Origin of the sequence: Frankia sp. ACN1ag (assembly GCF_001414035.1) — a bacterium.
GTDB classification, from domain to species: Bacteria; Actinomycetota; Actinomycetes; order Frankiales; family Frankiaceae; genus Frankia; species Frankia torreyi.
Genome location: NZ_LJPA01000009.1, coordinates 1 through 40,940, shown reverse-complemented (window position 1 = coordinate 40,940; position 40,940 = coordinate 1). Strand labels below are relative to the sequence as shown.

At 72.1% G+C, this 40,940-nt stretch carries 28 protein-coding genes, 1 tRNA gene, 11 pseudogenes and 1 riboswitch; of the genes and pseudogenes, 15 read left to right on the top strand and 25 right to left on the bottom strand.

Annotated features, from left to right (window positions below; all coding sequences use genetic code 11):
• The 4 genes and pseudogenes from UK82_RS36890 to UK82_RS36885 all read right to left on the bottom strand — a co-directional run.
• Positions 1-434: pseudogene (locus UK82_RS36890) on the bottom strand (hypothetical protein); the annotation flags it as partial.
• 75 nt (positions 435-509) lie between these two features.
• The gene (locus tag UK82_RS09855; RefSeq protein ID WP_055406949.1) at positions 510-1,898 is read right to left on the bottom strand and encodes a VWA domain-containing protein; all 1,389 of its coding nucleotides are present in this window, start codon (positions 1,896-1,898) and stop codon (positions 510-512) included.
• On the bottom strand, positions 1,898-2,785 hold the full coding sequence (locus UK82_RS09850; protein ID WP_255354279.1) for a PP2C family serine/threonine-protein phosphatase: 888 nt from the start codon (positions 2,783-2,785) through the stop codon (positions 1,898-1,900). The genes UK82_RS09855 and UK82_RS09850 overlap by 1 nt, the downstream gene beginning before the upstream one ends.
• Positions 2,786-2,895: 110 nt before the next feature.
• A pseudogene (locus tag UK82_RS36885) lies at positions 2,896-3,148 on the bottom strand (serine/threonine protein phosphatase); the annotation flags it as partial.
• Between the two features lie 599 nt (positions 3,149-3,747).
• On the opposite strand from UK82_RS36885, the gene rlmB reads away from it, so the two are divergent.
• Positions 3,748-4,806, top strand: coding sequence for a 23S rRNA (guanosine(2251)-2'-O)-methyltransferase RlmB (gene rlmB / locus UK82_RS09845; RefSeq protein WP_044883877.1), 1,059 nt, complete (start codon positions 3,748-3,750; stop codon positions 4,804-4,806).
• A gap of 2,491 nt (positions 4,807-7,297) precedes the next feature.
• On the opposite strand, the gene UK82_RS09835 is transcribed toward rlmB, so the two are convergent.
• Together UK82_RS09835 and UK82_RS09830 are read right to left on the bottom strand one after the other, a co-directional pair.
• Positions 7,298-7,678, bottom strand: coding sequence for a transglycosylase family protein (locus UK82_RS09835; protein WP_044883875.1), 381 nt, complete (start codon positions 7,676-7,678; stop codon positions 7,298-7,300).
• Between the two features lie 2 nt (positions 7,679-7,680).
• Positions 7,681-7,856: riboswitch (cyclic di-AMP (ydaO/yuaA leader) on the bottom strand.
• Between the two features lie 467 nt (positions 7,857-8,323).
• Positions 8,324-9,973 carry a peptide deformylase gene (locus UK82_RS09830; RefSeq protein ID WP_055406946.1) on the bottom strand — a complete coding sequence of 550 codons (1,650 nt, stop codon included), beginning with the start codon at positions 9,971-9,973 and terminating at the stop codon, positions 8,324-8,326.
• Positions 9,974-10,630: 657 nt separating this feature from the next.
• On the opposite strand from UK82_RS09830, the gene UK82_RS09825 reads away from it, so the two are divergent.
• Positions 10,631-11,359, top strand: coding sequence for a hypothetical protein (locus tag UK82_RS09825; RefSeq protein WP_044883998.1), 729 nt, complete (start codon positions 10,631-10,633; stop codon positions 11,357-11,359).
• 50 nt (positions 11,360-11,409) lie between these two features.
• Here UK82_RS09825 and UK82_RS09820 read toward each other — a convergent pair whose 3' ends face one another.
• Positions 11,410-12,780 (bottom strand): lipase, encoded by a 1,371-nt coding sequence (locus UK82_RS09820; RefSeq protein ID WP_055406945.1) that lies wholly within the window; start codon positions 12,778-12,780, stop codon positions 11,410-11,412.
• A 548-nt stretch (positions 12,781-13,328) separates the two neighbouring features.
• Between UK82_RS09820 and UK82_RS09815 the strand changes: the two are divergent.
• From UK82_RS09815 to UK82_RS42520, 3 pseudogenes are all read left to right on the top strand, one after another.
• Positions 13,329-14,587: pseudogene (locus UK82_RS09815) on the top strand (ABC transporter transmembrane domain-containing protein); the annotation flags it as partial.
• A gap of 1 nt (position 14,588) precedes the next feature.
• Positions 14,589-14,931, top strand: a pseudogene (locus UK82_RS36880) (ATP-binding cassette domain-containing protein); the annotation flags it as partial.
• Between the two features lies 1 nt (position 14,932).
• Positions 14,933-15,227 (top strand): annotated as a pseudogene (locus tag UK82_RS42520) (ABC transporter ATP-binding protein); the annotation flags it as partial.
• Positions 15,228-15,237: 10 nt separating this feature from the next.
• Here the strand turns inward: UK82_RS42520 and UK82_RS09810 are convergent.
• From UK82_RS09810 to UK82_RS09790, 8 genes and pseudogenes are all read right to left on the bottom strand, one after another.
• The gene (locus UK82_RS09810) at positions 15,238-17,160 is read right to left on the bottom strand and encodes a serine/threonine-protein kinase (RefSeq protein ID WP_044888376.1); all 1,923 of its coding nucleotides are present in this window, start codon (positions 17,158-17,160) and stop codon (positions 15,238-15,240) included.
• Between the two features lie 318 nt (positions 17,161-17,478).
• A pseudogene (locus UK82_RS36875) lies at positions 17,479-18,944 on the bottom strand (germacradienol/geosmin synthase); the annotation flags it as partial.
• A 1-nt stretch (position 18,945) separates the two neighbouring features.
• Positions 18,946-19,544 (bottom strand): annotated as a pseudogene (locus UK82_RS36870) (germacradienol/geosmin synthase); the annotation flags it as partial.
• 1 nt (position 19,545) lies between these two features.
• Positions 19,546-19,737, bottom strand: a 192-nt coding sequence (locus UK82_RS36865; protein WP_396230508.1) for a hypothetical protein, incomplete at its 3' end; no start/stop codon positions are given.
• 121 nt (positions 19,738-19,858) lie between these two features.
• Positions 19,859-20,538: pseudogene (locus tag UK82_RS36860) on the bottom strand (family 2B encapsulin nanocompartment shell protein); the annotation flags it as partial.
• A 1-nt stretch (position 20,539) separates the two neighbouring features.
• A partial coding sequence (locus UK82_RS36855) for a cyclic nucleotide-binding domain-containing protein (RefSeq protein WP_236705735.1) occupies positions 20,540-21,274 on the bottom strand: 735 nt, incomplete at its 3' end.
• A 1,864-nt stretch (positions 21,275-23,138) separates the two neighbouring features.
• Positions 23,139-23,723, bottom strand: a complete 585-nt coding sequence (idi, locus tag UK82_RS09795) for an isopentenyl-diphosphate Delta-isomerase (RefSeq protein ID WP_044888379.1) — start codon at positions 23,721-23,723, stop codon at positions 23,139-23,141.
• 261 nt (positions 23,724-23,984) lie between these two features.
• Positions 23,985-24,449, bottom strand: a complete 465-nt coding sequence (locus UK82_RS09790; RefSeq protein WP_044888380.1) for a hemerythrin domain-containing protein — start codon at positions 24,447-24,449, stop codon at positions 23,985-23,987.
• 484 nt (positions 24,450-24,933) lie between these two features.
• Here UK82_RS09790 and UK82_RS09785 point away from each other — a divergent pair, with 484 nt between their 5' ends.
• A complete protein-coding gene (locus tag UK82_RS09785; protein WP_044888381.1) occupies positions 24,934-25,497 on the top strand; it encodes a DUF3291 domain-containing protein in 564 nt (187 codons plus the stop codon).
• 22 nt (positions 25,498-25,519) lie between these two features.
• On the opposite strand, the gene UK82_RS09780 is transcribed toward UK82_RS09785, so the two are convergent.
• A complete protein-coding gene (locus tag UK82_RS09780; protein ID WP_044888382.1) occupies positions 25,520-26,134 on the bottom strand; it encodes a superoxide dismutase family protein in 615 nt (204 codons plus the stop codon).
• Between the two features lie 402 nt (positions 26,135-26,536).
• Between UK82_RS09780 and UK82_RS09775 the strand changes: the two genes are divergently transcribed.
• From UK82_RS09775 to UK82_RS09760, 4 genes and pseudogenes are all read left to right on the top strand, one after another.
• Complete coding sequence (locus UK82_RS09775; protein WP_044888383.1) at positions 26,537-26,833, top strand: hypothetical protein; 297 nt, start codon at positions 26,537-26,539, stop codon at positions 26,831-26,833.
• Between the two features lie 124 nt (positions 26,834-26,957).
• Positions 26,958-28,532, top strand: a complete 1,575-nt coding sequence (locus UK82_RS09770; protein ID WP_083507127.1) for a serine hydrolase — start codon at positions 26,958-26,960, stop codon at positions 28,530-28,532.
• 645 nt (positions 28,533-29,177) lie between these two features.
• A pseudogene (locus UK82_RS36850) lies at positions 29,178-29,564 on the top strand (methyltransferase); the annotation flags it as partial.
• On the top strand, positions 29,561-30,769 hold the full coding sequence (locus UK82_RS09760; protein WP_083507120.1) for an iron-containing redox enzyme family protein: 1,209 nt from the start codon (positions 29,561-29,563) through the stop codon (positions 30,767-30,769). The pseudogene UK82_RS36850 and the gene UK82_RS09760, both read left to right, overlap by 4 nt.
• On the opposite strand, the gene UK82_RS09755 is transcribed toward UK82_RS09760, so the two are convergent.
• Complete coding sequence (locus tag UK82_RS09755) at positions 30,711-31,547, bottom strand: CYTH domain-containing protein (RefSeq protein WP_044888385.1); 837 nt, start codon at positions 31,545-31,547, stop codon at positions 30,711-30,713. The two genes, UK82_RS09760 and UK82_RS09755, sit on opposite strands and share 59 nt — an antisense overlap.
• Positions 31,548-32,094: 547 nt before the next feature.
• On the opposite strand from UK82_RS09755, the gene UK82_RS09750 reads away from it, so the two are divergent.
• Both UK82_RS09750 and UK82_RS09745 read left to right on the top strand, forming a co-directional pair.
• On the top strand, positions 32,095-32,670 hold the full coding sequence (locus UK82_RS09750) for an SsgA family sporulation/cell division regulator (protein ID WP_082122328.1): 576 nt from the start codon (positions 32,095-32,097) through the stop codon (positions 32,668-32,670).
• Positions 32,671-32,869: 199 nt separating this feature from the next.
• Positions 32,870-33,787 carry a PP2C family protein-serine/threonine phosphatase gene (locus UK82_RS09745; RefSeq protein WP_063870526.1) on the top strand — a complete coding sequence of 306 codons (918 nt, stop codon included), beginning with the start codon at positions 32,870-32,872 and terminating at the stop codon, positions 33,785-33,787.
• A 67-nt stretch (positions 33,788-33,854) separates the two neighbouring features.
• Here the strand turns inward: UK82_RS09745 and UK82_RS36845 are convergent.
• The 5 genes and pseudogenes from UK82_RS36845 to UK82_RS33610 all read right to left on the bottom strand — a co-directional run.
• A pseudogene (locus UK82_RS36845) lies at positions 33,855-33,946 on the bottom strand (TraR/DksA C4-type zinc finger protein); the annotation flags it as partial.
• 1 nt (position 33,947) lies between these two features.
• On the bottom strand, positions 33,948-34,217 hold a 270-nt coding region (locus tag UK82_RS09740; protein WP_236705734.1), incomplete at its 3' end, for a DnaK-like suppressor protein.
• Positions 34,218-34,422: 205 nt separating this feature from the next.
• Positions 34,423-34,788 carry a DUF6247 family protein gene (locus UK82_RS09735; protein ID WP_236705733.1) on the bottom strand — a complete coding sequence of 122 codons (366 nt, stop codon included), beginning with the start codon at positions 34,786-34,788 and terminating at the stop codon, positions 34,423-34,425.
• A gap of 201 nt (positions 34,789-34,989) precedes the next feature.
• On the bottom strand, positions 34,990-35,886 hold the full coding sequence (locus tag UK82_RS09730) for a hypothetical protein (protein WP_052681570.1): 897 nt from the start codon (positions 35,884-35,886) through the stop codon (positions 34,990-34,992).
• 30 nt (positions 35,887-35,916) lie between these two features.
• The gene (locus UK82_RS33610) at positions 35,917-36,054 is read right to left on the bottom strand and encodes a hypothetical protein (protein WP_157867011.1); all 138 of its coding nucleotides are present in this window, start codon (positions 36,052-36,054) and stop codon (positions 35,917-35,919) included.
• A 737-nt stretch (positions 36,055-36,791) separates the two neighbouring features.
• On the opposite strand from UK82_RS33610, the gene UK82_RS09725 reads away from it, so the two are divergent.
• A partial coding sequence (locus UK82_RS09725; protein ID WP_236705732.1) for a hypothetical protein occupies positions 36,792-37,105 on the top strand: 314 nt, incomplete at its 5' end.
• 91 nt (positions 37,106-37,196) lie between these two features.
• On the opposite strand, the gene UK82_RS09720 is transcribed toward UK82_RS09725, so the two are convergent.
• The 3 genes and pseudogenes from UK82_RS09720 to UK82_RS09710 all read right to left on the bottom strand — a co-directional run bounded on the left by UK82_RS09720 (position 37,197) and on the right by UK82_RS09710 (position 40,014).
• Entirely contained in the window at positions 37,197-37,397 is a 201-nt protein-coding gene (locus UK82_RS09720) for a hypothetical protein (protein ID WP_370657207.1), read from the bottom strand.
• 666 nt (positions 37,398-38,063) lie between these two features.
• Positions 38,064-38,567: pseudogene (locus UK82_RS36840) on the bottom strand (hypothetical protein); the annotation flags it as partial.
• Positions 38,568-39,255: 688 nt separating this feature from the next.
• Positions 39,256-40,014, bottom strand: a complete 759-nt coding sequence (locus UK82_RS09710; protein WP_236705730.1) for a hypothetical protein — start codon at positions 40,012-40,014, stop codon at positions 39,256-39,258.
• A gap of 192 nt (positions 40,015-40,206) precedes the next feature.
• Here UK82_RS09710 and UK82_RS09705 point away from each other — a divergent pair.
• Positions 40,207-40,282: transfer RNA gene (locus tag UK82_RS09705), tRNA-Thr, on the top strand.
• A gap of 446 nt (positions 40,283-40,728) precedes the next feature.
• Positions 40,729-40,940, top strand: a 212-nt coding sequence (locus tag UK82_RS09700; RefSeq protein ID WP_396230507.1) for a helix-turn-helix domain-containing protein, incomplete at its 3' end; no start/stop codon positions are given.

Genomic DNA, 40,940 nt, shown 5'->3' with positions numbered 1-40,940 from the left:
GCGCGGCCGTAGGGGTCGCGGTCGGCGTCGGGGTAGCCGGCGGGGGCGCGGTCGTCGCGTCCGTAGGGGTCGCGTCCGCGGTCGGCCCGGTCGTCGGCACCCGGCCGGTCGTCGCGCCGTCGGGCGTAGGGATCACGGTCGTACCCGCCCGGCTCGTCGTACGGGTCCGCCTGGTAGCCGCGACCGCCGCGTGGCTGGTCGGCGTAGCCGTCGCGGCCGTACCCGCCGTACGGGTCGCCGCCGCGCGGCGGATCCGCCACGCTGGACTGGTCGGCCGGCGAGCGCCGGATGCCCAGCGGGTCGTAACCCCCCGCCGCGTCCGGGCCGTCCGCCTGTGACGGGCCACGCCGACGCTGGCCGCCGGGCTCGTCCGTCCCATAGGGAGACCGACCGCCGTCGTCCGGACGGTATTCGTACCTCTCCTGACCACTCATGATCCCAATTCCGCACCGATCGCAGTAGTCGGGTCGTGAGACAGGTGCCCCGCAGGGCAACGTGCCCTCACCTGATCACCGGTTCACCCGGAGGGTCCTCGTCGACCGTGTGTCAAGGACCATCTCATCGATCTTCTTGACGTTCTTCTTCAACCGAACCGTACCTGTTGTGGCATTGTCGATGTGAACCACCTTCTGTAGGAGGCGGTAGGTGTCTTCGTTGCCGGAGGCGAGCGCCAACTGGGCCCCGCGTCCGAGCAACAGTGTTGCAGTGGCCTCGTCGCCGGACTGACGCGCCTCCAGGCCACGCACCACCGAGGCCGTCAGCTCGGCCTGCCCGGTGTAGTGGGCGACGGCCGCGCTGACCCGGGTGGAGCGCGTCTCGTCGTCCGTCCATATCGCTCTCACCAGCGCCTGCGACGTCTCCCGGCCGTCGATGACGAGGCTGACCCGCGCGGCCAGCGCCTCGGTTCCGACCGGCCGGGCCGGCACCCGGATGTTCAGGTGGTAGTCGCGCGACTCCGTTCCCCACGCGCCGGTAGGGTAGTCGACGCTGTGATCGTCGGATGTGGTCGCCTCGGCCCGCAGATCGCGCAGCATGGGGGAGACCTCCCGCAGAAACCCCACCTCGGCGCCGCGCGGGGTCCACACCCGCAGCGCCACCCGGTCGGTGGCTCGGCTGGTGGCGGTCGCGACCACGCTGGTGAAGTCCGCGACGAGCTCGTTCGGGCTGCCGATCGCGTCGACGGTGCCCAGCAGGTTCGTCGCGATCAGTCGCAGCTCGGCGACGCGCCAGTCGGTGCCGATGCCCCGGCAGTCGCACTGGAACCGCCCACGGGCCGCGGCGACGGCCGCTGCCAGGTCCGTCGCCAGCTCGCCGTTCTGGCCGTCGGTGAGCAGCAGCGCGTGCGCGATGGCCTGCGGCCGGGTTCCCGTCAGCGCCCGCGCCAGGTCCAGCCAGCGGCCGATGGCGGTGCCGCCGTGCGGCTCCATCCGGCTCACCGCGAGGCGGGCCTGCTCGCGGGTGACGGCCGAGGCGGCCACCAGGTGCGGGCTGTCCGGGTAGATCATGCTGGCGGCGCCGGTGCCGCGGACGATCGCGAACCACACGCCGTCGGGCAGACAGTCGACGGCAGCGCACGCCGCGTGGCGCGCCTGGGCGATCTTCTCCGGCGGGTTCGCCATCGAGCCCGAGCAGTCGAGCAGGAGGACCTCGGCGAGTTCCGGGCGCCGCGATCCGGCCGGCGGCGGGGACCCGTGGGCTGACGGGGACCCAGGGGCCGGCGGGGAGTCGTGGGTCGGCGGGGAGTCGGGCGGGCGGGAGCCGTGCGGGGAGACCTCGCCGGCGAGGCCGTCCGGGCCGTCGGGCCGGCCGGTCGACGTCACGGTGACGACGGCGTGCACGTCCGTCCCGCCGGCCGGAAGGTACTCGTTCTGGTAGACCTCCGCGGTGAACGCGCCCATCAGTGATCCACCCGGGCGGCGACCACGGTGATGTTGTCGTGGCCACCGGCGTCGATGGCGAAGTCGACGAGGTGGCGGGCGACGTCGATCGCCGTGCAGCGCGGCGGGAGCTGGTTGACCAGCGAGGCCATGACATCCGGCCGGGAGGCGTAGTTCCACAGCCCGTCGGAGCACACGAGCACCGTGGCCGGCGCCTCGATCGGGAAGATCTCCGTGTGCGGGGCCACGTCCTCGACGTCGCCACCGAGCCAGCGGGTCAGCGTGTGCGCGCGCCGATGCGTCTCGGCCTCGTTGGCGGGGATGAGACCCGCCCGGGCGGCCTCGGCGGCCCAGGTGTCGTCCGAGGTCAGCCGCTCGCACCAGCGCGGTCCGAGCAGGTAGACGCGGCTGTCGCCGACCCAGCCGACGGTGACCATGCCGGGACCGTCGGGGGTCGGCGGGGTGACGATGGCGGCGGCGAAGGTGCACGACGGGGCCATCCGCCCCTCGGCCGCGCTGAGCTGGGCGATCGTGGCCTGTGCGGCGTCGACGGCGGCGTGCAGCGCGGCCTCGGCGTCCTCCGGGGAGAAGCCCCCGACGATCGCCCGCGGCGCGGTGCGCGGCTCGTCGTACTCCGGGTACGCCGGCTCCAGGATGTCCAGCATGGCGTCGGCCGCGCTGCCGCCGCGGGGCGGGCGGGTGTCGTGGTGGACCGGATGACCGGGCCCGTGGGCTCGCACCGCGTCCGCGAGCACCGCCATCGCGGTGGCCGCGGCGGCGGCCGAGGCCTGACCGGAACCGGGCGTGGTCGAGACCCCGTCGCACACCACCGCGATGAGCGTGCCGTAGACGACGGCGAGCCCCATCGCGTCCTCGTTGGTCGTGTGGCGTACGCCCCGGTCGCACACCCCGGCCAGCTNGCCGAGGTCGACCTCGCTGTGGTCGGCGTCACCGTGCGCCGGGTCCGGGCCTTCCAGCGGATGCCCGCAGACCTCGCAGTAGTGGTCGTCCGAGTACNCCGGCGCCGCGCACACGGGGCAGCGGCCCAGGTCGTCGTCGGGGTCGAAGGCCCCGCTGCCGGTGAGCTGGTAAGCCACCGTGGGGGCGTCGTCGTGCGGGTTGAGGTCCACCGTCATGCCACCGGGAGGGAACGTTCGCGTGCGGGCGGTGTGCGCAGAGCCATGTGCTGGGTGCCTCCTGCCCCTGCTGGTCCGGTCATCGGAGCTCGTCGCCGTCGCTCCGCGACGCCGGAGGCGCACGGCCGGCGACAGGACGAACTGGTCACACGCGTCGAGCTGGTCATTGTGGAGCCATGGGGACGTATTCTCCCAGGTTCCCCCGGGGCCCGTCGATGACGTAGATCGCCGTGGGCGGGCCAGGTCCCGGTGCATCCCCCTCCGTCGGCGCGCAACCTTAAGAGAGCGTAAGGGGCGAGGGCCGACGATGGTGGCGGCCATGCCGGTGCCGGGGCATCGGCCACGCCGGCCGGTCCCGGCCCGTCCTCGGCCCGCGCCTCGCCGGAGCTCAGCACGGCACGCGCCCGAGCCGCGGTCCGCGACCGCGTGATGACGCGTGGCGAGCGACGCACACCGAACCCTCCTGACCTGGCCGAGGGCGGCCGGGACCACCCAGGTCACCGGCGTGGGACTGCCGCCTCAGGATAGGGCGCCGGACAGTCCCGAACGACCATGTCGCGGCAGGTGGCCGGGTTCGGGCCCGCCGGACCCCCGACCGGGGGCCCCTGCCTGGTCGGCGGGCGGGCCGAAACCGGCCGGTCCCGGCCGGGGTCGAGGCCGGCCGCGTCCCCGGCGCCGGCCGTATACCGTGGTCACATGGTCATTTCCGCGGCGCACGCCGGTCGGTGGCACTGATGGCCGGCGCCGCGCGCCGGGGCGGCGGCGGGATCGCCCGGGGCGGGCAGGGCGGCCGGGCCGGCAAGGCGGGTTCGCATCGCAAGGGAGCCGGTGCCGGCAGCGGCGGCCAGGGCCGCAAGGCCCTGGAGGGCCGGGGCGCGACCCCGCCCGCCCATCTGCGTCCCGGCCATCCCGCTCAGCGCCGCGCGGCCGCCGCGACCAGGGCCGCACAGGGCGGGGAGCGGGGGCGGGCCACCGCTGGCCGCCCCGGTGCCGCCGACGCCGCCCAGACGGGTCAGGCCGGGCAGGGGGGTCCGCGCGCGCGGCGTGCCGAAGCCGACGAGCTGGTCGTCGGCCGCAACGCGGTGGTCGAGGCGCTGCGGGCCGGGGTGCCGGCGTCGAGCCTCTACGTCGCCGGCGGGCTCGACTTCGACGAGCGGCTCGCCGACGCCCGCCGCCTTGCCGCTCGGGCGGGGATCGCGGTGGTCGACGTCGCCCGCCCGGACCTCGACCGCATGTGCGGCACGGCGCCGCATCAGGGGCTCGCCCTGGCGGTCCCGCCGTTCCGCTACACCCATCCCGACGACCTGCTGGCCCGGGCGCGCGCCGCGGCTCCCGGTCTGGTGGTCGCGCTCGACGGCGTCACCGATCCCCGCAATCTCGGTGCCGTGGTGCGCTCCGCGGCGGCCTTCGGCGCCCACGGCGTCCTGGTACCCGAGCGCCGCGCCGCCGGGATGACCGCCGCCGCCTGGAAGACGTCGGCGGGTGCCGCCGCCCGGCTGCCGGTCGCCCGGGCCACCAACCTCGCCAGGACCCTCGTGTCCTACGCCGAGGCCGGCCTGTTCGTCGTCGGGCTCGCCGCGGACGCCGACACGACGATCGACGAGCTCGAGATGGCCACCGATCCGATCGTCCTGGTCATCGGGTCCGAGGGGCGCGGGCTGTCCCGGCTGGTCGAGCAGCGCTGCGACGTGACGATCCGCATCCCGATGGCCGGGGCGGTCGAGTCCCTCAACGCCGGGGTCGCCGCCGGCATCGCGCTGGCCGAGATCGCCCGCCGCCGCCGCGGCGCCTGAGTACTCGGGTGCTCCCCGGCCGGTGGCGGCCGAAAGGTGACGCAACCGAGTCCTGCGCGGCGGAACGCTGAGCCCGTCGCGGCGCCCTTGTAGCCTCATGCCCTACTTGGGCGTCGGGCCATCTCGGGGGAACGGACGACGGTGCGGGGCAGGCGGGAATCGTCGGCGCGGCTGTTCGCGCTGCCGCGTTTCCTCCTGCCCGAACCGCAGCCGCGGCTGACCCTGCTGCCCACCGTCGCGCTGCGGCTGGTGCTGGCGGCGGTCTTCGCGGCGTTGCGGCTGTACGCGGCGCTCTTCGGCGTGGGGTTCGTGCTGCTGTGGCACGACTGGTACGTGAGCCATCCGCTCGGCCTGGTGGTCGCGGCGCTGGCCGCCGCCTGGTCGCTGACGTTCGCCCTGATCGCGCTGCATCGCGGCATCGGGTGGGTGCTGGCGGCCGGCAATGTGGTCGTCGCGCTCGTCCTGGCCTCGGGGGCGCGCCTGTGGCTGCCGCCGGAATCGGTCGGAGACTCTGCCTCGTTCGTGCTGCTCGCGGCGACGCACGCGACGGCGGTGGCCGCCTGGGCCTTCCCCGCCGGCCCCTTCCTGGCCGTGACGGCGCTGACGGTCGGCGCCTTCGTGGCCGGGGCGTCCGGCGCCGGGCCGCCGGCTCCGATGCCGCTGGCCGCGATCATCTGCACGGCCCTGCTCGTCCGGTACGTCCGGCCGCAGGTACACGCGCTCGCGGGCGGGGCGCAGGCGCGGCTGGCCGAGGTGGCCGAGCGGCGCGCAGGCGAGGACGACGTGCTCACCCTGCTGCGCGAGCAGCGGGAACATGAGCTGACGATCCACAACGCGGTGCTCAACACCCTCACCGGCATCGCCTGGGGCGGCGGCGGCGACGGACAGCTCACCCGCCGCCGCTGCGCCGACGGCGCGACGGCCCTGGACGAGCTGATCGGTGGGCGCGAGCCACCGCCCCGGGCCGGCCCGGGGCACCGGCCGGCGGCCAGCGAGATCCCGGCGGTGGAGCGCGGACCGACGCTCGACGAGGGCGCGGCCGGCGACCTGTTGGTCGGATCCGGGCCGGCCGGCGACCTGCTGGTCGGATCCGAGCCGCCTGGCAACGTGCTGATCGGGTCCGGGCCGGCCGGCGCGGCGCCCGGCGCGGCCGGCCGTCCGGACCCCTGGGTGACGGTGGCGCCCGCGGCCGGCTCGCTGCGCGCCCTCTACACCGCGCAGCTACGCCACCTGACCAGTCGATTCGCCGCAGTCTGGCTGATCCTGCTGGTTCTGCCCGCCGGCCGCGCCCTGCCCCATGTCCGTTCGGTCCCGCTGGCGCTCGCGTTGCTGTTCGCCCCACTCGCCGCGCTCGCCGTGGCCCGGCGACGCTTCCGGTCCGGGCCGTTGACGCAGGTGGAGGCGGCCGCCGTGGTGCTGCTCTGCCTGGGGATCGCGGTGGGGGGCGGGTGGAACGCCGGCGACGTCGGCGAGGTGCGGATGATGGCGTGGCCGATGGTCAGCCTGCCGCCGTTGTTGATGCTGGTGACGGTGTCCCGCCCGGTGTGGCGATGGGTGCTCGCGTCGGTCACCGTCGGCGCCGCCGTGATCGCGGTGAGCCTACTGACCAACCCGCGGGACCCGTTCGCGCTGTCCCACCTTCTCCTGTTGCTCTACTACTTGTGGATCATGCAGATCTGCCTGGTCATGATCGGTCCGTTGCTGTGGAGCACGGCAGATGTCCGGGCCTGGGCCAGTCACTGCGAGCGGGAGCTGGGTCGGCGAGCCGAGAAGCGGGACCGGGCGCGCGAGCGTCGCAGAGTGCTGCTGCGGGCCGTCGAACGGGACGTGGCGCCGCTGCTGGCCGGCGTCGCCGCGGGCCGGCTCGACCCGCAGGCCGACGTCGTGCGCTCGGAATGTGCCCGGCGCGCGGTCGCCGTGCGGCGGCTGCTGTTCGACGACGACGCCGTGCACAGCGCGATCGGGGAGGCCATCGACGCCGCCGAACGGCATGGCACGGTCGTGTCCAGCCAGATCTCCGGTGGCCTCGACCAGTTGCCCGCCTCGGTGCGCGGCGAGTTCGTCGAGCAGTTGCACCACGCGCTGCGGGTGATGCCGAGCCGCCGGGTCCTGCTCACCGTCACCGCGCAGGCGCGTACGGCCAGCCTGTTCCTGTCGTGTTCCTGGCCGGCGNGCCAGTTGCCGCCGGCACCGTCGGGTCGGGCCATCGACATGATCGTCGACGTCGACGACGGGCAGCTCTGCGTGGAGCTGCGCTGGCCACCCGCGGGGGTGCGGCCCGGGCCGCGACCGCAGGCGGGGATGCTGACCGGCGGCCGGTCCGGGGACGTGACGGAGCCCCGCCCCCCGCACGGGGGACGGGGCTCCTGACCCGCGCTGGGTCGCGTCGCCTCGCGCCGGCTACGGCTCACGATCTGTCGAGCACGATCCGATCGATCATGTGCGGATCAGAGTCGGCCGAGTGCGGATGTCGGCGCGGTGTATCGGGGCCTCAGATCCGGTGACCCCAGCAGGGCTTCGACGCGTACCAGGGGCTGGTGCCGGCCTGCGCGTAGAGCTGCCGCGCGCGCTGCCACTGCTCCGCGACGCTGGCGTGCTGCGGCAGACCCCTGCCGCCCAGACCATGCCAGGTGCTGGGCAGGAACTGGAACAGGCCGCCGGCTCCGATGGAGTTGACCGCGTGCGGGTTCCCGCCGGATTCGCAGGGAATCACGGCGCTCAGGAAGTGGTCGGCGTTGGTCCCCGCGCTGGCCGGCTGGGACAGCGCGAGACCGCCGCCGACGGAGGCGGCGAGAGTGGTGGCGATGACTGCGGCCCGGGTGCCGAGCTTGATCCGGTTGAGGCCCCGACCGAGCGAACGAGCGTTGGACATTAAGTTGCCCTTCCCCACGCCTGCGAGGTGAGCTGTCGGGTTCGGGCTGGGAATGCCCGGCCGTGGTTCGCGGCTTCACCCCTAGGACGCCTGACCTCGGCGCCCGGAATTGGTTCCCCCGTCCCTGCCGCAGGTTTGATTCTCATCGGGTGGGGGCAGGGTTCGGCGTGCCACCCGACGTCTGCCATCAGTTGACGGCATGGCGACGAACATAGCTGAGCGTGACCCCGGGAAATCAAGGGTACGTGAGGATGGGCACAGTACGTTCTAACGTCTTTAATTGATCTTTTTTTTGCGGTTNCGCGCCCGCGTGCGCGCCCGATTCTAACGGCCTTCGGAGCTCCAGGGAACGCCTGTTTTGCGGTTGGTCGGCCACGCTGACCATAAGCCCTTCGCGGTCCGTGGCCGGTTCTCTCCCGGGCGTGGCGGGGGGCGCTTTCTACCCGCGTCGACGGTGCCGCTAACGGAGTCGAGAAAAAATTTCGCCGCTGCGCCGCGAACAACGGCTCTTCCGCGCTTTTCCGAACTATACGGCACTCCACGAGTCGTCCCACATAAAGGGGATGTGTCCGGCAGGGCGACCGGGCGGTGTCGGTGACCGGCTCTCGGAGGGTTGCTGCGGGGCTCCGGGGGTTGCTGTGGGGCTCAGGGGGTGTAGGTCCAGGCCGAACCGGTGCCGCGGTACTGCTCGACGGGGATGGGCGTGACCCCGGGGCGCATCCGGTCGGTGTAGAGGTGCCCGTGCAGGTGGTCGATCTCGTGGGCGACCAGGCGGGCCAGGCCCTGCCGGTACACCGTGATGTGCCGGCGGCCCGAGATGTCGGTGTGCTCCACGTGCAGCTCCAGGGACCGCGGGACGATCCCGCGGACGTCGAAGAAGCTCAGGCACCCCTCGTACTGCTCGTCGCTCTCGGGGACGGACTCGATGACGCGTGGGTTGAGCAGGGTGAGGATGTCGCCGTCCGCGGACCGCACGATGGCCGCCGCCCGGTTGATCCCGATCTGGGGCGCGGCGATGCCCATCCCCTTCCCGAACGTGTGCAGCGCGGACACTCGCTCCATGGCCGAGGACAGCTCGGCGACGACGCGGCGGGCGTCCTCGGCCTCGACGGGCAGCTCGAACGACCGGGCTGGCTGGTGGAGTGCGGGATCGCCTACCTGGACGATGCCCGCCGCGGCCATCTGCGCGCTGGGCCGGGCAACGGCTCGGTCGGCGGGATCCCGGTTCGGCGCCCCCGCCCGAAAGTTCCATTCCAGACGATATCGGGCGTGCAGTGGGGGATTATTGGTGGACCAGGTGAAAACACGCCTTTTGGCATCATCCGAGCGGGCAATCGCCGTGCGGAACGGGAAGGCGTCCGCGGTCATCGACGTCTCCATGCCCCAGACCACGGGATCGACCTCGGCGGGGAAGTCCAGCACGACCGACAGGAAGCTGGTCGGTACCCGGACGGCCCGCTGGAACCACGGGCCCCACTTCTCCTCGCCGACCCGGTAGCTGTACTCGATCCATGCTGATTCGCCCGGGTAGAGGGGGAATCGGCCGCGATTGTTCTCGAACAGCAGCCAGACCTCCTTCAGCGCATCCCAGTCGGTCTTGACCTGCCAGGACATCTGCTCGTCGCCGCAGTGCGCGCTGAGCTGCAGTTCCTCCCAGCGCAGCGGATTGCTGCGGTAGAGCCGGGCGGCGCGTTCCTGGTCCCCGGGAAATCGGTCGACGGAGATCCGCATCAGGTAGCGGGTCACCGGTTCGACGCCGGTGTTGAGCACGAGCCGGCGCTGATGGGCGACGTACATGCCGTCCTCGTAGCGCAGCTCGGCGCGATCCTCCTCGACGACAAGCCCACCCGGGTCGGGGCCGGCCCGGGTGGCCCGGGCGGCCCCGACCGGCTCGGCCGCCGTGATCGCCGCCGACGAGCCCGGTGGCGGCGGGGCCATGCGACCACCGGGCTCCGTCGCCCGGGCGCCCGGCGAACGGGGCGCGTCACCCGCCTCGTCCGTCGCTTCCCATGGGCGCGCGGCGAGCTGGAAATAGGCGCCCGGGATGCGCAGCGCGTCGGCGATGCGCTCGATCAGGGAGAGCCGGGCGATATGATCCTCACCCTGCATGATCCGGCTGACTCGGCTCTGGCTGAGGCCCTCGACCGGGGACGCGATGCGGTTCTGGCTCGCGCCGTCATACTTCTTCATCAGCCGGAAGGCCGTCCGGAAGTCCCGGGTCTCGCACGCGGTCCGGAAGTCGGACCGGGCGAGCAGGGTGCGGGAGACCCGGTAGGGACCGGATTCGTAGGACATCGACCGGCCTTCCGTCGGGCTCCGACCTGCGTCGATCGCCCTGCCGGGACGGCGGAAAGTCCGCTGCGTCAGACTGCGGCTAAGACGTCAGGATGACGACGCTATGCCAAACCGGCATAGTTTGCCGGCGCTTGTCGCGACCGCGAGGTTGTCGCGGATCCGACATCCGGCCGGGTCGGATGGGCAGGCGGCACCGAGGCAGATCTGGTAATCGACCGGCCGGCAGCTCCCGCTCCCGCCCGGCCGGATCATCCGCTCCCGCCCCGGCTGGAGCTGGAGGCGAGGTTGTCTCCGCACCGCCGGTGCGGGGGCGCGCAGCGGCGCGGATCCGGCTGTGGTCCGGTCCAGCCGGGCCCATACGAGAAGAGCATGCCTGACTGACGTTTCCCGGCCACGCCGGCTCGGGCCACCCTGGACGCAGGCCGGCCCCGCCCCGCGTCGAGCCGCGACCTCCGCCGGGCGGGGCCGGCGCACCCGGCGGGCCGGTTGGTCACCGCCGGCCCGGATGGGAGGGGCGGACCGACGGCCACCGACCCTGGTGGCCGCCACCAGCGTCGGTGGCGGCCACCGGCCCGGCCGATCGGGCGTCGGCGCAGGGAGTGTCGGCGCAGGGAGTGTGGGCGCAGGGGGTGCGGGTCCGGAAGGGCGGTGCCGATCGTGACGGAGCCGAGGAGAGATCATGATCGACCTGCGGTCGTCTACGGCGTCGTCCGGTTCGCGCCCGGCGGCAACCGGCAGGTCACCGATGTGGTGATCACCTTCGTCTCCGCGTCGGCGGCGGACGACTTCGCGGCTGAGCAGGGCTGGCCGGAGTACGAGGTGGCGCCGGTGCGCTTCTTCGTTCACGAGCGGCAGTCCGCCGTCGCCGAGGTGCCCCCGCCGACCCGGTGGACAGGTGACTCTGCCCTGCCCAAGCAGGGTCACCGATCCGCCGCCGATCCGGCCGGACCCCCCGGATCGGCGGCGCCATCCCCCGCCGGCCAGGCGGAGACGGCGGTGGCCGGAGCCCAGGAGTCGAGCGCTGCCCAGCCGGCCGCGGACCGACAGGAGGCCCGCCGGGTCTCCGTCACGTCCTGGGGGCTGGACCGTTGGGCGGTCGCGCTGCGCGTGGGTTCCGATCCGGTGGAGGCGTTCCGTGCCGTCGGCCGGCTGCCGGCCGGTCTGGTCTTCACCGCTGCCTACGGCGACGTCGACGTGGTGCTGGTGTACGGCCCGGGGGCCGGCGGCGATGCGCCGCCGGCCCGGGCGCCTACGGTTCTGGAGACCGCGCTCGGCGCCGAGCCGGCGGGACTGGTGGCGGCGCGTTGGATGACGGCGGGCGAGCGGGAGGCGTTTCGGGCGGGGTACGCGGCCGCCGTGGACGGCATTCGGCGCGCCCTGGCGTAAGCCGCGGGCCGTCACCTCGGCCGTCACCGCCTCGGTGCTCGCTCGGTTCCTCAGTCGTCGTCGCGGAAGTGCACTGTCACGCGGTCGGTGTCGGACGGCCAGGCGGGTACCCGCAGCACCGCACGGTGCGCCGCCTGCCCTCGAGGGGTCACCGCGACCTCGACCGAGCGGTCGCCCGCCGGGATGTGCAGATCCGCACCGGTGATGAAGCCGATCCCGAAATAGTCGGGGATCGGAGCCATGACGTCGGAGACACCGTCGGCATCGCGATCGAACAGGTACACGGCAAGGGCCAGTTTGGACCGCGGGGCCACCCCCGGGCTCAGGACATTTGTCCCGTCGACGGTGAGGATGTCACTGTCCCCGCCCTGGTCGCCCCACCATTCCAGGCCTCGGCTCACGACGAGATCGGTCTGTTTCGCGTCGGTCTTCATGCCACCGCCGATCTCCTGGTCCGGCCGGCTGGTCAGAAGGCGGACGAGTCGATCGGTGCGGCGGAAGGGCTGGTAGTAGAAATGATGGACGGGCTCCCCGGACCGGACGACGGCGAACTCGTAGGTGGCGGTGCCATCCGCCCGGAACGGGCCCCAGGAGCCGTCGGCGGCCAAGGTGAAAAGGCCCCTGAGCCCCTTCGGCAGGCGCTTACCCGTCTTCGGGTCGAGCTGGTAGACCTCCAGGCGGGCCTTGGCGACGCCGGTGTTCGCGGGAAAAAGCAGCGCGCGGCCGGAGATCTCGATCTGCCCCTTCTCCGCGACGACGTCGGTGGTGAACGGCTCGGTCCCGGTGAGGAAGCGGAACATCTCCCGGAAGGTACCCGTCGACGTCAGCAGGCGGTTGCGCTCCTGGTCGGGGAAGCGGACATTGCTCGCTCCGGGCACCCGGCGGGTGGGATCCCCGGTGCCCCAGACGGTGAGCATCGGCACTCCCCGGGGCGGTCCGCTCGCCAGGGAGCCCTCCACGCTGATCAGATGCGCGACCCGGCCCGCCCGCGATGCGGAGCTTGCCAGGTACCGCTCGGTGAGTTCGGCGCCCTCCGCCTGCCCGACCAGATCGACCTTCTTCGCCCCGGTCGCCCGGAGCAGGTCCTGGATCTTCGTGTCAAGCTGCGGAAAGACCTTGTCCAGTGGATTTCCCCAGGACGACGCGTCGTAGTCGAAGGCGGATATCCGGTCGGCCGGGTATCCGTTGCTGGTGAACCGCTGCGCCTGCGACTCGAACTGGTCCCCCGAGCCGAGGGTGCCGTGAACGAACAGCAGTGGCAGGCGTGCGGCGTCCGGCGGACCCACGGGGCCCGCCACCTCCCGGGCGAGCGCCGCGGAGCGGGCCTGCGCGGAGGCGGAGCCCTCGCCGGTGGAACAGGCGGCCGCCACCGCGGCGAGAACCACCGCGGTCGCCAGGCCGAACCAGCGTCCGCGAGGCATGCGACGCCCCTTTCCCTGCGGGATGTTCGGCGGCCGCGGCCGGCCGCCACCGGGAATGCTCCGCTCATTACGTTACAGAAGGGCATGAACCCGACGGGGCGGGGCTGAATCGCCCGGTCGAACGGCAAAAGCTATCGTTTTCGGCCGTCGCCGCCGGCCACTCGCGGCAGGGTGTGGCGTCCGTTGGGGAAGCGGTGAGAACGTCCGGTCCGGGCGGATGGACGTCCCGGAGGACCACGCGTCCCACCGACTCGCCCCCACCGACTCGCCCCCACCGACTCGCCCCCACCGACTCGCCCCCACCGACTCATCGGCGGGTGACGTGGCCCGGGCACCCGACCGCGGTCGACGGTCACGGCCGTCCCACAGCCCCACCCGATCCGCTCGGGTTCCGGACCCTGCAGCGATCCGACCCGACCCGATCCGACCCGACCCGATCCGACCAGATCTGGTCGGATCCGATCCGACCGGATCCGACCTGATCCGATGCGATGCGCTCTGATCCGGGAGGATCTGCGGCCCCGGTGGGGGCGCGGCCGTAAAATGGGATGCGGATAGTGCCCCATGCCTGTCATGATTTCCGGGTGGACGCTGCGGGCGACGACATTCCCTGGCAACGAATACGACCCTCCGAATCCTCGGCCGGCGATATCGGGAGCGCCGCTCGGGGCGAGCCGGGCCGGCACGCGGGGCTGCGTTCCTACCTGGGTTTCGTCGGCACCTTCAAGGGCTCCCTGCTGGTCGTGGTCGCCTGTTTCGCGGTCTCGAACGTGGCGCTCGCGATCCTGCCCGTCTTCATCGGGAGGTTCGTCCAGTCGCTGGCCCATGCGACGGAGTCCACCGACGGGGTGTACCGGTACGCGGCCATCCTCATCGGCTGCAACATCCTCCACGACCTGACCTGGCGAACCGGCGAGCTCACGTACCTCCGCCTGCTGAACGACCGGGGCTACGAGTACGAGAACATTCTCTTCCGCAGCGTCATCAACGAGCGCTACCCGTACTTCGTCGGAAAATTCACCGGCAAGATCAGCAGCTACATCGCATCGTTGGGCCGTGAGTTTCGGGAGATTTTGGAAACCACCTGCTTCACCTATGTGGAGCAGGCTATCCGAGTGCCGTCAATCGTCATAATAATGTTTTCCGTCAACGTCTACTCGGGGCTCACCTTCCTGGTGGCCGTGCTGCTGATGATGGCCATCGGCCGGCATACCGTGAGCCGTTCGTCACGGGCGGAGAAGCGGCTCGCGGACGAGGTCTCCGAGATGGACGGGTACGTGATCGACGTCATCGCGAACTTCGTCAGCGTGAAATCGTTCCGGCAGGAGGCGGCCGAGTACGAGCAGGTGATCCGACGCCGCCGCACGGTCATCGCGGCCGCCCGCAGCTCGTACTTCTGGACCGTCGTGTTCTGGGCCTCGATGTCCCTCGTGGTGCGCTACCTGGTCTGGCCGGTCTCGATCCTGCTCAACCTCCATCTGTACCTGACGGGCGAGCTGAGTCTGGCGCAGTTCACGACGTTCCTCTCGGTGCTGGTGATGTTCTCGGACTTCATCTGGGGCACGGTCTGGGAGATCGCGGAGCTGAATCTCCGCCTCGCGCGGGTCGAGGAGGCCTACCGCTACCTTTTCGCCGGCCGACCCGTCACCGCGGATCGGCCGGCTGCGCTGGCAGGGACGCCCCCGGTGGCCGTGCCGGAAGCGCCGGGGCGGTTGGAGTTCCGTGGGCTGTCCTTCGCCTATCCCGAGAACGACGGCAGGCCGGTGCTCGCCGGCATCGATCTGACGATCGAACCGGGCGAGAAGATNGGCATCGTGGGCCGCAGCGGAAGCGGCAAGACGACGCTCGTCAAGCTGCTGCTCGGCTATTACCCGCTGCCGGCGGACATCGTCCGGTTGGACGGCCGCCCGACGTCGAACTACGCGCTCGCCGCGGGAATCTCCTACGTCCCGCAGGACACCACGCTGTTCCACCGGTCCATTCGGGACAACATCACCTATGGGACGGCCGCCGCGGCCACGCAGGAACAGGTCGAGTCGGCGGCGCGACGGGCCCACGCGCACGGTTTCATCAGCCAGGCGCCGGAGGGCTACGACACCGTCGTCGGCGAGCGCGGCATCAAGCTGTCGACCGGGCAACGGCAGCGGATCGNGATCGCCCGCGCCTTCCTCGACGACAAACCGATGCTCGTTCTCGACGAGGCGACAAGTGCCCTGGACAGCGAGAGCGAGGTGCTCGTCCAGCACGCGCTGGAGGAGCTCTGGCGCGGCAAGACGGTGATCGCCGTGGCGCACCGGTTGTCGACGCTGCTGAACATGGACCGCATCATCGTCCTGGCCGGCGGCGGCATCGTGGAACAGGGCTCACACCGCGAGCTTCTCGACCGCCGTGGCCGCTACCACGCCCTCTGGCAGCGGCAGAGCGGCGGCATGATTCCCGTCGACTGAGCGCCGGTGCTCAGTCGAGCTCGTCCCAGGGCGCTTCCGAGCTGACGGCGGCGGCGATGAGCCGGGGGATGCCCTCGGCGAGCGCCGTCGACCACGGCGGCGGCGCCGTCGCGGCGCGAAAGATCGCCGGAAGGGCGAGCGCCCCGCCGCATCCGGCCGCGAACTGCGGCGGCCCCCAGGGTCCGCCGGGCAGGCAGGTGCTCGTCGTGCGACCGGTGGCGGACCCGGTCGTGAAGGCCGCGGCGATGCGGCGGGCGGTCGCGGTGGCGGCGGCGGTTCCCGAGGGCGTCGTCGTGGCCGCCCCGGCTCCGCCCGTGGGGGTGGTGGCGGGCCCGGATTGCTGGGCCGGTGCCGGGAAGTCGACCTCGCGGGTCGTCGCCGCCGGCGCCGACCCCCCACTCACCCCCGCCGCCGCAGCGGCGGGGCCCACGCCCCCCGCCGCGCCCGTCGTGGTCGAGGGGTCCGCCCCGCCCACCGAGGCCGCTGCCGCCGCGCCAGCCCAGGTGGCCGTCGAGGCGACCCACCCCGCCCCGCGGGCCGGCGTCGTAGCGCCGGCCGTCGCCGCCGTGCCCGCCGGGTAGGCCGTCGCCGAGCCGAGGGGTGCCGCCAGGAACTTCCGGCCGGTGCGGATGCCGCCCCGCAGCGGCTGCCCGGCGGTTCCGGGCACGGCCAGGCTCCCCGGACCGGCCGTGCCAGCCAGATAGTCCGCGGTCGGGTCGTCGGCGGCCGGGCCGCCCGCGCCGGTGGGGAGGGCCGGGCCGGCGGCGATGCGGGACTTCCCCCCGCCGGCCGAAGAGGGGCCGCCCGGGGAGACGCCGGCCGGGGAGTGGCCGGCGGGATGGGAGTTGGTTGCGTCTCCCTCGGCGGCGCCGCCCGCCGCGATGGCGTTGGGCGGCGCCGCCGGCGCGGAGGCGAGGAGGATCGCGGCGGTCACCGCCGCGGCGACCGCGGTCGCCCCCGCACCGGGGACGAGCACGCCGCGCCGGGTCCGGGGCCGGCGGGTGGCACGCCGCTCGCGGGGGAGCGTCGGGTTCGGCTCGCCGCCGGCCGCCCGCAGCCGGGTGACGGGCAGGCGGCCGCCCGGCAGGGCGACGCCGGCGTCCGCGCCGTCGGCCGCCACCGCGCCCGCGGTCGCGGCGATCTGGCTGAGGATCCGGTGGGCGTCCGGCCTGCGTTCCGGCTTCTTGCGCAGGCTCGCGGCGACCACGCCGCGCAACGGGCCGGGCAGGCCGCTGAGGTCGGCCTCACCGTGGACCGTCCGGTAGAGCAGCGCGTCCAGGGGGCCGCCGCCGAACGGCGGACGCCCACTCGCGGCGAAGCACACCGTCAGGCCCCAGGAGAAGATGTCGGCCGCGGGCCGGGGACGGCGCGTGGTGGTCAGCAGTTCGGGCGCGAGGTAGCCGATGCTGCCCATCACCACGCCCGAGGCGGTCATCATGCCGGGCAGGCCGGCGACGATCCCGAAGTCGATCACCTTCGGGCCGTCCGCGGCCAGCATCACGTTGCCCGGCTTGAGGTCGCGGTGCACGACGTCGGCGTCGTGGATGGCGCACAGCGCCTCCGCGAGCCCGCGGGCCACCTCCCACAGCGCCTCACCGGACAGCGGCCCCCCGGTCGCGACCGACGAGTACAGGGTGGGACCCGCCACGTACTCGGTGGCGATCCACGGCTGGTCGCCGTCCACGTCCGCGGCCAGCAGCCGCGCCACCCGGGGGCTGTCGATCGCCGCCACCGCCGCGGCCTCCCGGTGGAAGCGGTGGCGGAACGCCGTGTCGGCGGTGTGCTCCTCCCGCATCACCTTGACCGCGGCACGGGTGCCCGTGTCGTCCACGCCGAGGTACACGATGCCCATGCCCCCGCTGCCGAGCCGACCCATCAGCCGGTACGGACCTACTTCGGGCGGATCGCCCGCCCGCAAAGCCTTCCAGGACACGCCACGTCCCCCTCGGATGCTGCGTCGCGCCGAGGCCGCGCCCAGGCGCCGCCGTGCCGGGCACCGGGGATGCGGCGACACCACGAACGCCGACACGCCCGGTCGCGGCCCACGCCGCTACCCGACCGAATCTGTTGTACCCGGACGATTCGGCCGGAATGCATACCGTCCAATCACCCTCTGTGAAGTACGCCTGGTCGGGCTGGTACCCCCGAGGGGCGCGATCGGGCGGGCAGGCCAACCAAACCCGACCGGACGACGCGGACGCGTTGACCCCACGCCCACCTGCAGGTTCGGTCGGGTGCGGCGACTGGTGGGCTAGCGGGAGGCCAGTCGGCGAACGTCGGCGGCGGAGGTGCCTAGCCCAGTCGGGCTACCGAAGGGCCGCCTGTCTGCGGAGGGGTGGTAGCGCAGTTCGGCCTCCTCGTATCGGTGCGTCCCTTGGTGCCATCGCAGGACGCCGGCCATCCAGTTCTGGAGCTCCCGGGCGTAGGAGTCGATCGCGGTGCGGGCCTCGCCGTCGAGGCCGAGGCGGTCGAACAGATCGGGCAGCTCACTGTCCACGACATGCTCGAACTGCCGTACCCGGGCGGTCATGAGCGCGTTGACCACCTCGACGGCCCGGCCGCGGTCGCAGTCGAGGAAGTTCTCGACGACCAGCACCGCGTTGTGGATCTCGCCTTCGAACTGGATCTCCTTCTGGTAGGAGAAGACGTCGTTGAGCAGGCAGGCGAAGTCCGCGGCGGCGTTCTGCAGGGCCCGCAGTGGCCGGGTCCGGAAGACCTCCGCCGGCACGCTGTCCCCGCGGGCCAGCCGGCTCAGGCCCATCGTCAGGTCCGAGCCGAACGTCGCGCGGCGCATCTCCAGGTAGTCGATGGGGTCGGGGATGCGGTTGTAGACCTGGTTGTCCAGCTCCCACAGCCAACTGTCGATCATCACCTCGATCGCCCGGCGGAACGCGGCCTGCGCGGCGGGCTCCATCCCCCTGGTGGTGCGCTCCCACAGGTCGGCGAGGCTCCGCTCCAGGGCGTTGACCGGCGGCTCGGTCAGCGGGCCGGCCACCGGCATGAACAGACGCAGGCGCTCGTTGCACAGCTTCGCCGCGGCCAGGTTCCGGGAGGTACCGAAGATCACTGGGTAGTAGTCATCCGCATAGGTTCCCCAGGTCAGCCAGCCCGTCGTGAGGTCGAGCTCGTTGGCGGTCGCGTTTGGATGGATGCCCGCGGCGCACAGGGCGAAGTCGGCAGCGCGCAGCTTGTGCTCATCCCAGATGCCCGGAACCCGGTCCAGCAGGCCCATCGACCGCGCCCAGCGGACGGACTCCTGCCGCGCGGAGTCCAGGTGAGGGCTCTGTCCGGTGGTGTATGGCAGGTAGAACTCCGGCAGCGAGGTCGGACCGACGACCCGGAACGGCACGTTGGCGAACGACCGGATCCGCTGCGGTGCGGTGGCGAGCAGCGACGGGATGACCCGGATGGCCGAGGTGCCGAGGCTGGGGATCCCGGGGATGCCGGGCAGCCCGGCGACGGGGACGAGGCTGCCCGACCCCGCGACCCCGGTGGGGAGCGCGTCGGGCGTCGCCTCGCGGTTCATGTAGCGGCTGGAGCGCAGGTGCCACTCGTGCCCGCCGGACTGCCAGTCCTGCAGACCCTTGACGTAGGCCAGCGCCGCCAACCGGCCCGCCGGGTCGATGGCGTGCTCGTCGAGGACGGCCGGCAGCTCCGTGGTCGCGGTGTGCTCGAACTGGTGCAGCCGGGAGGTCAGCAGGTCGTTGACGGTGTCGGNGGCGGCCTGCGTGTCGATGTCGAGGAACCGCTCCACGACCAGCACCCCGTTGCTGAGCTCGCCCTCCTCGGTGACCTCCCGCTCGTAGGAGAACAGATCGTTGCGCAGGTGCACCGCGTCGGCGAAGGTGTCGCGCAGCACCTGCAACGGGCGGGTGGCGGCGACGCGGGCGGGGATCTCGGCGTCGGCGGCGTGCTCGACGAGGTTCGCCGACCAGGGGGCGCCGCCGACCTTGCGGCGCATCTCGACGTACTCGATCGGGTTGGCCAGCCGGGCGGCGTTGATGTTCTCGAGTTCCCAGAGGGACTCGTCGAGCAGGTTGCGGGTGCTGACGGCGAAGCGGGCCCGCCAGTCGGCCGAGCGGGCCGGCACGGTCCGCGTCCACAGGTCGGCCAGGCCCCGCTCCACCGGGTTCGACGGCTCCTCGGTGATCTCGCCCGCCACCGGCATGAACGCGGGGAGCCGGTCGAGATAGGCCCGGGCGCCGGCCAGGTCGTGCGTCCGCTTGTAGAGCTCGAGGAAGTGGTCGTCGAAGTAGAAGACCCAGACGTACCAGTCGGTGATCAGGTTTAGGCGATCGGCGGTGGCGTCGGGATGGGNATAGGCGCACAGCAGGGCGTAGTCGTGGGCGTCGAGGTCCTGCTCGGTCCAGATCGCGATGCCGTGCTGGGGGGCGTCGATCATCTCCATGGCCCGGGCCCACTCCCTGCTGTGTTCCCGGGCCTGTTCAAGATGCGGACTCAGCCGCGCGGGATAGGGCACGTAGAACTCGGGGAGGGTGAAAGGCTGCATGATTTCTCCGGGAAAACCCTTGGTTGCCGCGGGGCCGGGACGGTGCGACCGGGAAGGCATCGCCGAAACCGGTGCGCCGCCGCGGTGTTTCGTGGCCGCGGCGGCGCACCGGTCGGTGGGTTCAGCGCCCGATCTCGACGCTCTCCAGGATCCCGAGCGCGTCCGGCACGAGCACGGCGGCGGAGAAGTAGGTCGTCACGAGGTAAGAGATGATCGCCTTCTCGTTGATGCCCATGAATCGGACGGACAGCCCCGGCTCGTATTCGTCGGCGAGCCCGGTGTGGTGCAGACCGATCACGCCCTGGTTCTCCTCACCGGTACGCAGCGCGAGAATGGACGTCGTCCCGGTGGCGCTGATCGGAATCTTACTTACCGGCAGCAGCGGCACGCCGCGCCAGGCCGGCACGTGCTGGTCGTGAAACAGGACGGTCGCCGGGTAGATGCCCCGCGCCGTGGCTTCCCGGCCGAACGCCGCAATGGCCCGCGGGTGGGCGAGCAGGAAATGCGTGCTGCGCCGCCGGCTGAGCAGCTCGTCGAGGTCGTCCGGGGTCGGCGGGCCCGAGCGGGTGTGAATGCGCTGGCGCAGGTCGGCATTGTGCAGCAGGCCGAAGTCGGGGTTGTTGACCAGCTCGTGCTCCTGGCGTTCACGCAGCGCCTCGACGGTGAGCCGCAACTGCTGGGAGAGCTGGTTGATCGGCTCGTTGTAGAGGTCGGCCACGCGGCTGTGGATGCGCAGCGCCGTCTGGGCGACGGACAGCTCGTACTCGCGCGGCTTCAGCTCGTAGTCCACGAACGTGCCCGNCAGGTCCGGCTCGCCGGAGTGCCCCGCGGCGATCGCGATCTCCGCCTCGCCGAGGCGGTTGCGTGGTGGCTGCGGCCGGGCGCGGTAGTCCTCGAGGTGCCCGCTGAGCTCGGCGTCCTGCCCGGTGACCTCGGCAAGCTGCTGGCGGGAGAGCACCAGCACGGTGGCGTCGGTCAGCGCCCGGGCGGTGTACTCCCAGGACAGGTCCGAGTCGATGAGGACCTCGTCGCCGAAGTACTCGCCATCGCCGAGCACCCCGAGCGACCGCTCGTGGCCGTACTCGCCGGGCCCGAACTTCCCGACCTTGCCGTGAGCGATGAGGAACACCGCGTCGGCGGGCGCGCCCGTTTCGGCGAGCACGTCGCCCGCGGCGAACTCCCGCTGGACGAAGCGGTCGGCGAGGCCGGCGAGCGCGCCGCCGTCGAAGCCACGCAGCGCGGGCAGCTCGGCGAGCTCGCCGGGCACCACCCGCACCTCGGATCCGACGGACGTGAACGTGACGAGCCCGTCGCCGAGCACGTAGGTCAACCGCCGGTTGACCCGGTAGACGCCGCCGGCCGTCTGGACCCAGGGCAGCACCCGCAGCAGCCACCGGGAGGTGATCTCCTGCATCTGCGGGACGGACTTGGTGGTCGTCGCGAGGTTGCGCGCGGCCGCCGTGCTCAGACTCAGCCGGAGGTCCTCGTCGGGGGCCGCGCCGGTCGCTCCGGGGTCGGTCGGTACGGGCTCGGTCATGGCAGACTCCACCTATCGTTGGTCATCCAGGGACTGGGGTGAAAGCTCGAGGTTCCGGGGTGAACCTTGGGGTTCCGCGGTGAACCTTGGGGCTCCGCGGTGAACCTTGGGGCTCTGGGTGAACTCTGGGTGAAACTGAGGCTCTCGGCGAAACCGAGGGCTCGGGGATGAAACCGTGGTGCCCGGGGTGGAACCAGGGGCTGGAGTGTAACGGCGGTGCGGTCGTACGAAGCCGCGCCCGGAAGAGTGACGGCCTTCCGGCGATTTCCGCGGTCTTTTTTCGGTCGCGGGCCGATGTTCGAGGCGGCCTTACTGGCCCCGCCCGATCAGGATTCGAACAATGGGTACGGGCGCCGTCGGGCTGGTCGCGGCCCGGTTGATCGCACCGTTGAATGCTCCATATACCAGTAACCCCCGTGGGTGTCGCGCGGTTCGCCGACATGCACTTTGTCGTGCTGGCAGGCGCGTCTCTCGTCGCGCATCGGCAGCCTCCCGCACCAACGGCGTGGGCGGCAAGCACTTTGCGGAACCAATCGGGGACTGGCCCGGGAAGAGGGCTTCTTCTAGCCCGGCCCCCAGGGCTCGCGGTCACGGACAGTTAATGCCGAACTCGTCGCCCGAATACCCCGGAAGTGAATGCCTGCCACGCCGGATGCCAGGCCGGGAGATCGGCTCGGAATCGCCTAACCGGTACGGTCGACCTGCCGAGAAGAATTCGCCCGGAGCGCGCCTGATATCGCCCGTGCCGCCGATCCGTTCGTCGGCCTGGTTCCGTGGAACGGGTGGAATGCGGCGGGCGGCCGGGCCGCCGGCCGCCGGGCTGCCGGGCTGCTGGGCGACCGTCGAATCACTCTGCGTCCGCGTCGGCCGGCCTCCGGTGAACGTCGTGGAATGTTGCCCCCCGCGGCGAGCGAGGGTCCACCTGCCGCTCGCCGATTCGCGACACCTGGTCCTGCGCGGCACCGGGGCCAGGCCTCCGGGGGCGCCGGTTCCCACGCCGCGCCAGGCGTTCGGCGTGGGGTGGAGGCGGACTGCGCCGGTGGTCGGGGAGCGGCGGCAGCCCTTTGCGTGCGCCCCGTGCGGTCGGGTGCGGGCGGAACGCCAGGTCAGTGGCGCCGGTGGCGGATCGCCAGCAGAGGGGCCATCCGCCGGGTGCCGAGGAAAGCCGGCCATGAGCAGCGGGGAGATGGGAACCGAGGCGCGGGCTCGGCTCCCGCGGGCTCAGTTTCGCGGGCTCGGCTCCGCCGGCCCGGACCGGCGTCGATCAGTACGCGACCCGGCACCATCGTGGTACCCAGTCGAGACCAACTACCCGGCGAATAGGGGACTTAATACCATCGTCAGCAGCCGGCACATGTGCATTCCCTCGGAGGGCCGTCCGTAGCCGACCCGATGCGCCGAGAGCGGGAAGCCGTCGGGGCGCGGGACGGCCGGCCCGGCGGATCCGCCCGTGGCGGCGCTCGCTTACTCCAGACCGACCGGCGGGTCACGGCCTGCCGGGCGCGGCACCGTCTCGCGGATTTCGACGGGCCGCCGATGTAGTGACAGCGCTGTAACTCGACATCGTTTTGCGGGAATGTCGTCCGCCCACCTCGGCGATGATCGCTTCGCGATCGGAGGTTAACGAAGCGTAACCAAGGTTGTTTCTTCGCTAGTAATAAGTAGCCACATGTATTGGGAGGTAGCGTGACCCGTTCCGACCAGAAGATCTAGTCCTGGGCGGGCGTTGGCTCGGTTGATCCGGGTCAGGGCCTCCCGGCAGACGTGCCGGCGCCTCGGGATCACGGACCCACCCGGGCGGTGCTCGGGCCTCGCCCGGACCGACCAGACGACCCCCCGGGTGGGCTCCTCGTGCGAGGTCCGGTCAGCCGGCGGTGCGCAGCGCGGCCGTCAGCGGGTGCGCAGCCTGGCCGAACGCGGTCATCTGGTCGACCGACCAGGGGCTCAGTGCCCACGGCGCGCAGAGCGCCGCCTGCCGGTAGCTCTCCCAGTCGACCCAGCGCCACTCCACGACCTCGGCCGGGTCCGGGTCCGGGTCACCCACCGCCCGGGCCACGTAGACGGGACACACCTCGTTCTCCACCAGCCCGTCCGCGGCGGTGGCGCGGTAGGCGAAGTCCGGCAGCGCACAGTGCAGGTCGGTCAGGGCCAGCCGCAGCTCCTGCTCCACCCGGCGCTCGACGGCGACGGCGATGTCCTCACCGGGGCGGGGATGCCCGCAGCAGCTGTTCGTCCACACCCCGGGCCAGGTGCGCTTGCCCAGCGCCCGGCGGGTGACCAGCAGCCGGCCGGCCGCGTCGAACAGGTACGAGGAGAAGGCCAGGTGCAGGGGGGTGTCGAGACCGTGCACGGCGAGCCGGGGCGCCGTCCCGCAGGGTCGGCGGTCGGGGTCCAGCAGCACGACCTCGTCGTCGACGTCGACGGCGGTACCGGGTCCTTGTGGACTCACGCGTGGGCCTCGCTTTCCGTGGGAGTGGCGAATGGATCCCGCCGGGCGCGTAAGCGGTGCGTCGCGTCCCAGGCGGGTGTCCTCACCAGCCCATCCTCCCGCCGCCGCGACCAGGCAGCGGCCCGACCCCGGATCCCGCTGGTCACATCCGCCGCAGACGGGCCGCCTGCCGGGGCCGACAGGCGGCGAGGGGGCACCCGAAGGTGGGGCAGGCAGCCCGCCGGGCCGCCGGCCGCCCTGGCCGCCGGTTCGGGCCGCCGCTCAGGAGCCGATGAGGCTGGTTCCCGCGCGGATGGCGGTGAGCATGTCCCACTGTTCGTTACTGAGGACGGCGAGGGCGGCCGGGAAGAGCCCCTCCTGTTCCTTGACGATGTGCCGCCGTAGCAGCGTCAGCATCTCGACGGCCAGGGCGGCCCAGGTCGGATCGGTGCGGGCGGTGCCATCGGCCGCGCCCGCGAGGACCGCCTCGATCCGACGATGTTCGCCGCGCAGGATCGCGATCTTCTCCGGGAACTCGGCCGCCATCGGGGGAAACAGGCCGCGTTCCTCCACCACGGTGTGCGGGCCGAGGACCGTGGAGATCCTGGCGCAGCAGTCGATCAGCGACTCGAGGTCGCCCCGCCGGTAGGCCTCACGCGCCTCGGCCGAGAGTTCGACCAGCTCGTCATGCTCCCGGATCAGGTCCTCGATGGCCGGAGTGGCCGTGCACCAGCAGTATTCAGACATAGTGGGGCCGTCCTCGGGGAGAAGAAGATCGGCTGATTTCCGGCGCCGGGACCGAGATACGCCGGATCCGCTGCGCGCCGCCGGGGACCGGCTCAACCATGCTCCGTGCTGGTTGTGCCGGCTCTGCGGGAAGCCCGGATACGCGGTCGCGGACGGGAATCGGGCCGATGGGGCGGGCCGGGCAGCGTGGATGCCGGCGAGGTCCGCCAGGCGCCCGTCGGCCGGCCGGGCGGACCGACCGCGTGACCGCGCCGCAACCGGTGACGCGATCGAGCTCCGGCATCGTCATCTCGCTCCTGCCCCGCCCGGCGGCGCACGGGACGCGCCGCTGCCGCCATCATCGGCCGGCGCGTGCGGCAGCTATATGGACTTTCGTCCCCTTCCGGGCCTTCCGAACGACTGCGACGGCGGGTCCGGGAGTCGCCGGTAGCTACCAGGGTCAGGGCGCGGAAATGCCGAACGAAATGCGCGCCGGGCCGTTCGAATGCCCGACTGGATCCCGTCACCCGCCGACCTGCGGGACCATCAGGGAATGTGGGAACTGGCTCAGGTGAACATCGCCCGGCTGCGGGCGCCGCTGGACGATCCGACCCTCGCCGACTTCGTGGCCGCCCTCGATCCCGTGAACGCCCTCGCCGACGCGGCGCCGGGATTTCGGTGGCGGTTGCAGACCGAGGACGGCAACGCCACCGCGATACGCGCCTTCTCCTGGGAGGTGGGCGCGAGCGCCGGGATCATCGTCAACATGTCGGTGTGGGATTCGATCGAATCGCTGGCGAACTTCGTGTTCGCCGGTCCGCACCGCGATGTGCTGCGCCGGCGGCGCGAGTGGTTCGAGACCATGCGCGAGGCGTATGCGGCGCTGTGGTGGGTGCCCGCCGGGCAACGCCCGACGACGGCGCAGGCGGAGCAGCGCGTCCGCCGGCTGCGCCGGCAGGGGCCCACCGCGCATGCCTTCACGCTGCGCGAGCCGTTCCCGCCGCCGGGCAGCGATCCCGACCTGGCGGCGCCGCCGGACCGGCGGGCGGACTGGACCTGCCCGGCCTGAGCCCGCCCGCCGGTCGACCGGATCAGGACAACGGAACGGTGAGGCAGGCCGCGCGAGCGCCTGCCGTCCCGGCGGTGCCGGGGGAGCTGTCGGTGTGATGCTCGTGGAGGATGATCGAGTGTGCGCCGCCGGCCCGGAAGTCCCAGGCGACCACCGCGAACGCCGATCCCGTGCCACGCGCGTCGGTGGTGAAGTCCAGCCATACCTCATTGCGCGCGTTGGCATATCTGGGATCCACCGACGGCTGCACGGGGTCGGGGACGTTCTGGTAGTGCGGGCCGGCGGCCGCGCCGGTCGCCCCGCAGGCCTTCTGATGGACGTGCGCACCGAACTGGTGGTTCGGTGCGAGGCCTTGAACGATCAGTCCGATCACGGTCCGCTTACCGCGGACGGCGAGCGCGACCGCCGTCGTGCCCGGCGGCACGAGATGGGCGTCGTAGGTGACGGCCGTGGGCGGCTGCCGGTCGTTCCACGCGTCGAATACCACAGGCTCCGCGACCACTCTGCCGGCCTCCAACGGATTCGGGATCGGGCCGCTGCTCGTGGCCGGTGACGGGGAGCCGGCGGCCCCGGCCGGCGCGGCCGTGAGCAGGAGCAATCCGAGCCCGGCCGCAATGATGGACAGACGCCGTCGCATGAGACCCCTCTGAGGCGGGAGTTCCGGTCGGTGGCGACGATCCTAGGGCGGACGGAGCCGATCGGTGGGCTCCGACTCGGTCCGATGGGAAAAAGGTGCCACCCCGGTTTCCGGCGATATTGGACTGAATGCCGCGATTCCGTCGGGCCGTTCTTGCTTTCCACGGCCATCCAGGTATCGCCGGGCGCGATGCGCGGATCCGCGGGACGCCATGATCGCCGGCGCCCAGATCGGAAAGCGTCGGCGGTGTTTTCGACCGCCCGCGTCGCCCGGCGCCGACCCGCTGCTCGGGGATCTTCCCGATCATCTTGTTGATCGTCTTGTCGATCACCTTTAGCGCCCGCGGACGAGGATGTCAAGTCCCACTTCGCCGTCACCCTGGGCCTGCCATCGGACCACTTCGTGCCGGCGCTGCGTCACGACGTCAGCGACATGGCGACGAACCACTACCGCCGCGCCGACCCCGCCGAGGCCGCCGACCCCGCCGAGGCCGCCCACTCTGCCGAGGCCACCGTCCCCGACTCGATCGACATCGTTCTGCCCGAGCACGCCGACTCCGGCATGCGCACCCTGCTGCACCAGCGTGGCGAGTACGACGGCCCGCACCACGGCCCGGTCACGCCGTACGAGTGGGAGGGGCAGTACCTTGCCGCGCAGGCGGATCGGTACGCCGCGAACGGCGAGCTGCTGGCGCAGTAGATCGCCCAGCTCACGGCATGCGTTCCGCTGGCGCCGAGGCAACGAGGCTGATCGGATGGGGTGGCCCGGACGCCGAACCGGGAAACTGGCCGACAGACGGGGGGTGCCGATGCCGCCGGAGCCGATGCCGCCGGAATCGCCGCGGTCGCAATCGCCGCGGTCGGACGGAGCGAACCGGGTGGCCGCGGCGCCCGGGTCACAGCCGGGGCTGGGCGGGGGCCTGCTGCCCGCCACCGAGCGGCTGTTGCTGCAGCGGGTCGCGGTCGAGCAGGCCGGTGGGCGAGCGCCGTCGCTCGTCGCCGCGGTGGCGCGCGACGGCCGCCCGGTGTGGACGGCCGGGCGGGGCCGCGCCGTCGGACCCGATCAGGCCGACGGCGACGGCGACGGTGGCGGCGACGGTGGCGGCGGTGGCGGTGGCGATCGCGGGGGTGGTGGCGAGGGCCGGGGCGTCCGGCGGCCTGACGCCGACACCCAGTACCGGATCGGTTCGATCACGAAGACCTTCACCGCGGTGCTGGTCATGCGCCTGCGCGACGAGGGTCGCCTGGCGCTCGGCGACCCCCTCGACCGGCATCTGCCGGGGACCGCGGTCGGTGATCGCACGGTCGCGCAGTTGCTGTCCCACCTCGGCGGCATCGCGGCGGAGACTCCGCCGCCGTGGTGGGAGCGGGTGGCGGGGCAGGCCCATCCCACCCTCGCCGACGCGCTCGGTCCCGACCCGGACCGGTTCCGCCCGGGACGTCGTCATCACTACTCCAACGTCGGTTTCGCGGTCCTCGGTGAGCTCGTCGCCCGGCTGCGCGGGATGAGCTGGGCGCAGGCCCTGCACCGCGAGCTGCTGGCGCCGTTGGGGATGTCCCGCACGACCGCGCTGCCCGCCGCGCCGCACGCCCACGGCTACGCCGTCCACCCGCATGCCGACGTGCTGCTGCCCGAGCCCGCCCACGATGCGGGTGTGCTGGCTCCGGCCGGCCAGCTCTGGTCGACCACCGCGGACCTGGTGCGCTGGTCGGCCGTCCTCGCGGGGCACACCGACGTCGTGCTGTCCGCGGACACCCTCGCCGAGATGCGCGAACCGGCCGCCGTCGAGGGCGACAGCGGCGAGTGGCGGCTGGGGGCGGGGCTCGGCGTGCAGTTGCTGCGCGAACCCGGCGGCGTGCTCGTCGGGCACGGCGGTTCGATGCCCGGCTTCGTCGCCGCCCTGTGGACGCGACCTGGGGGGACCGCGGCGATAGCGATGGCGAACGCGACCAGCGGGGTCGCCGTCGTCGACCTCGCCGTCGGCCTGATCGACGCGGTCGACACCGCCGAGCCGCCACTGCCGGCCGAGTGGGTGCCCGCGTCGGTGGCCGGGCGGGAGCCGCTCGACGTCACCGGCGTCTGGTACTGGGGACCGGCGCCGTACGCACTGTCGCTGCGGCCGGACGGCGGGCTGCTGCTCGCGCCGCTGGGCCGCTCCGGCCGACGATCCCGGTTCCGCCCCGGCCCCGCCGGCCACGGCACCTTCCTGGGTGTCGATGGCTACTTCGCCGGCGAGACCCTCATCCCGCGGCGCCAGTCCGACGGCGAACTCAGCCACCTCGAACTCGCCTCGTTCGTCTTCACCCGATCCCCCTATGCCCCGGCCGGCCCGGTGCCCGGCGGCGTCGACGCGGGCGGCTGGCGTCCATCCCCTGTCTCGGGTGGCAGACAGGGCTGAGCAGGGGGTTTGCGGTGGCCTCGGCGGGCCGGCGGGAAGTGAGGTTTTGCTGGGCCGGCACAGGACACTTCTTACCTGGCGTGCACGGACGTTCCCCCACTGTGAGTAACTGCGCTGTGCGACCGCCCCATCTTGTGACAGCGACGCCGTGCTGCGTAGCCGAGGAGCGATGGCATGCCCTTCTTCGATCCGATCGAGTCCACCTTCTATGGCCACTGCGTGGAGCGACTGCTGACGTCGACCGAGCTTGCGCCGCTGCTCGCCGGCGGCATCGTGGAGATCGGGCCGGGAACCGCCCGCCCGGTCGTCGAGGCGCTGCAACGATCCGGGTCACAAGTGCCCATCACCGGGTACGAGCTGGACGCCGAGGCCGCGCGGATCGCGAGTCGGGCGGCGGCCGAGGTGGAGCTGGGGAACTACACCGTCGTCCAGGGCGACTTCTTCGCCGCCACCGCACCGGCGCGGCAGGCGCGGTGCGCGATCGGCAACCCGCCGTACCTGCCGGCGACCGTGCGGCCGGTCGGCGCCTCCCACCTGTGGGGCGGGCACGACGGCACGCACGTGGCGCGGCGCATCCTGTCCCAGGAGATGGACGTGGTGCTGCTGATGATCGCTTCCATCTCCGACCCGGTGGGTCTTGTCCANCACGCCCGCGCCGCCGGCTACCGGGTCGCGGACTGGCTGGTGCGGCCCATCCCGTTCGGGCGGTACTCCCGCCAGCCCTGGGTCAGCCGCCGCATCGGCGAGCTGGCCCGATCGGGCCGCGCCTTCTTCGGCCCGGAGGGCTACCTGCTCGCCGGGGTCACCTGGGTCCGCGTCGGCGGGCCGATCGCCGTCGCCGGCGAGCCCGACCATGCCGCCACCGTGCTTCGCCGGATCCTCACCGCGGCGGGCAGCGCCACCGGTCTCGACGAGGCCGCGGGCGTCGGTCGGGCGACGACCGTCGACAGCCGCCGCCGGACGCCGATCGCCTCGGGGCACCGTGAGCTGCCGGACTGGTCCGTGCCCCGCCTGTCGGGGAGCGGTGCATGATCAGCCCGGCGAGGTCCGGCGCCGCGCGGGACGGTGGTTCCACGGCAACCGCCGACCGGCTGGCGCGCCCGTCGGGGGCGGAGTACGGCGCCGTGCTGACGCCCGCCGAGCTCGGTCAGCCGCGCCTGCCCGAGCCCAGGGGGACGCTGTCCGGGTTCCTGCTCGACCGGCTGCGCCGCGCTCCCGGCCCAGCCGGGCTCGGGCCGGCGCCGGCCGCGGACGACGACGTGCTCTACGGCGAGGACGGCCCGCTGGCCCTCTACTGCCTCTACGGCCTGCACTACCGCGGCTTCGCCGAGGTCGACGACGACTGGGAGTGGGAGCCGTCGCTGCTCGCCGTGCGCCGCCGGCTGGAGGCGGACCTGCTCGCCCGCCTGCACGCCGAGGCAGCCGCTGCCGCCGTCGGAGTCGATGCCGCCGTCGGAGTCGATGCCGCCGTCGGAGTCGATGCCGCCGTCGGAGTTGATGCCGCCGGAGCCTCAGCAGACGGGGCGGTCGGGGACGTCGCGGCCGCGCTGCGGGACGTGATCGCCCGGGCCGGTGGCCGTTCCCTGTCGCGGCGGCTGGCGACCACCGGCACGCTCGAGGAGTTCCGCGAGTACGCGATGCACCGTTCGCTGCTCCAGCTCATCGAGGCCGACCCGCACACCTGGGCGATCCCGCGCCTGACCGGCGCGCCGAAGGCGGCGCTGGTGGAGATCCAGGCCGACGAGTACGGCCACGGCGTCGAACGGGACATGCACCAGAACCTGTTCGCCGTGACCATGCGTGCCCTGGATCTCGACGCCCGACCCGGCGCCTACCTGGACCGGTTGCCCGGGCAGGCGTTCGCGACCGTCAACGTGCCGTCGCTGTTCGGCCTGCACCGGCGGCTGCGTGGCGCGCTGGTCGGCCACCTGGCGCTGTTCGAGATGACGTCGGTGGAGCCGATGGGCGCCTACGCGGCGGCGCTGCGCCGCCTCGGCCTGGCCGCCGGGGCCCGCCACTTCTTCGAGGTCCACGTCGTCGCCGACGCCCATCACCAGACGGTCGCCGCCCGCGACCTCGCCGCGGCCCTCGTCGCCCAGGACCCGGCGCTGGCCGTCGACGTCGTCTTCGGCGCTGCGGCGACGACCGCGGTCGAGGGCCACTGCGCGGAGACGATCCTCACCGCGTGGGACGACGGCCGGTCCGCCCTGCGCGTTGCGCCGCCGGCGCCGCGTTGAAGAAGTCGAGCGTGGCACGGGTCTTGGTCCGCTGCGGTCCGGTCAGGTCGAGGCCGTGGCGGCGCAGGACGGCGGACAGGCGGGCGGCGGTCCGCGCCGCCGCCTGTGGCGTGGCGCGGGTCGATAGCTCGAGTAGGCGGGAGCCGTCCGGAAACGTCCACCGTTCGGCCTGGAGCACCCGATCGAAACCCTCGGGGCGGAACCGGTGCCGAGACGCCTCGATCGGTCCGAGGACGGCCAGATCGTCGATGTGGCCGGCCCCGGGCAGGTGGGCGGCGAGCAGCCGCGCCTGCTGCTTCGAGAACAGGTCGTGCAGCGAGCCGCGGCGGCCCATCGCGCGCCGCACATCGTCGGGACCGAGACGGGTCCTTAGGGCGGCGGAGCAGACGTAGGCGCCGGGCATCGCGTCGACCTCGACGATGAACTGCTTCGACCGCCGCAGCCGCGGCGCGACGTTCGCCGGAACGACGGGCCGGAGTTTGACGACGGAGTCGTCCGGTCGGCCGCTGGTACTGCGGACGCGGACCACCACTCCGCGCCGGTGCAGCAACCGGTCCGGGGTGTCAAGGTAATAGACCCGCTGCCGCCGAGCCCTCGTCGCGGAGATCCCGAACATCTCGAACGCCCGCCGGTGTGCGGAGGAGGGCACGATGAACTTGAGCTCCACCCGGTCCACCTGACGGGTGAGTTTCACCAGCGCGTGCAGATCGTCGTCGGGTAGCTGCCAGAACTTCTGCGCCGCGCGCAGCACGGACGAACCGCCTGCGGCAGCAGCCATTGCATCGCCCTCCCACCCGAATGTTCCGCGGCGCACAGCCTCGTCGTGTCGCGACCCGATGGTTTAGGCATCCACCCTTCCGTGGCAGGAGTGCTAATACCACCTGAACGGATACTCAAACCGAGTGTCCGGCGGGGGTTCACCGGCCGGACCGTAGACCACAGATCGCCGCCAGTTCCAGGTCGGCGCCGTCGGCAGCCGGTTCGCGGGCCGGGGGTGGCCGAGGCGATGTCGGTCGCGGCCGTGTGCGGCCGGCTGGCCCTGAGGTGCCAGTACCGGCGAATGTCCGCGTCGACGGGCTGGAAGTCCCAGGCGCGGATGCAGCTCGGCCCGGGCGGGCGCATCGTCGGGCACGGGTCGCGCATTCTGCTGGGGGACATGTTTCATCGGCCGGTGTGCGGTTTTCGTTGGCCGGTGTGCGGTCGATCGGGGGCGGCGGCTTTGGACCTCCGCCGTGATGTCGGTGCGGGACCGACCACCCGGCGGCGATGTCGACCCGCGGGCCCGCTGTCCTACGATCTTGGCCCGACCCCCGGAGGAGGACCTCATGCTCGGTAGATCGGTGCGCCGAGGTAGATCACTGCACGATGGCACCTCACCGCGCGGTGGCACCTCACTGCGCGATGGCCTCTCGGTACGCGGTGGCCTCTCGGTGCGCCGCGGCAGCCTGGCCCGCGGGATGACCGCACGGCTGCTGCGGGAGGCCCGGCCGCCGCGGCCCGTCCGCGTCGTCTTCGGCTACGACCCGACCGATCCGATCGCCGTGACCCTGACCGTCGGCGGCGGGATCGGGGCGGGTCCGGTCGTCTGGCGCTTCGCCCGCCGGCTTCTCGCCGACGGGACGCGCCGCCCCGTCGGCCTGGGCGATGTGCGGGTCCGCCCGATCGTGCTGCGCGGGCAGCCCGCGCTCGCGCTGTGCCTGTGCGGCCCGTCCAGCACCGCCGAGTTGGAGCTGCCCGCACGGGAGGTGGCGGCGTTCCTGTGGCGCACGTACGCCATGGTGTCGGCCGACGCGGAGACCGCGGCGATCGACTGGACCGGCGAGTTCCGCTTCCTGCCCGGTGTCGGCGCGCGCCGGTCCCGGGTCCTGCCCGGCGTCCGGACCCACCACGCCCGCACCTGATCGCGGCCTCGTGCCCGCCCGACCGGGCCCGAAGGTGGTGCTGTCGTACCTCCGGGTGGGGCGTCGGCTGCCGGGCCAGCAGGGCGGACGGGGCGGGAGACCCCCCGGTACCCGCCGAAAGTCCCTGGTGGGCACCGGCGCGGCGGGGCACCCTTGGGGATCCGCAGATGTTCCAGCGGGATGAATCGGGAGGCCGGCCGTGCGTGACATCCCGATGCCGCAACCCCGTCCGGCTTCCGACTCCGAGCCCGAACCGCCCCTCGCCGGCGAGTCGTGCGCCTGTGGCATGGGGGCCTACTGGCGGCTGCACGCGGTCACGCCCGGCGCCAGCGGAGACTGGGTGGACGTGTTCGACCTCGACGACGGCCGGCTCGCGATCTGTGTCGGCGACGCGGCCGGGCACGGCTCGCGGGCGGCGGCCTTCGCGGGCCGGGTGCGGGCGGTGCTGCGCCGGCGCCTGCTGGCCGGGGAGGAGCCCGACGCCGCCGTCGGCGGCACGGTCGACGAGGTCGCCGGGCTGGGTGACCTCGGGGAGATGTTCGCCACCGCCTTCGTGGCCATCGCCGACCCGTCCACGGGCCGCGTGGTCTACGTCAACGCCGGCCATCCGCCCGCCGTACACCTGACCCGACGTGCCGTCCGCCTGTCCCGCTCCGGCGTGGACCGCGGCGCCGTGGGGTCCGGTCCCGCATCCGAGTCCGGTCACGATCTCGGCTCTGGTCACGATCTCGGCTCTGGTCATGATTCCGAGCCCGGCCCCGGCTCCGGCCCCGCCGACCTGCCGCTGGGACCGACCGGCCCGATCCTGTCGGACCTGTTCGCGGGCACCCGGATCTGGACGTCCCGGTCCCTGCGGATGGCCCCCGGCGACCGCCTCGTGGTCTACACCGACGGCCTCAGCGAGGCCCGCGACGCCGCCGGCGAGCAGTTCGGCGCGGACCGCATCGGCGCGGTCTCCGGCGGCGGCGACACTCCCGACACCCCGCCCGACCTGCTCATCGACCGCCTCTTCGCGCGGGTCGCCGCCCACACCCATGCCGAGGCCCGCGACGACCGCACCGTGGCCGTCCTGACCCGTCAGCCCGCGCCCCCCGCCACGACCGCGCCCATCCCGTGACCGCATCCACCCCGTGACCGCACCGGCACGGCTGTTGGTGTCCGGTCTGTCCTGGTGGCTGGCCCGATCAGCGGGACGGCGGCCGGCGGCCGGCGCAGAGGACGCAGGTGCGGGCCGACGGACGGGCGGCCAGGCGCTGCTCGCCGACGGGTCGCCCGCNGGTCTCGCAGACACCGTAGGTTCCGGCGGCCAGCCGGCCGAGCGCGGCGTCAACCTCCGCCAGGCGGGCGGTCGCCTGGCGCAGCGTCGCGCGCACCTGTTCGCGCTCGAACGGCATCGACGCGCCCTCGATGTCATGCTCGTCGTCGGCATCCCGGTCGGCGGTGTCGTCGAGGATGCGGTCGAGCCCCTCGCGCAGCGCGGCGACGCGCGCGGCCGCGTCGGCCCGTTCGGCCACCAGCCGGGCCCGCGCACCAGCCTCGGCGGTCATGGCCGCATGATGTCAACCCGCCCAGGTCACCCGCAGGATGGTGATGCTGATCCAGCGCTCTTCGATGCTGTACGTCAGCAGCCCGTGCCCGAAGACCGCCCGCCACAGCTCGGTGCGCTTGTCGTCGGTCCCGCACCGATGCGGATCGTCGGCCAGTCGATTCAGGAACGCGTCGAGTTCACGGCGACCCTGGGCCGGAAGGGTGTCACGCTGTCGCTCGGCGAAGGTGGCCCAACGGATCGTGTACCTGGGGATCTGTGACCTCCGAATCGCCGCCGGGGTACGAAGTGGTCCCGCCGAGCACGGTCAGGTCCCCGGCCTCCAGTCGGCGGCGGTCCGCGAGGGCCCCCGCCTCGATCTCCGGATTCGCCGTGAGCACGGCTCGCCCCCACCACTTGTCGATCACCGCGGCCACGGGCACGAGGTCGAGGCTGTCGTCGGCCAAGGCCAACGCGATCCGCAGCTCCGCCACGAACATCTCACGATCATCCGGACGTAGCGCCTCGCGGATGGCCGGTCCGTTCTTCGCGACCCGGTTGCGGACTCCATGGATCGGGATGGTGTCGGCCATGAGCTTCATCATCCCCATGCCCTGGGGCCTCGGCAACGAACGGCCGTGGGCCGGCGGTGGGCGTTGCGACACCGCGGAGGGATCAGGCTCGCGGGCGATGAGCGCGCTGGCGTAATGCGGTCCGACGGCGGTCACGGCCCATTCCCCGACCAGTGGGTCCGACGCGGTCAGGGAGACGTCGCACGCGCCCGGACAGACCGCCTATCCCACGCGATCGGGGCAGGACACTCCGGCCCAGGACATCGCTGTGCAGTAGGAACTTCTCGCCACCTTCCATCTTCCGTCGACGAGAACGGCCTCCCCGAGCAGAGTGCCGTAGGCGGGCGCGCTGCTCAGCACCACCTCGAAGGGGAGCGACGCGTGGGCCGGGTCGGTGAACACCGGCTCCCCGACCAGTACCCGCGCGCTCGCCGTCGGCTGCGGATGGCGTTCGCGCACGGTCGCCAGCGTCGACCTCAGGGCCGCTCCGTCGTCGACGGCGGCCAGGACCGTTTCGATGCCCCGGCCTCCCGTGAAGGCCGTGGTGAACGCCGCCCGGACCTCGGCCGCAGCCGCCGCGACGTCGGCCGGCGGCGTCCCGGGCTCGGGCAGCCCAGCGGCCGGCCACAGGTCGACGGCACGGCCGGCGGCCGCCCGGATCGCGGCGCCGTCCACGGTGACCCGTGACTCGGGCAGGCCGCGGGCGAGGAACTCGGCGACGAAGGTCAGCGGACCATCCGGCGGCAATGGCCAGAGCCAGTACCGCAGCCGGTGCGCCTGCTCCGCCCGCGAGCCGACGAAGCCCGCGAAGCCATACGTGACCCCGCGCCGGACGTCCGGCCGGCCGGCCGATCCATCGAAGGGGAATGGTGTGTATCGATTCCCCGGCCCGTCCGAGGCGTTTCCGGCCGGCAGGGCCGTGAGCAGCGGGTCGCCCGGCTCGCCGAGGCGGGCGGAGAGCGACTCCCCGGCTCCGGCCGCGATGGCCCGCGAGCCGTCGGGAAGCGCGATCCCGAACCGGACCATCCGGGCGGCGTCCCGGCTCCAGTCCACCGCCAGCCGTGGATCGACGCCGGGCTCGGTGCCGGGGCGCAGCCGGATTTCCAGAGTGATCTCCACTCCCGCGGAGTACGCGGCGAGGCAGGCGACCTACACAGCGGTGTCGGAGTTGTGGCCGATGGTCAGGGCCAGGGGAACCACCCCGGCGAGCTGGTGGTCCGGCGGGGTGAGCCAGGGGCCGACCGGGCGCGGCGGGACAGCCGGAGAGACACCGTCGAAAAAGTTCATGGTTCACAAATCGTGGCGTTATCGCTACGTCCGGGTCAACCGGATTGAGGCACGAAGTCGACGGCCAGCCGGTCCCGCCCCGTGAGCTTGACGACGCGGAGGCCGGCAGCGCGGCTCAGGCGACGCCGATGTGCACCATCCTCCACACCGCACCGGAAGATCGTTGTCGGCTGCGGCCTGACCGAAACAGGGGCGGCTCCTTCTGGGGCAGCCGGTCGGTGGGGTGCTCGATGCCCCTTCCCGCACTCCAGGCCAGCTGTCCGGGCGAAAACCGCACACGAGACCCTCGAACGCCTCGCCTGCCGTGTGAACACGGATTCCCGACTCGACGAAGTAGGACCGGAACGCCGTCATACGGCGGCCCGGCGGGCGTCGCGGTGGGCCTGGGCCGCGACCATCAGGACGTCGGGCGCATCGCGGGTGTACAGGCAGCGAACGGATTCCAGGGTCGTCCCCGGCGAAGATCGCGGCNCAATGTTCGGAAGATGGCAAACGGTGCCCGCCAGGCGAGTCTTCACGGTCAATGTTTCCGCTTTGATTGCGGACGGGGGACATGCGCGTCCGGGACGCTGCGGGTTGCTGGGTGTCAGATGCCCGGAGCTGGGTGCATACATTCGAATTCGATGTCGGTTTGACGCCGCCCGAACCGGCTGGGGTACCGTCCATCCCGCGCGGTCAATGCATTCAGAGAATGACCAGAAGGGATCACAAAATGGCCCAGCAGGAGCAGCAGCAGNAGCGCCAGCAGGTGGAGCAGCAGCTGCGTCAGAACTGGCGGCAGCTCCGTTACCGCATCCTTGACCAGTTCAGTCAGGTCAGCCCGGCGGATCTCGATGCCGCGACCGACATCGATGACCTCGTCGCGCGGATTGCGGACAAGACGCACCACAGTGAGCGGTACGTCGAGAACCGTCTGCGTGAGCTGGCGGCCGTCGGCGGTGGCCAGGGTGGAGCGTCCGGCGAGCGTTTCGGTGGCGGCCAGCAGGGCGGTCAGGGCGGTCAGGGCGGCCAGGGCGGCCAGCAGGGACAGCCGTTTGGTTCCCGGCAGTAGCCTTCCGGGATCAGGTCGGTCAGACCTCGGCGCATCGACTTCTCCTGCGGTGCGCCGCCCAGCTTTCGCTCACTGCTCGGCGCGACGTTTCTCAGGACGTCGCGTCGAGCAGTGAACGGATCCCCAGCAGATCGTCGATCAGCTTGATCGTGTCGGCAGTGCGGGGAAGCTTGCGTAGCTCGTCCAGCATCGCGTCGGTTTCCTCGATGGTGGGGACATCGTCGATTGACGCGGCTATCTGGACGATAGCGGCCTTGGGATCATCGCCTGGCTGCATACCACAGAGTTGCACACGCCGATTCACCGGAAATTACGCCAGGCTTCCTGCACGTTAACTCCGGGGCTGGTTCGGGTACGGCGAGTGATGATCTACACGTGGTGTCACCGTCTGTGTCGGACCCTGCCTCGACGGACTTGGGGCACGTGGCCACCGGTCGATCTCCACGAGTCGTTCAACCCGCGATGACCGGCCGGTGGCCGCATCGCCCGCGACCGCCCGGCGGCGCCTGCCGAGCGGAGCACCGCCACGCAGGCGTCCCGCTCGGCTGACTACCCAACAGCGGCTGCCGTACTAGCCGGCGAAGCCGACGCTCTCCGCGTCATCCGCGTCATCCGTGGGACCGTTTGAGCCTGAATCCTGCTGCTCCGACCCGTCGTCCCACTTCTTGTGGTGGTCCTTCTTGTCGAACCAGGTCACCCGCTCGAAGGTTGCCTTCTCCTTCTTCTTGACGATGTCCCGCTTCTTGTGGTCCCACCTGTCCTTGTCCGGGTCCCACGCCACGAGGTTCGTCTGATCCGCGTCGTCCCCCGTCGGATCATCATCAATCGTCGTCGGGTCGTTGCCATTCCAGGTCGGGTCGTCCCCATTCCAGGTCGGGTCGTCCCCATTCCAGGTCGGGTCGTCGCCCGGATTCGTCCCGTCGTCCCACTTCCGGTCGTCCCACTTCTTGTGGTGGTNCTTCTTGTCGAACCAGGTCACCCGCTCGAAGGTTGCCTTCTCCTTCTTCTTGACGATGTCCCGCTTCTTGTGGTCCCACTTGCCCTTGTCCGGGTCCCACGCCACGGGGGCTGCCTGATCCCCTACGTCCGATCCCGGGTCGTCGTCATTCCAGGTCGGGTCGTCGCCCGGATTCGTCCCGTCGTCCCACTTCCGGTCGTCCCACTTCTTGTGGTGGTTCTTCTTGTCGAACCAGGTCACCCGCTCGAAGGTTGCCTTCTCCTTCTTCTTGGTGATGTCCTGCTTCTTGTGGTCCCACTTGTCCTTGTCCGCATCCGACCCTAGCCAGGAGATCGGGAACCCTGGGTCCTGGATGCCGGCGGCCTCGGCAGCGCCTGCGGGGGGAGTGGCCACTGTCGGCTCTGCAGCCTGCGCCATGGCCACGCCCGGACCGAGCAGGACGGCGCCGGTCGCGACACCAGACATCGTGAGAAGAGCGGCGTAACGTCCGGTCCTGTTCTTCATTCCATACCCTTTCTCGCAACTTGCATTGACTCCACTACTGCGAGCGCCAACCTAGCTGGTCGATCTTTTGAATCGGCGTAGCCGGCCGTACGAGTTACCCGCGGGATAGTCGACGGAGTCGAACCTCCATAGACATCAGGAGGTTCACGCTTTGGCCTCCGGACCACCAGAGTTCCGGGTTTGTGTCCAGGAGAAAAGCATCGGAAGGCATCCCGGAAGAGGGAAATAGACGGCGACGTGCCACCAGGTCAACGGCGTGCCGGCGAGTCAGAAGCAAGACCTGCAGCCTGGGTACGGCGCTTCATCGCGGCATCAGCTAAAGACGCACCTTCCCCGAATGATGCGCAATGCTGTCGGTTGCCGGCAGCCCGGCGAGGGCAGCAGGTTGACAACGTGCTTAGGTGATCGCACGGATACCGGCGAGGATGTCCGGCGGATCGCCCAGGTGAACGATGCCGAGAGTCCGGGTCGCCCCGTCAGCCCGGGGAGCTCCAGAACCCCGGTGTGGGCGGTGACCTGCACGGTTACCTGCCGGATCGGGCCAGTGTCAGGCAGGCTGGATGGTCATGGTGTGGTCGCTGCTCTACGCCGGAGCTCATCGCGGCTCAGGGCGGCAGACGCGCCGTCACGATCCGGCCGCGGCCCGGCGGGCGATCGCCGTCCCATGTCGGCGCCAGGCGCCGGACCGTCAGAGCAGGAAGTCGACGGCCAGCCGGTCCGGCCCCGTGAGCTCGACGACGCGGAAGCCCGCCACCCGGCTCAGTCCGACGCCGATGTGCACCGTCCCCTCGAAGTCGCCGGCCAGCGCGTAGCTCAGCCCCGACTGGCCCGTGCCGTTCGGCGCCGTGCGCAGCGTCGAGGCGCCCTGGTCGTCGTGGGCGGCGGCGGAGGTCAGGACCAGTTCGAAGGCCGCCTGCCCGCTCAGCGGCAGCGGCGCGCCGGAACCGGGCCGGATCACCTGCGGCACGAACTGGGCGCGGTAGCCGGGGACACCCCCCGCGAACTCCAGCACGAGCCGCTGGAACCGGACGCCGTTCTCCACGTTGGTCGCACTGCGCAGCGACACCAGTTGGACGGGCCGGGTCGGCTGGCGCGTGGCCGTCGCCGGCTGGCTCGACCAGCTCCGCGCGCCGACCCGCGGCCCCACCGACGCGGTGGCCGTCGGCGTTCCCAGGGCCGTCGGAGCGGGCGGTGCGGCCGTGCCGTCCGAAGCCGCCGGCGTGGTGGCGCTGGCGGAGGTGGTCGAAGCCGTTGAGTGCGAAGGCGAGGCCGCTGCGCCGCCATCGGAGCCGGAGCCGGAGCAGGCGACGAGCAGCGCCGCCAGCGCGGGCGCGAGCAGGCTCGCGCGAGCCAACCTCCCCCACCCGCGCGGACCAGCCGAGCCGCCCCCGCCCTGCTCCGGCGGGGCCCCCGCGAACATCGCCCCCAACCCGACGGTGGTTCCCATTCGCAACGCCCCGCTTCCTAGGGACAGACGGCACGAAGCCGCCCCATCCGTCATACCCGAAGCGCCCCGACCAGGAACCCGATCATAAGGCGATCCCGAGGTGGCGACCCGTGGGCGTGTCCGGCCGCGGCGGCCACCCGCGCGGGCGGCGCGGCCGGGCCGACCCGGCGGTCGGGTATCGTGAGATCGCCGGCCGGCGTGGCGCAACTGGTAGCGCACCCGACTTGTAATCGGGCGGTTAGGGGTTCAAGTCCCCTCGCCGGCTCCAGAGATACCCACCTTGACCTGCGGATTTACGGCTATCAAGTCGGCCAGCCCGGCAACACCGACGCGGNCCACACGTTCGTCTTCTCCCGCGACGGCCACACCCTGTTCACCCTCGGCGACACCATCCAGTCCTGGAACGTCACCGATCCCGCCAAGCCCACACCGGTCAGCCAGACACTGCCGTCCTCCGGCAACTGGCTCACATTCTCTCCGGACGGCCACACCCTCCTCACCGGCGAGAACGGCCAGACGATCCGCATCTGGGACCTCCACTACTGATCTTTAATGTGCCGGGTCGGGTTGATCCGGTGGTGATCGCTGGGGTGATCGTTGGGGGTTGGGTAGTCCGTTGGTATGAGGTATGCGACGGGTGGCGGGTTGACCGCTGAGGATCGAGATCGCCGGGAACGGATACGACAAGAAGCCGCNCATTTGTTCGAACAGGGTGTGTCGAACCGGGAGGTTGCCGCTGGGTTGCGGGTGACTGAGCGGTCGGTGGAGCGGTGGCGGCGGGTGTGGAAGGCCGGTGGGGTGGCGGGGTTGCGGTCGCGGGGGCCGACGTCACGCTGCCGGTTGGATGAAGAACAGTTGCGGGCGTTGGAGGCGGTGTTGGATCGGGGGCCGGCGGCGTCGGGCTGGGTGGATGAGCGGTGGACGTT

Bases quoted from the DNA above. Each gene is read 5' to 3' on its own strand.
- UK82_RS09855 (WP_055406949.1), bottom strand. From the start codon at position 1,898: ATGGGCGCGTTCACCGCGGAGGTCTACCAGAACGAGTACCTTCCGGCC.
- rlmB (WP_044883877.1), top strand. From the start codon at position 3,748: ATGGCCGGCGCCGCGCGCCGGGGCGGCGGCGGGATCGCCCGGGGCGGG.
- UK82_RS09835 (WP_044883875.1), bottom strand. From the start codon at position 7,678: ATGTCCAACGCTCGTTCGCTCGGTCGGGGCCTCAACCGGATCAAGCTC.
- UK82_RS09830 (WP_055406946.1), bottom strand. From the start codon at position 9,973: ATGTCCTACGAATCCGGTCCCTACCGGGTCTCCCGCACCCTGCTCGCC.
- UK82_RS09820 (WP_055406945.1), bottom strand. From the start codon at position 12,780: ATGCCTCGCGGACGCTGGTTCGGCCTGGCGACCGCGGTGGTTCTCGCC.
- UK82_RS09790 (WP_044888380.1), bottom strand. From the start codon at position 24,449: ATGTCTGAATACTGCTGGTGCACGGCCACTCCGGCCATCGAGGACCTG.
- UK82_RS09785 (WP_044888381.1), top strand. From the start codon at position 24,934: ATGCCCGACTGGATCCCGTCACCCGCCGACCTGCGGGACCATCAGGGA.
- UK82_RS09780 (WP_044888382.1), bottom strand. From the start codon at position 26,134: ATGCGACGGCGTCTGTCCATCATTGCGGCCGGGCTCGGATTGCTCCTG.
- UK82_RS09770 (WP_083507127.1), top strand. From the start codon at position 26,958: ATGCCGCCGGAATCGCCGCGGTCGCAATCGCCGCGGTCGGACGGAGCG.
- UK82_RS09760 (WP_083507120.1), top strand. From the start codon at position 29,561: ATGATCAGCCCGGCGAGGTCCGGCGCCGCGCGGGACGGTGGTTCCACG.
- UK82_RS09755 (WP_044888385.1), bottom strand. From the start codon at position 31,547: ATGGCTGCTGCCGCAGGCGGTTCGTCCGTGCTGCGCGCGGCGCAGAAG.
- UK82_RS09750 (WP_082122328.1), top strand. From the start codon at position 32,095: ATGCTCGGTAGATCGGTGCGCCGAGGTAGATCACTGCACGATGGCACC.
- UK82_RS09735 (WP_236705733.1), bottom strand. From the start codon at position 34,788: ATGGCCGACACCATCCCGATCCATGGAGTCCGCAACCGGGTCGCGAAG.
- UK82_RS33610 (WP_157867011.1), bottom strand. From the start codon at position 36,054: ATGAACTTTTTCGACGGTGTCTCTCCGGCTGTCCCGCCGCGCCCGGTC.
- UK82_RS09710 (WP_236705730.1), bottom strand. From the start codon at position 40,014: ATGGGAACCACCGTCGGGTTGGGGGCGATGTTCGCGGGGGCCCCGCCG.